Raw genomic sequence first — 57,671 nt, 5'->3', positions numbered from 1 at the left:
TCCGGTAAGCCTCTGGGACTCCGTTTGGGCGGAAATGAAAGCTATGCTCGAAACGTTCAAGGTGGGTGGAACAGAAGACTTCTCCAACTTTGTAAACGCAGTGATTGACCAGCGTGCTTTCCAGAAAATCACGGGTTTTATTGATCGGGCTAAAGAAAATCCTGCGAACGAAATTATCTGGGGTGGAACGTATGATGACTCAAAAGGCTGGTTTATAGATCCTACCATCATCCTGACGAACGATCCTCATTCAGAAACAATGGAGCAGGAAATTTTCGGACCTGTTCTGACGATTTATTTATACGAAGCTGCCCAGTTTGAGGAAACGCTGTCACTCATTGACCGCACGTCTCCTTACGCTCTTACCGGAGCCGTATTTGCTCAGGATCGTTACGCCGTTGATCTGGCTACCCGTAAGCTGGTTAACTCGGCTGGTAACTTCTACATTAACGACAAGTGTACGGGAGCCGTAGTAGGTCAGCAACCTTTTGGTGGAGCTCGCGGTTCGGGAACGAACGACAAAGCGGGTTCCATGCAAAACCTGCTGCGTTGGGTATCCGCTCGTACCATTAAAGAAGGCTTTATCCCTGCTACGGATTATCGTTATCCCTTCCTGGCAGAATAAGTATAGTTTACAGTTGTCAGTTTTCCGTTATCAGTTTTGGGTTAACATTATTAACCCTGAAAATTGACAACGGAAAACTGTAAACTCAAAACACTTCCCATTCATGCAAAAAGAACTTCACGCTTCGCAGCAGCCTCGGGTTTTTGAGGAGTTATCGAGTCGTCGTAAGCAGCAGCTTATGGCTTTTGATCGGGTATTAACGATCATGGATGAACTTCGGGAGAATTGTCCCTGGGATCGGAAGCAGACGATGGATACACTCCGGCACCTGACTATCGAGGAAACCTACGAGCTTTCGGACGCGATTCTGGAGAAAGATTTACCCGAAATAAAGAAAGAGCTCGGTGATGTCTTACTGCATCTGGTATTTTACGCTAAAATCGCCTCAGAAACGGGTAATTTCGACATTACTGACGTGATGAATAGCCTGTGTGACAAGCTCGTGCACCGCCACCCTCATATTTATGGAGATGCTCAGGCCGACACCGAAGAACAGGTAAAGCAAAACTGGGAACAACTGAAAATTAAGGAAGGTAACAAATCTGTGCTGGGTGGTGTACCTTCTTCTCTTCCCGCTTTGGTGAAAGCCATGCGGATTCAGGAAAAAGCCCGTGGAGCGGGTTTCGACTGGGAAGAAAAAGAACAGGTGTGGGAAAAAGTGCGGGAGGAAATGGAAGAGTTTCAGGACGAGTTTAAAGCCGGAACCTCGCATGATTGCGAAAAGGCGGAAGGTGAATTTGGCGATGTTCTATTTTCGCTAGTGAACTACGCCCGTTTCATTAACATTAATCCCGAAACAGCCCTGGAACGCACCAACAAGAAGTTCATTTCCCGCTTTCAGTATCTGGAAGAAAAAGCTAAAGCAGATGGTAAAGTGCTGAAGGATATGACGCTGGCTGAAATGGACATCTATTGGAACGAAGCCAAGAGCTTAGGCACTACCGTTAAATAACATTTGCTACTTTCTAAGTATATATACTTGTTAATTTCTGAATAAGGTTGGACGTTTGAATGTTAAACAACCAACCTTATTTATGAAATATCTTTATTCCTTTCTTCTGCTCTGCGGGGTAAACCTAACCTATGCTCAAGTAACTACGTACTTTGAGCAGGACTTTAGTAGCTCTTCCAATGCTGCTGATTACAAAGGCGGTGGCCCCAATAAATTCACGGAGCTCATTGCCAATGGCTCCTCCACGATTGATCTTTCTTCGCAAAAGTTAACGCTTAATAAGGCCGCCGGAAGTCAGGTTCGGTTCTCTAAAACGGACAATCTGTTTACTCAAACGCCAACGATTCTTTACATTCAGTTCACGATTTCGGCCAACATTACTGAAACTTCCAACGCGACAACGCCCTACAATTACCTCTATGTGGGTAATCTCAATGACAACGGCAGCTTGCCCGCGAATGCTTCGGTCTTTGCTCGTTTAGGTTTTCACTTTAATACCCTAGGTAACTCTTTTCAATTACATGTACAGGAAGGCGGTTCAGTAAACAAAGGCCCTTATTCGGGTACGAAAACGGTTACCTGGATTATGAACGTCTCTAATGCTTCGACCTCTTACAACGATGACGAAGGCCGGGTCGGCACACTGGAAGCTAATAAAATGGACATCTGGGTAGATAACTCACTGGAATTTGATGAAGCCAGTGAATTATCCACGGGCGTTATGCCTACTGATTTCAAGTTCATCTGGAACAACAGTAATGGCACCGTCACTTTTGATAATCTGAAAATTAAGGGAAGCATGGGCCCAATGCCTGTGGAATTAGTGTATTTCAAAGCCACTCCTGTTGGGACTAAAGTGAGAATGAACTGGGCCACCAGTCAGGAGAAAAATGCTAAATCTTTCGTAGTAGAGCGGAGTAAAGATGCCGAGTTTTTTGAAGTAATCGGAACCTATGAGGCATCCGGTACGACGACGCAGCGGAACGAGTATTCAGCGGTGGATGAAGATCCATTAAGCGGAACAAGTTATTACCGGCTCCGGCAAGTGGATGAAGACGGAACCCAATACATCTGTCGGACGGTATCTGTTGTAAGGAATAGGCCGACATTTGAATGGCAGGTGATGGGTAATCCCGCCGTTTCTGCTAAAGCCATTTACGTTCAAGCCATTCAACAAATGAGTTACGAGTTGTTTTCAAAATCCGGGCAACCCGTTCCTTTGAAAGTAGATCAACTCACCAGCGAACAGACCCTACTTTCACCCATGGCCATGCTGGAAAGTGGTATGTATGTGCTTCGAGCTAGTGTCGGGAATCAGACTTCCAGCCAGCGAATTATTATTCCTTAACAAAAAGCGGTTAGAGGGAGGACTCTAACCGCTGTTACTTTATAAAATCAGCTTACTGAACCGTAACGCTACGACTGGCTTTCCCCGTTGTATCAAAACACTTCAACTTTATGGGGCCTTTAACGGCTACCGGAGCTGAATATAAGCTCGATTGTACGGTAGGTTCGGAACCGTCTGTGGTATAGCGAATTTGCAGGCCTGGGTATTCCGTATTGGCTTTTAGCATACCCTTTTCCAGAATTGCTCCGGGCGTGGGAACGCGGTAGTTATAGCCCCCGTTCAGGTAACGCAGACGAGGTAACTCGCGTTGAGCCAGGTTATTTGCAAAAACATTCCAGCCTTCTGAAATAGCTTGCTCGCGGAGGGCTTTATTTTCAATGGTTTCCCATTTCCGTTCCGCTGACCAGGCTGTTTCTGCAAAACCCATCAGTTTGGGTAAAACGTAATACTCCATCATGTCCCGACCGCGAACGGTTTCCGTCCAGAGCTGAGCTTCCAGTCCTAAAATATTCTGACGTTTCTGAAGCTTCTCTTTGCCTGAAAAATCCAGAGGCTTACCCAGCGAATTCACATACGTCGTTTTGAAATAATCGTAAGGAGCGAACGTCCAGGCATTGCGAGGCCCCACATAACCGCCCCAGTACAGACCGGGCTCGGCGGGGTCATTGTTGTAAGCCAAATCCATGTACAGGTTCGTAACGTTACAGAGCACAATGGGGTAACCTCCATTTGCCATGCGGTACCCCAGATCCAGGTCGAAGACGTTATTCCAGATGTAAGGAATGACCCCTTTCCCGGCAAACTCGGGGTTTGCTACGTATGTACCGTTCGCGTCCACATTCAAGCCTATTTCTTCCCATCCGTGTACTTCCAAATTATGCTTTTTCAGCTTGGGTAACATCTGACCGAAGAAATAACTCTGTAGATACCGGGGGCCTTTCACTTCAGGGTGTTGTTTCAGAAAAGCATCCACCAGAGGAGATTTCGTCCAGACACCCATCGGAACTTCATCACCACCGACGTGCAGAGCGTTGAGTTTCAGACCGGCTTCGTCGTATATTTTAACGACATCATTCACCACCGTTTCAAAGAAATGAGCCGCCGAAGGACGAACTACGCAAATCACGTTATCTGAATACGCCTGAGCCGAGCTGTATACGGATTTATCATCAGGATCAATCAGACGAAATTCTTCCGCCGCCTTTTTATTGCCTTCTTTCATGAAACGCTCGTAACGAGCTTCCATCGACTTAATAGCCGCCCGCGAGTGCCCGGGAAAGCCTATTTCAGGAATAATACGAATGTGACGATCATTCGCATATTGAAGAATTTCAATGAAATCTTTGCGGGTATAGTAACCGCTTCCGTACGTGTCCTTGGCGTTTGCGGTTGGGCCAGAACCATAAGCCGGAGGTAAGGCATTATCCTTGATATTCTTCACATGCTGGCGGTGTGAGCCCACTTCGGTAAGCTCAGGTAATCCGTTGATTTCCAAACGCCAGCCTTCATCTTCAGTAATGTAGAAGAGCAGGTTGTTAATTTTATAGAAAGCTAATAAATCAAGCATTCGCAGGACGCTTTCCTTGGTTTGGAAGTTACGCGAAACGTCCAGATGAACGCTGCGGAAGCCAAAACGTGGGGCATCCTGAATTTGCAGAGCGGGTAACGTAAGCGAAGCCGCAGGTTTGTTATAAGCCGCGACAGGAGCCAAAGCCAGTAAGCTCTGAACGCCATAAAATACGCCAGCGGGATCATTACCCGTAATGGTAATGCCTTCATTACTCACATTCAATTGATAAGCTTCTTTCGAAACGCCATTTACCGTAACGGGGGCAATCTTTAGTAAAATTCCTTTGCTTGCAGCCGTCGTCGCTTCTTTCAGTGGGAAGGAAGTACCCGTTAAGGATTGCAGACGGTTATTGAGGAAAGTAGCTTCTTTTTGTAATTCTTTAGCGTAATAAATGGGCCATTGGCTGCTCAGACTCACATTGCCCTGACCTTTGGTTACCTGAACGGGCATCGGCGTTAGAGCGGGTAACTGCTCGGGAGAGAGTAAAGATAAAGCTGAATTCTGCTGGTAATGATACGCCGCTGTGGGCAAAGGCATCTGGTCGTTCGGACCACGAAGGATCTGTTCTTTTTCCGTCATCGGCTCTGGGGTATATTCCGTTACCGTTTCGATGCGTTCGTTTTCGCCTTCTCCAAAAACAAAATAAAGTCCGACCGGAGCGTCGATCATTTTATTGATGGGGATTGTCCCCGCGTAAGGAATAGTTATGGAAGCTCCGGGTTTTAACTCAAAGCTTTCAGTGGGCGTGAGTTTGTACCAGTCGCCATTAATGTGCTCGACGGTGCCGGGAACGGGGGTAGTTGAAGCCAGAATCGTTCGGGGCGACATGCTAAAATACAGCGTCCATCCTTTATTGGTTAAGGTTTCTTCACCTTTATTAGTTAAGACAAACTGGGCCTGAAAGCCTGTGGTATCTTTCGGGAAATTAGTAAGGAGTTTCCAGGAAATGGCTACGCTCGATTCTCCCGAAGTTTTTTCGGAAGATTTACAGCTCAGGCATACCCAGACGCTTAGCAGAAGAAAAGCGGCAAGTAAGCTACGACGCATAAAGCAACAGGATTATCAATGTTTACGATTAAGCAAGTGGCTAAAGATACTAGACTTGAAAGATTTAAAATAGAATAATAGAGGTTAACCCTTAGAATGTGCTCATCCCATCTTAGTATCCACAAAAAAAGCCTGGATTTCCACCCAGGCTTTTCATGCATTCACTAGTACGTTAAGAAGGCTGTACCCAAATTATTTCAAGTAACTTACTCAGCCGATCTTTTAATTCTTTACGATCCACGATGAAATCAAGGAAACCGTGTTCCTGAACGAATTCAGCACTTTGGAAACCTTTAGGAAGATCCTTACCGATGGTTTCCCGAATGACGCGGGGACCTGCAAAACCAATTAAGGCACCAGGTTCGGAGATATTGAAATCGCCTAGCATCGCAAAAGATGCCGTCACGCCTCCCGTTGTAGGATCCGTTAATAAGGAGATATAAGGAATCTTTGCTTCGTCGAGCAGGGCAATTTTAGCCGAAGTTTTGGCCATCTGCATCAGCGAGAAACCTGCCTCCATCATCCGGGCACCGCCCGATTTTGAGATCATCAGGAAGGGAATCCGGTTTTTGAGGGAGTAATCCATCGCCCGGGCAATTTTCTCACCTACTACAGAACCCATCGAACCACCGATGAAGCCAAAGTCCATACAGGCAACCACCAGATCAATACCATTGATTTTGCCGTGACCCGTGCGAACGGCATCCTTCAGACCCGTTTTCTTCTCCGTGGCTTTGATACGATCGGGATACGCTTTGGTATCCTTGAAATGAAGCGGATCGCCCGAGGTCATCGTGGCGTCGAGTTCAGTATAAAGGGTATCGTCGAAGAGTAGTTCAAAGTATTCCTGAGAACCTACTTTTTCGTGGTAATTACATTTCGAGCAGGTGTAAGCCTGCATTTTGTGCTCGCGGGTATGCATGATGTTACCGCACTCGGGGCACTTGTACCAGAGCCCGTCGGGGGCTTCCCGTTTGGCTTCAGTGGGCGTTTGAATACCCTTGTCTTTCCGGGTGAACCAAGACATATTTCTGCTTCTTGTTTTGAAGTCTGAAAGGTTAAGGGAGGAGGGTATCCTCAAGTCAAGCCATTCAGCACTTGATTTAGGACATCAAAGATAGATCATTCCTGACTTGTATGCGTGGGATAGACCGAGAATTTGTACTTTTCAAGGCAGCATTAATCCAATTTTTACAGAATATTGGATTTTTTAGACCTAAAATTGAACGAACTACCCCATAATCCAGCTTATTTATAGAGATGTACTGATGATCCCTGGAAAAATGCATAAGTTTGCAACAGTTGATTTTCAATTCTTCAGAATCGGAAAGCAGCACCTCTTCTTCATCAGCATGAGATGTTAAGAGTCAATAATGGAAGAGTGCACCTACTCTAAAACCAGTGATTCAAGACTTCCTTTGATACGAGTAAAAATTATATCATAATCTCTCATTTCAACGATTGGTATGGCCAATGCAACTAAAATTGCTCCAGGTGTTCTTTCTGGAGACGCTGTGCAGGAGTTATTCGAACTCGCCAAAAAACATCAATTTGCACTTCCAGCCGTAAACGTAATTTCAAGCAGCACCGTAAACGCGGTTCTGGAGACGGCTCGTGATCTGAATTCCCCTGTAATCATTCAGTTTTCGCACGGCGGATCGCAGTTCTACGCGGGTAAAGGCCTGAAAAACGAAAACGAACAAGCCGCTATCGCGGGTGCGATCTCAGGTGCTCAGCACATCCACCTGCTGGCTGAAAAATATGGAGTTGCGGTAGTTCTTCACACGGACCACTGTGCCAAGAAAATCCTTCCCTGGATTGATGGCGTGCTGGAAGCAGGGGAGAAATTCTACGAGCAAAATGGCAAGCCTCTGTTCTCTTCTCACATGCTCGATTTATCAGAAGAGCCCCTGGAAGAAAACATCGAAATCTCTTCAAAATACCACGAGCGTATGTCAAAAATTGGCATGACTCTGGAAATTGAATTAGGGGTAACGGGTGGTGAAGAAGACGGCGTGGATAACTCTGACGTTGATTCTTCTCGTCTGTACACGCAGCCTGAAGAAGTAGCTTATTCTTACGAGAAACTGAATGCTATTTCTCCTCGCTTCACGGTAGCAGCAGCTTTTGGTAACGTTCACGGTGTATACAAACCCGGTAACGTGAAACTGCAACCCGTAATCCTGAATAACTCTCAGAAATACATTCGTGAGAAGTATAATCTGGAAGCTGAGAAACCCGTGAACTTCGTATTCCACGGTGGTTCAGGTTCTTCTCGCGAAGAAATCCGCGAAGCAATCAGCTACGGTGCTATCAAAATGAACATTGATACGGATTTACAGTGGGCATACTGGGATGGTATCTTAGGTTTCTACAAATCCAAAGAAGACTACCTACAGGCTCAAATTGGTAACCCAACGGGTGAAGATTCTCCGAACAAGAAATTCTACGATCCCCGCGTATGGTTACGCGAAGGTGAGAAGTCTTTCATTGCTCGTCTGAAAGCGGCTTTCGAAGATCTGAACGCAGTTAACGTAAACCAATACTTATAGTAGTTTGGAGTTTTGGGTTTGGTGTGTTGAGTTACTGAACCTTAACTCTTTAGAGAACGCTGGCAGATTTAGTTCTGTCAGCGTTTTTTGATTTTTCGTTGTTACTTGACTGACAATGAGGCGAAAGTTGAGAAAATAAAGGTAAGAATGACTGGGAAGCGTTTCCGTTACATAGCTCCTGCTGCCAGCTTTTCTGCTGGCAGCAGGTTTCTCAACTCAACCCCCAGTGAGTTCTTCGTTCTAAATGATAGGGAAGGGTTCTCTGCCCGTTTTGCTGCTTGAGATTATAAACCCTTGACAGATAGCTTTCGGATTATGAATCCGAAAGAGCAGTTTTATTAGGGTTTAGAAATGTAGAGACGCGACTTTGGATTGCCCCCGAAAAGTTAGACATTAACTGAAAGGAGCAATGCAAAAGAAAAAGAAGTATAGTTATGCCTTTAAGAAAGCAGCGGTGGAAGCGGCCAAGTCGAGTAAAGCATCGATTCACGCCCTAGCCCGAGCTTACGGTATTCACGAGTCCATGCTACGACGATGGATCGATGGGTATGAAGCCTTTGGGCCATCGGCTCTGGCATGCGTTTCGCATCAACATCGCTATTCCGAATCGATCAAAACTGCCGCCGTTGCCGCTTTTCTGACTCAAGACTTATCTTTGCGGGAAGTTTGTTTGACTTTTTCTCTTCGCTCGACTAGTGTGCTTCGGGGTTGGATTAACAGGGCCCTGGCAAATTACCCCCAGCAGAGCGATGAGCTTAACGATTTCCCCCCTATGGCTTCATCCCAATCGAGTCGAGTGCCCGCCAGTGAATACGAGCGAGTCGTTGAGGAGAATAAACGACTGCAGGCGGAGGTGGCTTACCTAAAAAAGTTACGAGCCTTGATTCAGGCCCAGAAAAAAGGCAAAAAGCCCTGATTGTGCATGAATTAAGGCCTGATTATGATCTATCGCTGCTACTAAGGGCCGCTCAGCTCGCCCGCAGTACGTACTACTATCAACTCAAAAGCAGGGATAGGTTAGGCAAGTATGCTCCCCATAAACAGCGGCTGAGCCAGCTTTATCAGCAACATCAGGGACGCTATGGCTACCGACGCCTGACCTCTGTTCTACGGGCAGAAGGCTATACGCTCAATCATAAAACGGTGTTCAAACTCTTGGGAGAGTTGCAGCTCAGAAGCCGGATTCGCCTCAAAAAATACCGGTCCTATCGGGGAGAAAAGGCTCCCACCACTCCCAACCTACTGAATCGGGAGTTTACAGCAGAAAAGCCTTTTGCCAAGTGGGTGACCGATGTCACCGAGTTCAAAGTGGGTGCTCAAAAACTGTATTTATCCCCCATACTAGATCTTTACAATGGTGAGATTGTCAGTTATGATCTCTCGGAGCGAGCCAATTTTAAACAGGTAAGTCGGATGCTGGAAGAGGCCTTAGCTAAATTGCCTGCTCCTACGAGGCTCTTGTTACACTCGGACCAGGGCTGGCAATATCAGATGAAACCCTATCAGAGAAGACTGAAAAAGCAGGGTCTGATCCAAAGTATGTCCAGAAAGGGGAATTGTCTGGATAATGCGGTGATGGAAAATTTTTTTGGTACGCTTAAAAGTGAGTTATTTTACCTTAACAGTTATGAATGTATCCAGGCTTTAGAAAAAGACATCAGGCAGTACATTCACTATTACAATCACCAGCGAATCCGTTTGAACCTACAGGGTATGAGTCCCGTAGACTTCCGCATCAACGCTGGCTTTTAAAACAACCGTCCAACTTCTTGGGGCTAGTCCACTTTATCGCTTCTGGGTAAAAGGCGATATTGGTTATCCACTGTTTGGAATTCCATCCTCAGCAAGACGCCATGAATGGACGTCTCTACATTTATTATTTCACCACCGTAATTTCCAGTTTCGTTGATAGCGTTTCAAACGACGTTTTATACCAAAAGCTACTATTCTGCTAAGTTCCGCAGGAAATGCTAAGGTTAAGTTGACTATCAACTACTTAGTGTCCTGCATTACTTCAGCTTTAAATAATACTGTCGTTCGGATTCGGGTAATTTTTCAAGGGCATACCGAAGCATGGTGCGGGGCATGGCAAGGGTATGTTCGTTTAAAAATTCCCGTAACACTTCCAGATCCTGCTGACCTACTTCACGGAGCATCCAGCCGCAGGCTTTGTGAATCAGATCATGTTTGTGAGAAAGCAGAGATTCAGCAATCGCCAGTGTATCGCTGTATTCTTTCTTTTTGATAAAATATAAGGTAGCGATGATAGCGACGCGAACCGTCCAAATTCGCTCGGAACGGGCGAAATCGTAAAGTAACTGCCGATCCTGGGTGTGAAGAAAAGCCCCGACAATATCCCGGGCAGAAACATCGACGAGATCCCAGTTATTGACGTATTCCAAATGAGCTAAATATGCTTCGAAAACTTCCAGTTTCTGACTCAAGTCTCCCTTTTTATATTGATCTACCCAAATGAACAGGGCCGCGGCCCGGCATTCATGGTAAGGGCTTTGGATGAGTTGAGAAACTTCTTCCAGAGGCAAAAAGCGAAACTTCTTGGCAATGCTCCGAACTTCGCCGACGGCTAATCCCAAAAAACGATCATTTTCCCCATATTCGCCCGGCCCGGTTTTGAAGTAACGAGCGACGAAGGCAGCTTTTTCAGGATTAGCCTGAATCTGAAGTGATTGAATAACGTCCTGATGAGACATGATGGAGGTAGAATGAAGGAAAAGCAAAGGTAAACGTTATCTGCAAGCAATTTCTTTCTCGGACTAGGGATATAGTTCGACAAAGACACTACCCGCTTTTTTGCTGATCGCATAGCTCATGCTGCCAGCCACTATTACCTTTATTTCCTCAACTTTCGATTCATTATTAGGCAAGATCTGCTCTTGCGTTCGAGAGATTGATCAGGTAAAGAAAAGAGATATTAACAACTGCAAGCACCCCTCCCTGTCATTCAGAGCAAAGCGAAGAACCTTATTAGGATTTGAGGTAACTTCGCTACCAGTAGGACTCATGGCGTCCCTCAGGCTACCAGCATAAAAGTGGGTAGTGGTTTAATAGGGATAAAAAATTTAGACACGCGATGAAGTCGCGTCTGGGTAGAGGCGGTTATGGTTGCTGCGTAGGATTACAAATCCCTGACAGATAGCTTTCGGATTATAAATCCGAAAGAGCGGTTACTTAGTTGCGAACAATGATAGAATAAATTGCTATAGAAAAGTTTAGAGAAAGACTGCAACTTTAAATTTCAAATGCAGGTTGCTGATTATTATTTATTAGTATCAAGCATTCCTGCTACCCTAGAAATAGGTATTGAATTGACACTCAGAAAAGATAATAGTATCCATGATTACCATCGTTTCCTCGACCAATCAGAAAAACTCCCGTAGTAGGCAGGTGGCTGAATATTACCGTCAGCAAATACAGGCGGCAGGGGCGGATGCCCGCGTAGTAGACCTAGCAGATTTGCCCGTTGATTTTATTGAATCGGCCCTTTACGGGAATTTTGGCAAGCACGATGCCTTCAATGCTGTGCGTGATCTGGTGGAAGGAGCCAGCAAACTGGTCTTTGTTTTGCCTGAATATAATGGTTCGTTTCCCGGCGTGCTGAAGGCTTTTATAGACGGCTTTCACTATCCCAGCAAGCTGAGCGGCAAGATGGTAGCCTTGGTCGGTATTTCGGATGGGGGAAGTGGAAATCCCTTGGGTATGAGTCACCTGACGGATATCCTAAGTTTTATGAACGCCACGGTTTTAGGCTTACGGGTTAAGATTCCTTTTCTGAAAAAGAACTGGGTAGAAGGTGAGATTCAGGATGAGTTTATCAAAACCTTACTGAAGCAACAAATTGAAATGCTGGTGAAACTTCCTTAACGAAAAAGAGCAGACTTAGTAGCCTGCTCTTTTTCATTAAGCTGATTATTTTCGCTTTCGGAGGTAGATATTACCCATCGAAGATTTTAAGGTAATTGAAACGCCGGGAGCATTAATGATACCTTTGGTTGCGTTACCGTTGATATAAATGTTGTTAATGGTAAATGGCTTTGCACTGGCGAAGCTAAGAATTTGATTATTATCCGTTTGAATGTTTACATCTTTCGTGCTAATGCTTATGGAAGAGGCAGATGAATTAGAAGCCGAATTATTTTTAGAACTAGTTGCTCCTTTGGCTAGATTTTCACTGTCTTTTCTTCTGGAACCAGAACCCACTACGACTAACCCATCTACACTTTGGGACTCACTTTGTTTGGCTTCTTTTTCAGGCAAAGGCAGTAGGTCAAAATCTGTGAAAGCATTACCCTGCGAAGCATCCAGAATGACGGAGGCCTTGGTGTCCGATGGGAGACTTACATCAATGGCCTCATGACTCGTAGACAGGGAAATCGGCTTATTCTGATTTACCTTACTAAATTGAGCACTGATTTTTCCCATCGTTGAATAAGCAATAACCGGACCTGTGATGTCTTTCAGATTGATATTCGTAGAGGCCGTACGAACTTCAATTTCTCCCTCAATACCCGTAATTGTTAATTCGTCATCATTGGCAAAGAAATTATTACCCGATTTCCAGAGTAAATCAGTGTTTTTAGGTAGACGAATGACATACGAGACCTCGTCCTGCCGAAGAGCCGTTTTAAAAATAGTTACCCCATTTTCCGTTTGCGAGGAAAGGTTAATACCGGTATTATCCGTACCTCCGGCCCCCACAGCCTTTAGCCCTTCCGCTTCTTTAGGTGGGGGCGTAATGCCCTTGGCTTCAATAACAATATCAGTGCCCTCGTATCCCTGAATGGCTACTTCTGCATTACTGATCAGAAAAGAAACTTTCTTCGTTTTAAGAGGCATACGGTATGTTTTGGTCTCTTTTTCTTCCTGAGCCAATGCCGAATATGCCGAAAGAAGCAGTGTAAGTATGAAAACCTTTTTCATGACGTTAGATCGTTAGTAGTTGAATACTCTGTTGAGCTTGTTTGCGAATGATGGGGTCAGCGGCTTCGTCTTCTGCTAGTTGTTTCAGGCGAGGTAAGGCCGCTGTTTCTTTGTTGATGACAAGCGTTTCCATTACGCTTATCTGTTCGGGTAACTCCGAGGCGGCATTCAGCCGGGCCAGTAAGGCTTTCCGAACCGATGGATTTTTGCCGTAACTCTTTAACGTTTCCAGCGTGGCCAGGCGAACGTTAATGTTTTCATCCTTGCGAAGGGTTTGAGCCAGTGCTTGTAATAAATCGGGTGGGAGAGAGGGCATATTACTGGCGTATTGCAGTCCTTTCAACCGCTCGGCTGCTGACTCTTTTCGGAGTAAGCCGAGCACCACTAATTCCTGGGTAACTTTTAATTCTTTGCGGAGCGTGGCTACTTCCTGTTGTACTTTTTTGATGGAAACGTCTTTCGTTTCCTCTTTGGTAGAGGGCTCTAGCTGAGCCACTTCCTCCGCAGGTGGTGTTTCCAAAGGTCGATAAGAGGGCTTTTCGATGGTTACGGTCTGCGTCTTGATTTCGGGAGCTACTGTCATTCGTCCCAGCCAGAACATGATTCCAAAAGCAGCCAGAACGGCGGCATAAGGCCAGTAAACTCGCTTTTTAGGAAGCGGAATAACGTTTGCCTCCTGTTGATGCTGACTTTCAAGCGTCTGATTCTCCTTTTCCCGATCCAGCAAAGCGTAAAAAGCCGTGTCTAATCCTGCATCTGGTTCTACCTCGTAACGCTGAACATCCCGCCAGATTTTTTCGAGACTTTCGGCTTCCTGGCGGAGGGGTAAATCGCTGGCAAGCATCTCTTCAAAAGCCAATCGCTCGGGTTCGGATAACCTGCCCAGCAGATAGTCAATTAATAAAGTATCTTTTTCCATGACATGAACAGGGAATAATTAATCATTGATCTGGAAATACAATTCACGTAATTTCTGGAGTCCCCGAAAGGCCCGCACCTTTACATTAGCTACGGAAAGGCCCAGTACCTGCCCGATTTCTTCGTAACTCATATTCTGAAAGCGGCTGAGCAGCAACACTTCCCGGTATGAATCAGGGAGAAGCTCCAGAGCCTGATGTAACCGCTGGTGATAGGCTTCGCTTTCATCTTCTTCCAGCAGGATATCAGGAAATTCGTTCGTGTGATGCCGCAGCGTTTTCAGATGGTCGTTATAGATGTTTCGGGCCAACTCATAGATCCAGGTTCGAAAAACTGCCCCTTCCCGGAAGGTATGCCGATACCGCAACAACCGCAGGAATACCTGCTGGGTGAGATCGCGGGCAATATCCCGGGATGATTGCCGATAGAGAAAGAAATTCAGCAACGACTTTTTGTAACGTTCGTACAAAATGGCGGCTTTGTCGAGGTCTCCTTCACTTACGGCCTGCATGGCCTGTTCGTCGGTCATGGAAGCGGGGTTAACAGATGGTTGATTTTGTAAAAGGGTACTTCGGGAAAAGCGAAAGGTTACAAGTTAGGGAAAGAAAATTTTTAGAAGGCTTGCGAGCAGCACTCTACCATGAAATTGACCTCCTATGATTTAGGCCTTAAGGTAAACTATAGAATTTTATATTTTACTTTACGGGCTTAAAGTAAAATATAGCCAGCTATATTTTACTTTATACCTCTTATCAGCGGGTTACTCGGACAAGTCATTTTCCTTTTTTGAGGAAAATAAAGCCCTATACTACGATAACCTGACCAGGGTTAGAGATAAAAATGATCTGTTACAATGGTTGAAATATTTTCTCGTTGGAATAGAAAAGACTAGTAAAACGGCTTGCGATACGTTAGGTAAAATCTTAGGGTTAAAAGAAAAATACGAAATTGAAATCCGAACTACACTAGGCCGCAAATTCACATCAGGGCTAACGCTGATGTCAGCTTTATTTCAAAATCCGGTTATTCGGGTGAAAGATGTACAGACGATCTGTCATTTGAGCCCTAAAGCTGCGGGAGAGTTAACCGCTGATTTTGAGAAATTAGGCATATTGAAAGAATTAACCGGATTCTCAAGAAACCGGACTTTTGTTTTTAGTGACTATCTCAGCTTGTTCTGAGCCTAGAATATGATGAAATCCAAGTACCTGCGTCCCCTGCTATTAGTGATTGGAGTGGTAGCCCTGAATGTGCTGGCCGGTTTTTTCTATTTCCGTCTCGATTTAACGGAAGACCGCCGCTACAGTCTTTCGGATGCCACCCGAAATATACTTGACCAGCTCGATGACGAGGTGTACGTGAAAGTATACCTCGACGGTGATTTGAACCCTGGTTTTCGGCATCTGCGGGAATCCATTCGAGAAACGCTGGAAGAATTTAAAGCTCATTCCGGTGGTCACCTCGATTATCGATTTATTGATCCTTCGGCTGAAACAGATGCCAAGAAGCGAAATGCCTTATACGAAGCCTTGACTGAGAAAGGTTTAATCCCTACGAATGTAGTAGAAGGGGGCCAAGACAGTCGCTCGCAGAAGCTGGTGTGGCCGGGAGCTTTATTAACCTTTCAGAATAAGGAGACTTCGGTTCAATTACTGAAAGGAAATATCTCGCAGTCGGCTCAGGAAAATCTGAATCTTTCGGCTGAAAACGTGGAATACTCGCTGGCTACGGCTTTGCGGGAGTTAACCCAGAAAGAAAAAAAGCGGATTGGGTTATTATCTACACTCTCCAAAAAACTGAATCCCGTGCGGATTTCGGATTTGATTGTGGCTCTGCAAAAGAACTACGATATTTTTCAGGTGAACCTGCAAACCTCGCCTAATCTAGATGGGCTGGATGCGGTACTGGTCATCAAACCCGATCAGGAGTTTTCGGAGGACGATCAGTTAAAGCTCGATCAGTTTATTGTGCACGGAGGTAAAGCTCTGTTCTTCATGGATGCTGTGCAGACCGATTCGGTAGGACGCGAAGGTGTGTATGCTCAGCCAACGAATCTGAAAATTGATGAGTTATTATTCCGTTATGGGCTCCGGGCTAACTCGGTAGTCGTGAAGGATATGCTCTCGGCTCAAATTCCGCTAAACGTCGGAACGATGGGCGATAAGGCTAACATTCAGCTCATGCCCTGGCGGTTTTATCCTTTGCTGAATTCGTACGGTAAATCACCCATTACCCGTAATCTGGATGCTTTATACGGGCGTTACGTAGGTTCACTCGATACCGTAGCGGCGGAAGGCATTCGAAAAACGCCGCTGGTATTTACCTCCGCCTATACCCAAACCCTACGGGCTCCGGCCGTTATTCCTTACAACGAAGCGGGCCGCAAACCTGATCCAACGCAGTATACGGGTGGGCCCAAAGCGGTGGCCTATTTGCTGGAGGGTAAGTTTTCGTCATTATTCCGCAATCGATTATTACCCGACGACCCTCGCTCGAAAGGGTTTGCCGTTCAGGATAAACCGTCCAAAATTGTAGTAGTAGCTGACGGGGATTTAGCTCTCAACGATTTCGATCCGAAACGTCAGGTACCTTTGCCCTTGGGTTTTGACCGCTTCAGCCCCGATCGCCACATCTATGCCAATAAAGATTTTATCCTGAATGCAGTGGATTATCTGCTCGATGACAACGGAGTAATTACGGCCCGAACGAAAGAATTCAAGTTACGGCCGCTGGACAAAGTAGAAATAGAAGAAAACAAAATGGTCTGGCAAGTATTAAACTTGTTAGGTCCACTAGTCTTCATTGTTCTGTTAGGCGGTGGCTGGTATTTCTGGCGACAGAAGCAGTTCAGTTAATGGTTAATGTTTAGGGGTTAATAGTTGTTGGTTATTAGTTCCTGGATAATAACCTGACTTAATAGATAAAAAGCCGTCTGAATTTCTTATTCGGACGGCTTTTATTTGTATAACTAACAACAACTAAACCAAAACGTCGCCAGTCATGATTTCGGGTTTTTCGATGCCCATTAAGGCCAGAATCGTTGGTGCGATGTCGCCGAGCTTTCCGTTTTTAATGGATTTATGGTCGTCATCCAGCAGAATACAGGGAACCAGGTTCAGACTGTGCTGAGTGTTTGGACTTCCGTCGTCGTTAATCATGTAATCGGCATTACCGTGGTCTGCTAATACAATAACGGAATAGTGACTGTTACGAGCTGCCGTCACTACGGCATTCAGCGATACGTCAACTGATTCACAAGCGGCTACTACGGCTTCAAAGCTACCCGTATGGCCTACCATGTCAGGGTTGGCAAAGTTTAGACACACGAAATCTGCCGATCCTTTTTCCAGTTCAGGAACCAGGGCATTACGAACGTCATATACCGACATTTCGGGTTTGAGATCGTACGTAGCCACTTTAGGCGAAGGGCACAGAATTCGGTTTTCGCCTTCGAAGGGTTCGTTACGGCCTCCTGAGAAGAAAAAGGTTACGTGCGGATATTTCTCGGTTTCAGCGATACGAATCTGCGTTCTGCCCGCTTTGGAAATGATTTCTCCTAACGTATAAGGCAGGTTCGAATCATCGAAAATGACGTTTACACCCGTGAATGACTTGTTATAATTCGTCATCGTCAGGTAACGAATATCTAACTTGCTCATGCCATATTCCGGGAAGTTTTCCTGCGTAAGAGCTTTGGTAATTTCCTGTGGACGATCGGTACGGTAGTTGAAGCAAATCACTACATCACCTTCCTGAATGGTTGCAACGGGCAGGTTGTTTTCGGTAATAACGATGGGCTGGATGAACTCATCGGTAACCCCTTGCAAATACGACGTTTCAAGCGTAGAAATTAACTGGCTGGCCTCAACGGGTTGACCAATCCCTTTCACCATCACATCGTAAGCCAGTTTGATACGTTCCCAGCGATTATCACGATCCATGGAATAATACCGTCCGGTTACGCTGGCAATTTTACCCACTGAAGTAGGAAGGAAGGCCTGTAAGTCAGACAAATACTTTACACCAGATTTAGGATCGGTGTCGCGTCCATCGGTGAAGGCGTGGATGAATACGTTCTCCAGACCATTGTCTTTCGCCACATTGCAAAGAGCCTTGAGGTGATTGATGTGAGCGTGAACGCCCCCATCAGAAACCAGACCCAGGAAGTGAACGGGTTTATGATTAGCCTTAGCAAATTCGAGAGCTTCTACCAGTACAGGTTCGTGGCGAAGGGTATCTTGCTCGATAGCGTCATTGAGACGAACCAGACTTTGTTTGACGGTACGACCCGCTCCGAGGTTCATGTGACCTACTTCGGAATTACCAAACTGACCTTCGGGCAAACCTACTTCGGGACCGAAAGTCACCAGCGTAGAGTGTGGATAATTCGCGAATAACGAATCGTAAAAGGGGGTCTGAGCGGCAATGATGGCCGAACGATCTTCCTCGCCTTGTTTGGCAATGCCCCAACCGTCGAGGATAACTAACAGAACTTTTTTGCTCACGATATTTCGGGAATGAGAATGAATCAGGTACAATGTTGGTACAGACAAAGTTAAACCGAAGCCGTTAGAATCGAAGCAGAAGTTTAGAAAAGGCTAAAAAAGCATTAGAAACCCCAACCCGTAGAGACGCGATTAATCGCGTCTGGGCTAGAAATCGTGGTAATCCAACCCAGCAGTCACTCGGCAAAACCGAGCGACTGCCGAGAGCACCTCTACTCAAACAAAAAAAAGACGCGATACAATCGACGTCTCTACTGTAAATGGTGTTTCTTAATGATCCAGTCCAGCAGTTTTTCGGTACTGCGTTTGGCAATCTGGTAGACCTCTTCAAAAGCCTCATCTGGTTCGTAATACGGATCGGGCAGGGAAGGAATACCGCGTGAAACCTCCACAAAGGGATCAAATTTTCGCAATAGAAAAACCTGTTCGTGCGAAGGATACGACCCACTGAATCGGTGCGACATGGCGTGAATGTTATCGAAATTCGAGTCATCCATGCCGATGATATAGTCAAAATCCGTAAAGTCTGATTTTCGCAATTGCTTGGCCCGGTGGTCTAGCTTTAGTCCGTGCGATTCAGCATTAGCACACGTCCGGCGATCAGGACGATTCCCAATCTCGTAGGTACTTGTCGCTGCCGAATCGCAGTAAATCTGATCCGTAAGGCCGCGATCTTCTACTGCTTTCTTAAACAAAGCCTCCGCTAGCGGAGACCGACAAATATTACCTAAACAAACAAAAAGGACTCTAACCATAAGCGTTTCTAGGTTTGGAGTTTTGAGTTAGCAAATAGATGTTGAGACTAAAGGCTTTAACCATACTGATTATTGCGAGCATAATAACTCAAAACCCTAAACTCAAAACATCGCCAACTTATTCTACAGGATTCCCCTCTTCGTCTACGAGTACGAAAACTTCTTCGTTATCTTTCTTCATCATGTACTTCTCGCGAGCGAAGGTTTCCAGGGATGCGTCGGATTCGGTGATTTCCTGCCGCTCTTTATGGACACGGACGATTTCCTTTTCCATGAACTCTTTCTGAGCTTCCAGCTCCGAAAGCTCGTGGCTCATCTGATATTTTTTCAGCGGATTATAATCACTCAGGGCAATCAAAACGACCCAGATGGTGATCGCTATGACGGGAAATTTGGGAGGCCAGACGCGAAACATAGGCTGCTCAGAAAGTTAAAAATGAAAGCGTTACTTACTCTGTAAACGAAAAAAAGGGCTATGGGTTTAAGCCAATGCTCAAATCCATAGCCCTTCTCAGGTATTCTAATTAAAACGCTTTGATACCGGGGAAGTAAGCTGAATCGCCTAATTCTTCCTCGATGCGGATTAATTGATTGTATTTTGCCATACGGTCAGAACGAGAAGCAGAACCCGTTTTGATTTGACCCGTGTTCAGAGCAACTGCTAAGTCAGCGATAGTTGCATCTTCCGTTTCACCTGAACGGTGAGACATGATGTTTTTATAGCTGTTACGCTTGCCTAAGTTAACGGTATCAATCGTTTCGGTTAACGAGCCAATTTGGTTTACTTTCACCAGAACGGCGTTCGCTACACCCTGCTCGATACCCATTTCCAGACGCTTCACGTTTGTTACGAATAAATCGTCACCCACTAACTGCGTTTTAGAACCGATGCTGTCAGTCAGAGCTTTCCAGCCAGCCCAATCGTCTTCGGCCATACCATCTTCAATGGAGATGATGGGGTATTTGTTCACCCACTCTGTCCAGTAAGAAACCAGCTCAGAAGAAGTTAATTCTTCTTTCGTTGATTTTTTGAAGATATACTTACCCGTTTCAGCGTTGTAAAGCTCAGATACAGCCGCATCCATAGCGATGAATACGTCTTCTCCTGGACGGTAACCCGCTTTTTCGATGGCTTGTAATACCGTTTCCAGTGCCTCTACGTTTGACTGGATGTTAGGAGCGAAACCACCTTCATCACCCACGTTCGTAGAGTAACCTTTTGATTTTAATACGCTTTTCAGGGCATGGAATACTTCCGTTCCCATACGGAGGGATTGCGAGAACGTTTCTGCTTTAGCAGGAACGACCATGAACTCCTGGAAGTCAATAGCGTTATCCGCGTGAGCACCACCGTTGATGATGTTCATCATCGGAACGGGCAACGTGTTCGCGTTTACGCCGCCGATGTAACGGAACAAGGGCAGACCTGCTTCCTGAGCAGCCGCTTTAGCAACGGCTAAAGATACGCCTAAGATGGCGTTAGCTCCCAATTTGCCTTTGTTTGCCGTACCGTCGAGTTCAATCATGATTTTATCAATCATGTTTTGCTCGAATACAGAAATACCAAGAATTTCAGGGTAGATCAGTTCGTTGACATTCTCAACGGCTTTCAATACACCTTTACCCAGGTATACTGACTTATCGTCATCGCGAAGTTCAACGGCCTCGTGTACGCCCGTAGAAGCTCCAGAGGGAACCGCCGCACGGCCTAAAAAGCCATTTTCAGTGCGAACGTCAACTTCAACGGTCGGATTTCCACGCGAATCCAGAATCTGGCGGGCGTGTACGTACTGAATCGTACTCATAGATAAAGAAAAGTTTATGGTTATTTCCTGTCTAAAAAAGGAATGAAAGAAAGGTAATCGGATGCTCTTTCTTTACTCCGCAAAATGCGTTGCAAAGTAACGCATTTTGCCAGTGGTCTGAAAGCCCTAAAAAATCAATTTTCCCAGGAAGCTTTTTTAATGCTCAGAATTGGAAGGCATGTCCACCGAATTTGGGCCTGTCTGATTCGAAATCAGCATTTTCAAATAATGCACCAGCATATCGAGTCCCTTTTGAAAATGATCATTATTAGGAATAACCAGATCGGCCTGAGCCCGGAAAGGTTTGATATATTTCTGGTACGTTGGTTTGACGTGGTGTTCCCAGCGATATAATACATCATTAATGTCGTAACCCCGCTCTTCCGAATCCCGGCGAATCCGGCGGTTGAGCTTGATTTTATTTTTAGCATCAATGAATACCTTCAAATCAAGCATGTTCGCAATTTCTTCGAAATAGAAAACGAAAATACCTTCTACCACAATAATCGGCGTAGACTTGAACGTCAGCATCGCCGGAATAAGGTCGGGATTATTAAAGGTGTATTCTAGTTTCTGAACGTCCTTGCCTTCCCGTAAGTCGTGAATATGCTGGGCATATTGTTGAAAATCAATGGACTCGGGTAAGTCAAAATTATGAACCCCGTGGCGGTCCAACGGAATTTCGTGCCGCGGGCGGTAGTAATTATCCTGAGAAATTAAGGTGATTTCTTCCTGTGGAAAAGCCGATAAAAGGCTTTTCAAAAACAACGTTTTACCTGACGCACTACCACCAGTAATGCCAACAATGAAAGGTTTTTGCGACTGCATGTATTGTGGATTTCCGGTGCAAAAATACGCAACATTTACATAAGCCACGCGACAGGATTTGAAAAGCTGGTTTTATAACCCTGATTTTCAGATTCCGTGCACTTAATACTTTTCCCGAATCTGGGTCAAAATTCGTTCCATATCGCGGCGAATTTCGCTGGTAGGGCGGTTAAAGTTATTGTTCATGAAACTGAATAACAACGTCTTCCCACTTTTAGTCAGTAAGTAACCGCTCAGGTTATAAACGCCTGATAACGAACCTGTTTTGGCAAAAATGAAGGGCTTCCCGTCGGCGGATTTATACGCATTTTTTATGGATCCGGCCTGGCCGCCAATGGCTAGTAAAGGGAAAATTCGCTCGGCTGGATATTCGGTGTACATTTTTTCCAACAGACGAATAATGCTTTTGGGCGTAAAGAGGTTATACCGCGAAAGCCCGGAGCCATCGGCCCAGTTGGGGCGATCAGGCAAATCGGTCAGGTGATTTTTGAGGACGTAATCAATGGCGGTTTTGCTTTGAAAAGGCTGCTCTATTTTCGAACAAACAAGCATGAGAATTTGCTCAGCCACGAAGTTATCGGAAGGTTGCAGCATGTGTTTGTAAAGCGTATCCACCGAAATGGAGGAAAGACTTTGATACACTTTGGTAGAAAATGAGGGTAATAAAGTTATCCGTTTATGCAAAGTATCGCTTACGAGTTGAGTGGTTAATACAGATGAAGTCTGAAAAGGTACGTGCTGTTCAAAATGAGCAGGCACTACACCAGAAGTACCCGTGAACTGATTACTCATCCAGTTACGACGAACCTGGAATGTAGCATGGCTGGTGTCTTTTTCAAGTACGAATGATTGGGGAATAGCGTTAATCGCTAGTTTATCGGAAGCCAAGAAACGAACCACGTTGCCATAGACGGGTAAGGCACTGATTTCGGGCTGGTAATAATCCTGGTAATCATTCCAGGCCCAGCCGCTACCGAAGGGTCTTTGAGGGAAATGACCCGGCCAGTAAAACAGCTTTTCCGGGCGGCGGGCTAAAAATTCCAGAGCTTTACTGCTGGGAACATTGACGTTTAGTAATGTCGGGTCGCCCGTTCCCCAAAAAATCAGAGAATCATTTCGAACGAGGTACCGCAGAGCTTCTACCGAATCGCCCAGCGTTTTAAGTCCGGCATAAAAAGTAAAAAGTTTGGTATTGGAAGCGGGGACAAAGTAACGTTCGGCGTTGTGGGCATAAAGCGTCTGCTTTCGGTCGGGGTCGTAGAGCATAAGCCCAGCGTGGTGATTTCCAAACGTAACCGAAGTCCAGAGTGAATCCAGGTTTTTCAGGGAAGAGGTTCGCTTGCTCACGGAACAGGAAGTCAGCGAAAGCGTGAGGACTACCGAACTGATAATGACTAGTAACTTCATAGGAACAGAAAGGGGAAGCCACTGACTTCCCCGATTCATTTATTGAGTAATAACGATGCGTTTGGTAATGACTTCAGATTCGGAAACAAAGCGTAACAAATACGTTCCGGCGGGCATTGAAGTTAGCTCCAGTCTTTCCCGTAACGACCCCGGTTGCTTGGCGGTTTTCTGATAAACGGCTTGTCCCATGATGTTTGTCACACTGATATCGACCGATTTAACCGAAGCCGGAAACTCGGCATCGATCAGGAAATGACCGTACTGACTGGGGTTGGGGGAAACCTGAATAGTGGTTTGCGTAAGGGTTGGTTCGGTCGAAGTAATGATGGGTTTTGTCTTCTGAATGTATAGGTTATCAATGGCCCAGCCCCAGCCGTGTGAAAGCTGATCGGCAAAAAGGCGGAATCGAACCAATACCTGCTGGCCGGGGCTGAAGTAACCCGATCCAACCATGTTGATCTCGCGGCTTTTGTAGAGTCCTGCTGTTCCGGCAAAAGTGGAGTTGGTTACGTTTGTTCCGTTGACATTAACTTGCTCTGTTTTGGAATTATAACCCGTTAACCATTGATTATTAGCTCGGGCATCCCAGCCATCCTGAAAAGGCCTCCAGGTTTTTCCGCCATCGCTGGAGCCTTCCACCACTACGTAATCATAGAAACTGCTACTGCCAAAAACGGAACCGTCTTCGCCGGGTTCAACCAGACAGATTTCATCGAAACGAATGAACGGATCCTGATCACTCAGGCGAATGGGTTTGAGTAAGGTATAAGTGTAATTAGCCTCATAACCCTGAGATTCGGGCCCGTCTTTGTAAGGGTGATCCGAGTGAATGGCTCCGTCGATGAAACCCGTGGGGGTGGCGATGCTGAAATTCGTACCTGTAAAATCGCTACTGGCTGTAGTGGCGTTAAAGTCATTGACATACTCGGTTACGGCTGCCGAAATTCCCGCTACGTTCACTGTATAATAACCCGTCGAAGGAGCGTAACCCACGTTGCGGGCTTTCGAACGATCACGGGCTACGATGCGGTATTCAATCTTATCACCGCCCTTCAAACTCCCCGCTCCGAAAGTCATGGCTCCTACGGCGTAAATGTTATTGGAACGAATACCATTGGTTACGTAATAACCCAACCGGGGCATTGGCACTGAAGGGCGAGCCACACCATTCACCCGATATTCAATGTAAGTGGTATCAATGCCAAAACTAAAATCATCAAATACATCTGCATCAACAATCAGCGAGTCTGTAGAAGATAAAATGGATGTTTGCGGAGCGTGCGTGATGGTGGGAGGCGTATTATCAGTACCAATTTTGAATGTCCAGAAAGCCCGGCTGGGAGCTTCGGCGGGACTGCTAAAGGTGCGGTTAGGATAACCCGCTTCCGTCGTTGAAATCCAGTAACGAATCGTCCGGGCCTGACTCGAAGCCGGGAGGTTTGCCGTATAGGTGTTTCCTGATTGAGTCATGGGAACCGTAGTGGCGTTGGCCCGAGTCGTGTCGTTAATGGTATAGGAAAGGCGGACGGGGCCTACGACCGATGTATCACTGACCACCTGAGCCGTAAATGCAATGGGTTGTCCTAGTAAATCTTCCGAATCCGTTAATCGATTATGCAGAATGGATGTTGATTTCCAGCCCATTTCCGTGAACATGTTTCGTACAATCGGGCCAGGGTTCTGGTTGACTTCTCCACGGGCCAAATTCGGCGTCATTAACGCATTGGAAGTGCCCGTTAGATAGGTGGTTTCGTCCAAATGTGAGATACTGGAACCTACGCTGTAAGAAGTCGGAGCGTATAACTTAGGCTTGGTACCTCCGTTCTGAGCATTGGCAATCGGGCTGTCAAAAAAGAGATTTCGTCCCGTTACCTGACTGTATAACTGGGCCGATGGATTACTGAAAACACTCGTATTAATCAGTTGCTGATTGTTCGCATTTTTGATGTAATGATCAAAAACACGGGGATAGCCATAATTTGAATCATCTCCCCACATGGCTAGGCTATTGTTGGCATAAAAAGAGCTGGTAAAACCCAGTCCATGCCCCAATTCATGCGTTACTACGGTAACAAAATCCTGCCGACCTGCCGAACCATTCGTGGCTCCATCCGTTCCCAGATACCAGTTTACGGCTTTATTGCTGTTAAACTCACAGTAAATATCAGGCTGGTTCCCGTTCAGGCTCTGCCGGGCCAGTTTTTCAGCAAGAACAATGGGGTAAGCGGTGTTGGTTTTAGTGGCTCCCTGAAATCCAGTCACGTATGAATAGGGGCGAGCTCCACCTAGTATAATCGAGCCGTTGGAGCCACTTCCTAAATCCGTCCAGACGGCATACACGCGAATAGGCACGGGCGAAACGATGATGGATTTCCAGATTTCAACGGCTTGTTGAAAAGCAACGCGGGCACTATCCGAAAAACCCACGTATTCCACCGTAAACTCGGACGTAGTAGCGGTGGTGCGGCCTCCGCGTTTTCTTAAAAATTCGGGTGGGGGGCCAATGCGGCTATCGGCCTGCCCTGTGGAGTAACAAACCGTCTTCTCTGCGGGTAAGAAAATCAGATCTGAAGAAGATTTAGTGCGAATATTTTTCAGTTGAGGCAATTCCTTCTGGGCCCAGGTTAAACTGCCAATCAAAAGAAAAGGTATTAGTAAAAGTTTTTTCATAGCGACAGGATCGTAATCAAGTAAAAATACAAAATGCAGTATGGAATAATAGGAAATCCTTAAAATAAAGTCATAGACTAAAAGGGGTTCGGAACAAAGGTGTATTCCGATTAAATAACTACCCATAACTAAAGCGATTTGAAATAGCTCAGCCAGCCGTGAAACCCGACTCAGGTTTTGTTATTTTTGAGCACAATAATGGATTGAAACGCCACCAGCGTTGATTTTATCAGAAGTATGACGATTGACGAGATACTAAAACAGGTTTGGGGATATGACGAATTCCGGCCCTTGCAGCGAGACATAGTGACATCCGTTTTGGAGGGGCACGATGTGCTGGCTTTAATGCCGACGGGTGGCGGAAAGTCTCTGTGTTTTCAGGTTCCGGCTTTGGCCCGGGAAGGCCTCTGTTTGGTTATTTCGCCATTAATTGCCCTAATGAAAGATCAGGTCGAGAATCTTCGCAAACGGGGCATTAATGCTCAGGCAGTGTTTTCGGGCATGAGTTACCGTCAGATTGATCATACACTGGATGCCTGTATTTATAATGACGTCAAGTTTCTCTACGTTTCGCCCGAACGCCTTCGCACGGAGCTATTCAGGGTACGGGCTAAAATGATGAAGATTAACCTCATCGCTGTCGATGAAGCCCATTGCGTCTCTGCCTGGGGGTATGATTTTCGTCCGCCCTATCTCCAAATCGCCGAGTTCCGGGAGATGTTTCCAAACGTTCCGCTGATCGCCTTAACCGCCACGGCCACGCGGGAAGTAAAGGCCGATATTATTCAAAAACTGACTTTGAAGAACGAGCGGGTTTTTCAGCAGAGCTTTGCCCGCCCTAATTTATCGTATTCGGTGATTATGACGGAAGATAAGGAAGTGCGGCTGAAGAAAATTCTGGACAATGTGTCTGGAAGTTCCGTTATCTACGTTCGCAATCGCCGCCGGACGCAGTTGATCGCCAATGAGTTAATGCGACAGGGAATTTCGGCAACCTTTTACCATGCGGGCTTAAGTACGTCAGATCGGCATACACGACAGGATGCCTGGGTAAAGAGTCGGGTACGGGTAATGGTGGCGACAAATGCCTTCGGAATGGGAATCGACAAGCCCGAAGTACGTACGGTTATTCACGTCGATTTACCGGACACGTTGGAAGCTTATTTTCAGGAAGCAGGCCGGGCTGGACGCGATGGGGAAAAGGCCTATGCCGTAGCTTTAGTGGCCCCGGCGGATGGGAAAGAACTCATCAAGCAAGTCGAACAGCAATACCCTGACCTGGATTTTGTGCGGCGGGTGTATCAGTGCTTGGCTAACTATTTCCGGCTGGCCATTGGCGTGGGTGAGGGCAGTAGCTATGATTTTGATTTGACTGATTTTCAGTCTACGTTCGGACTGGCCACGACAGATACATATTATGCTCTAAAACTGTTGGAAAGCGAAGGATTTATTCAGATGAGCGAATCCTACAATAATCCTTCACGCTTACATTTTCTGATTAACAGTCGGGAGTTATACGATTTCCAGGTTCGGAACGAACGCTTTGATGCCTTTACCAAGCTATTACTTCGGATGTACGGCGGTGGTATTTTCACTGATTATGTAATCATTTCGGAAACCGCTATTGCCAAGGTATTTCTGGTAACCGAAGCCGAAGTAAGAAACCTGCTGTATCGGCTGGCAGAAATGAACATTATTGAATACGATCCTCAAAAAACGAAGCCTCAACTCACGTTTTTAACGGCTCGTTATGATGCAGCGGCTTTACCCCTTTCCAAAAAGGATATTGCGGCCCGAAAAGATCGGGACTTAGATAAGGTACATTCCGTTATTAATTACGCTTACCATACCAACCGTTGCCGAACCCAGGTTTTACTGGAATATTTCGATGAAAAAACGGATTACGAATGCGGCATTTGCGATCATTGCCTGGCCCGAAAGAAAGCCCGGCAAGCTAGAACGGGAGATTCGCAGGAAAAGCAAAGAATTCTCGACTATTTAGCCAACGGAGCCATTACAATTCAGCAGCTAGTCAGTCATTTCGCTCCTAAAAACGAAAATGGATTTCTGTTAACCGTTCGTGAATTGGTTAGTGATGAACTTATTGGCTATGACGCTTTGGGTAATTTGTATCTAAAATAAAAACGAGGCCGTTCATGAACGGCCTCGTTTTTATAGATGCTTTTTCCTGAGTTATAAATCTAAGGTATAAGCAATGCCTAGGTTAAACTGAATGAACTTTGAACCAAAGGTATCACCCCCTAAATCACGGGCTTCTTTTTTGTTCAGTAGTAGATTATAATCTCCTTCCAGAAAAACAGCCAGATTTTGTGGGAGCTTATACTGAACCCCCATCTTAGGAGCAAAGCCAAAAAATGATTCAGACTCCGATTGCTTATTGACCGAAACGCTTGCTAAGTATAAACCTGCTTTCAACCCTACATAAGGCCGAAGCGGACCATCGATAAAAAAATATTCGATTTTGGGTGTAAATGGAATTAACCTCTCCTTAACCGTGTAAGTGCCGGCCCAGCCATAATCCAGCGTAGCTTTTGAGGTCAATAAGCTCGCCTCCAACCCCGCTGCCAGGTTGGGTGAAAGGAAATACCGGGCCTGTATTCCTCCGCCGAAACTGTTTTTGGCCCCCGCTTCTTTAGGGGTAGGAATTGCATAAGCACCATGCACGCCTACCTGTAATTGAGCCTGTACATGTTGAATGCTCACTGAAAATAGAAATAGAGCAACTACTTTCGAAAAAAACTTCATAAAGAAAGATAAAGATTGGTTGACGGAAGTATGTACGAAAAAGTGTTAATCAGAGGATAGAAAAATATAAAAATCATCATTTTCACCTGTAGCTGACGTAAGCCTTGATCTGTACTTAATAGAAAATATTCTTTTGGTTAAATGCAACACTAAACTCCTTCTTAGCGTCTTTAGCCAGTGCCTGATACAATAGATAAGAAATTATTAACACATTTTAACGAATCTTTTAGTTAATAAACTAATATATTCGTTTCAAATAACGAGTACGCTGTCCTTCACAACCTATCCTTTCCGCATGCGACACCTTCTACTGAGTGCCTGCTTCATTCTTTGTGCCTGTATGGTTGAAGCTCAAACCCGATTATCCATCAAGGGGCGAGCCGTAGATACCACCAGCACAGCCCTGCCTTTTACCACCGTTATGTTATTAACGCCCAAAGATTCGGCTCTGGTGAGTTATGCCCGGGCGGATGAAAATGGTCGTTTTGAATTAAAAAATGCCAAACGTGGCACGTACCTTCTGAAAATGTCCTACACGGGTTACTTACCCTTTCAGACGGAAGTAACTCCCGCCGAAGGAGCTGTAACGGATTTAGGTGATTTGAAAATGAAGCCTATTTCCAAAGAGCTTTTTGAAGTCGTGGTGAAAACGGCGAAAGCTCCGCTGAATATTCGGGGCGATACGATTGAATATAATGCCAGTTCCTTCAAAGTGCCACCCGGATCAACGGTGGAAGATTTATTACGTCGATTACCCGGCTTCCAGGTCGAGCAGGATGGAAGCATCCGGGCTCAGGGACAGGAAGTAAAACGGGTGACGGTGGATGGAAAAAATTTCTTCGGCGGCGATCCCAAGACGGCTACCAAGAACCTGAATGCCGAAGCCATTGATAAAGTGCAGGTCTATACCAGCAAAACCGAGCAGGCAAAAGCCACCGGTATTGACGATGGCAAGAAGGAAAAAACGGTGAACCTAGCTTTGAAAGAAGAATTCAAAAAAGGCGGATTTGGTAAAATTAAAGCTGGTGTAGGTACTGACCAGCGGGTAGATGTGCGGGGAAACTATAATAAATTCAACGATAAGCAGCAGTTCGCTGTCGTGGCTTCGGGCAATAACATCAATCAGTCGGGTATGTCCTGGGATGATCGTCAGGATTTTTATGGTAGCTCGCTGTTCCGCTGGGATGAAACCGATTTTGGTTTTGGGGGCGGTATCACCAGTGGCGGTAACAGCGGTGATGGAATCATCATGCAGGGGGGGAACATTATCATTATGAACGGCGGCGGCGGTAGTGACCGTGGTTTTAATAACACGTATTCGGGTGGGGTTAACTATAACTTCGAAACTAAAAAGCGGAAGTTTACGTCGAATTATTACTTCAACCAGCGTCGCAACTGGACCAATCAAATCATTAACCGCCAGAGTATTTTGTCGGATAACGCCTTTGAAACCGACAGCCGCTCCAACGAACATACCCAGAATGATAACCACAAAGTTCAGGTACGTTACGAGGATAATCTAGATTCGCTTAATACGCTGATCGTCCTGGCAAACGGAACAATTAACAATTCTTCTTACTCGCAGGACTTATCGCAGCAAAACCGTCGTTCGGCTACGCAGTTAACCAACCGAACTACTCAGGATAACGGTAACTCAGCCCTGACGTTGAATCTTTCCGGCTCGGCCTTGTACCGCCGGAAGTTCAAAACCAAAGGCAAGAGCTTCGCTGCCAGTGTTTCTTATCTATTAAATAACGGCAATTCGGATGCCGAACAGCGTTCGCTGAACGAGTTCTTTGACCCAACCACGGGTACACCTTTATTTTCCCGCCAACTCAATCTGCTTAATGCCAACCGCAACCGTCAGAATCAGATTCGTAGCAGTTTATCGTACGTACAGCCCATTAGTAAGCGGGTATTCTGGGAGAGTTTCTACAACTTCGGTGTTCGTAGTGATAAAGTAGACCGTGACGTGTTTAACCAATTGGAAGGAAATCTTCGTAATGATTCTCTGAGCCGTTATTACACGAACCAAATTATGCATAACCGGGCGGGTTCGGGGCTTCGTTATAATTACAAAGGCACCAATATCAGTGCAGGGTTTGCGGCTATCAATATGAATATCGCTGGTAAATTTTCAGCCGATCAGAGCTCTCCGAACGTCATGGAAGTTAACCGGAATTATACCATCGTGGTGCCGGGTGTAAGTTTCAATATGGACATGAAAAACAATCGGTACTTATACGCCGAGTACGCCGGAAACGTGGAGCAGCCTTCCATTCGGGATTTGCAGCCGATTATCGACTACTCGAATCCTTTGTACATCTCGCAGGGAAATCCTAATTTGAAACCAACGGTCAACCATGAAGCCTACGCGGGATATCAGTATTTTAATCCTTCTTCGTTTACACGGTTCTTTGGCAATATCAATTACAACTATGCAGTAAATCAAGTCGTTTATAACCAGACCATTGATTCCCTGCTGGTCACCAGAACCCGCCCAGCTAACGTATCGGGAGGACAGCGATTTGGAACGTATCTGAATGTAGGTTTTCCGCTCAAGAAAAATAAGGCCAACATCAGTTTCAACACCAATATTAACTTTAATCGTAATTATACCCTGATTAACGATATAGAAAACCGGACGAATAACAATAGCTATAACTGGGGTACGAATCTGGAATTAACGCCAAGCGAGAAGTTTACGTTCTACGGGAATGCCAACTGGAGTTATAGCAATGTGAGGTATTCGATTAATACTACCCAGAATCAAAAAATCTGGAATCAGAGTTATAGCGGTCAGATGAACGTAAAACTGCCCTGGGAGGCGTACTTCAATGCTACGTTTGACTACCGGCTTTATAAGAATGATCGTTTCGGTTTAAATCAGAACATTCCGATTCTGAATCTGGCGGTATATAAGTTACTGGGTAAGGCTAAGAAGTCAGAAGTACGTCTTTCGGCATATGACTTGTTCCGCAGAAACTTGGGCATTACGCAGGGAGCTTCGGGTAACTACTTCACGCAGACGCGGGTGGAAACGATTACCCGTTATTTCATGCTAAGCTACACTTACAACATGCGGGGTGTGAAGGCGAATATGCGTCGCAATAATGGATTTTAATCAGATTACACATTAACCAAATCTGTCGATGAAAAAGAAATTACTGGTTGTATTCGGTTGGCTCATGGTCATGTGTACGTATGCACAGGCTCAGGAACTGGAGGGAACCGTGACTTACGAGCGAAATACAAGTTATACGAAAATGGTCGCTAAACTCCCTTATTTGAGTCAGGAAGAAAAAGATCGGGCGAAGATGATGTGGGGGAATGAAGAGGGGGATAAGCAGAAAATGAAATTGACGTTTACACCCGATCAAAGCCTCTACACCTACATCGGAGAACAAGGGGAGACGGATGACGGTCGATGGTCCTGGCGGCAGTCTGATTACGTTATTCAGCGAAATTTCGAAAAGCAAACCTTAACAGAGCTTCAGGAATTTGCGGGTAAAACCTATATCATTCAGGATTCCCTAAAAGCCCCCAAGTGGAAAGTGTTGAACCAGTTGAAAGACATCGCGGGCCACATTTGCATGAAGGCAGAAACGGAAGACCTTGTGAAAAACCAGAAGATTATTGCCTGGTTTGCCGACGATATTCCTGTATCAGTAGGCCCTGAGCGGATGTACGGTTTACCCGGAATTATTCTGGAACTGGATTATAACGATGGCGTGAGCGTGATCACGGCTACTAAAGTCGAAATGAAAAAAGTCGATCCTAAAGAGCTGGCTTTACCGAAAATGAAAGGGAAGAAAATCAATATGGCCGATCACGATCGCATCATTAAAGAGCATATCAAAGACAGCATAGGAGCCAGGCGAAATCCTTACTGGGGAGTTAACCTGTGGAATTAAGTCAGTAAATTCAGTTAAGGATACAAAAAGAGCAAAGCCATTTGACTTTGCTCTTTTTCGTAATTATTCGATTTCTACCACGACTCCATCGCTGAGCGGGTGTGCCACGCAGGTTAACACAAAACCCGAGGCAATTTCCTGAGGGGTAAGGCCGTCTTCTTCGTCCATCATTACTTTTCCCGACTGACAACGACCCATGCAGGCCGTGCACATACCCGCCTGACAGGAATAGGGCAGGTCAATATCCATTTCAAGGCCCGCTTCCAGAATGGTCTGGTGTGGTTTTACCTCTACTTTATATTCCGCTCCTTCGTAAATAATAGTTACTTCGCGAGCTTTGAGTTTGCTGTCATCTTCCTCTTCTACCACTTCGCCATGGGTGTCTTTTGAAGGTGCAAAACTTTCTTTATGTACTTGTTCTTTGGGGACTTTCAGAATCGTTAAGGCGTTCTGAACTTCTTCCATCATACCGTCGGGGCCACAGAGGTAATACTCCGCAGCGGGAACTTTAATACCCGTTTCATCGAGTAGACGAATGGCCGCCTGCTGATTGATACGACCCGTACGTTCAGACCAGCTTTTGGGCTGACTTAAGATGTGAATTACTTCCAGACGGTTGCCGTATTCTTCCTGTAACTGCGAAAGCTGATCGCGGAAGATGATATTCGTTTCGGTGCGACTGCCGTAGAAAAGCGTAACCTTCGCCTGAGGCTCGGCGGGTAATGCCGTTTTTAGCATTGACATCAAAGGCGTTACGCCACTGCCTGCTCCGAAAAAGACTAAATGACGTCCTTTGTCGCCACCCCCAAAAGAAAACAACGATTTACTTTTAGCAGGCTTCGGTTCATAGACGAAATGACCCATGGGCTCCATGACTTCGATGACATCACCCGCTTTTACGTGATCGTTGAGGTAATTCGAAACCTGTCCGTTAGGCAGACGCTTCACCGTCACCGCAATGGACGCATCTTTCGTTGGGGAGCTGGACATCGAGTAAGCCCGGCGAAGTTTCTTCCCTTCAACGGTTACGATTAACGTCAGGAATTGACCAGCCTTGTATGGAATGGTTGCATGCGGCGGATGCCAGAAATGTATGGTAACGGTATCTTCCGTTTCACGAACGACTTCTTTAACCGTTAAATGAAAATACTTGCTCATTGTATCGGATCATAACCAGGGCTTTTACTGGTTATTAATAAGGAAAAAAGACTAAATCGGATGCTTTCCTCAGGAAAGTGTTACAAAGGTAAGAGAGCCTACGAAAAAACCCGTCCATCCGGGACGGGTTTAGAAGTTTACAGTTCTTGGTTTACGGTCTTCAGTTGAAAATGTAAACGTTTTGTTGTTTTGAGTTAATGAATCGTAGTAAAACTCTGTAACCCTAAACTCAAAACATAATAACTTTATTTATAGCTAGGGCAGCCGCAGCCTTTGTTTTTCTTTTTGAACAATCCCCACATGAATCCTTTTTTCTTACGATAGGATTTGCGTCGGCGGGCACTGGCCTGTTCCATCTGAACCGTCGTACCGGATGAATAGGTAGATGCCGAGGCGTATTCGGGTAACACCATGGCTCCAATCAAGAGTGTGAGAAGAAGCTTTTTCATCAGATTGTCTAGTTTATAAAGTATTAACGCAAGTTACGCCTGTTTATTTCTTATTGTCAGTTGTCAGTTGTCAGTTGTCAGTTGTCAGTTGTCAGTTGTCAGTTGTCAGTTGTCAGTTGTCAGTTGTCAGTTGTAAAGAGAAAACCCATAAAGGTAAGAGAGACAGTTGAAAAGGGAATCATAACCCCGGAGGGGTTCCATATGGATAGCCCCGGATGATAATCCGGGGAGAATGCCGGAATTGGCCCCGGTCTGGATGGACCCTCCGCCCTGGCTGGTGTCTTCACCAGCCAGTCTGCTAAAGAATAATGGCTGGTGAGAACACCAAACCTTAGCTCAAAACATCAAACCTATTCGCTCAACAGCTTTTTTCCCCCCTGGCTGGTGTCTTCACTAGCCAGTCTGCTAAAGAATAATGGTTGTGAGGACACTAGCCACGGCAGCTATAATTTAGTTCAAACTATCAAATATTATTCGCTCAAAAGCTTTTTCTTGAGGTAATCCGAGGCTTTTTCGAAGGCGTCTTTGGTAGCTTTTTCGTCATAGATCGGGTTACTGGGGTTGGCGAAGGCGTGGTCGGCATCATACATATTGATGTCAATTTGTTTGCCTGCCATTTTCATATTTTTCTCAAACTGTTCTACAAGGGTAGGGGGAATGCCCTTATCCTTTGAACCAAAAAAGCCAATCACGTCCGTTTTCAACGTTTTCAGTTTGTCGATATCCTGCTCGGGGCGGCCATAATACATCACACAGCCTACGGCTTTAGAACCTTCCAGCATTGCAGATTTCAGGGATAACATCCCACCAAAACACCAGCCGATAGACGCGAATTTGGCCTTCGCCCCGCCGTAATTAATTCCAGCTTTCATGATTGCCTCCAAACGCTCAGGCTTCGCCTGACTCATATATTTACCGGCATCTTCGCGGGCGGTGGCTACTTTCCCGTCATACATATCCAAAGCCAGCACGTTTACCTGACCTTCCAACTCATTATAGAATTTTTCGGCTTCCTGCTTAATGTAATCATTGAGGCCCCACCATTCCTGATATACTAATAGATACTTGTTGGAAGGGTTTTTCGCTTTAATTAAAAACCCGCTGGCCGCCTGACCGTCGGGTGCATCCATTTTAATCATTTCACCACCTGCTTTACTGGTGAAGGTGAAAGGCCGGGGTTCGGCGTGCATCGCCTGGAATTCTTTCGTAGAGGCCATCAACTGCATTTCATCAGGACGCATGGCTTCTTTTTTCGTATCGTGACAAGCAGCGTCAGCCTGTTCGCAGCAACTTTGAGCGTAAGAGCTCAATCCACTAGCAACCAAAGTAATGGCAAGGAGTAGCTTTTTCATGCGTTTCTATTTTTTAGGAAAGCCCTCGACAACGAGGTGTGTTACTAGTATAAAACTGCTAAGTATAAAAGATGTTCTGTGGGAGTTTGGAGTTTTGGTTTCGATGTTTGGAGTTTGGTATCCCAAAAAAAATAGCTGGCAGAAAGGCCAGCTATTTTTTAAAGTCTGCTATCAGCTTTAGAGCTGACAGCAAGAGTAACCTAGTTAATAAGTCAATAAATTTCGATAATCCAAAGTTCTGATGATAACAGAAGTTGGCCGGAAGCAACAGAGGCAGTACCAGCTCTAAACACTAAACAAAAAAACATTACCCTTTTTTCAGCTCAAAAATGGTAATCTCAGGGGGCATACCAACCCGACCAGGGTAACCAATATAACCGTAACCTCGGTTTACGTATAATTTCTGATTGCCTTCTTCGTAAAGACCGGCCCATTGTTTATAGCGATATTGAACAGGACTCCAGCGGAAGTACTTGGTTTCTACACCAAATTGCATCCCATGCGTGTGACCTGCAAACTGCACGTCTACCTCTGGGAATTGCGTGCGGACTTGAGCATCCCAATGGCTGGGATCGTGGGAAAGTAACAGCTTCACGGGAGCTTCTTCCGTACCCGCAATGGCTTTTTTCAGGTTACCGTACTGAGCAAAACCGCCCGTACCCCAGTTTTGAATACCAATGATGGCCAGCTTTTCGCCATTCATTTCCAGAAAACGATGCTCGTCAAGTAATAAATCGTAGCCCATTTCCTTATGGACCCGTTCGAGATCTAAAAGGTTCTGACGTTTTTCCTGAAGGCTATTCCACTGGGTATAATCGCCGTAGTCATGATTACCCAGCGTTGAAAATACGCCCAGAGGAGCCTTTACTTTATCAAAAACGTCTTTGTAATCTTTTACCTCAATGGCCCGGTCGTTTACTAAATCACCTGTAAAGAAGACCACATCGGGCTTTTCGCCCATCAACATTTCGATTCCGCCTTTGACGGCTGTTTTATTGAAAAAGCTTCCCGAATGGATGTCTGAAATCTGGGCTATCCGTAGTCCGTCGAATTCGCGGGGTAAGTTTTTAAGCACCAGTGGGATGCGACGGATGCGGTAATCGTGAGCACCGGAAACAATTCCGTACGTAAAACCAATTGCCGGAATGGCCGAAGCTGCCAAAGCCGCTTTGCTTAAAAACTCCGTTCGGGTAATGGTATCCTTTTGTGGATGCGGCTCAGGAGCGATAACGGCCTGTTGCGTTTCCGAGCTGTCTACGGGCGAAGACGAATTGAAGTGAGCCATAACCCAGCGAAACCCGCGACCCAGATCGTCGAGTAATAAGAAGGGAATCATGAAAATCTTTCCCAGATACCCAATCAGAATATAGCTAAAGAGAAAGCCCCGCAAAAGTCTGAACTTGCCCCAAAAATCGCTACCCAGGGTAACCGAAGTAAGTAACATGAATAAGGCTACTACTGGAAAACTCCAGTACAAAATCCGGGCGAAGCGTTGCCAGCCGGGCGAGGCGTGTTGGGTAGCCGTTTTCACGGCTTGAAAGCCATACCAGTCAGCAACCAGCAACACGGCTAATGTTATGAGGAGTGTAAGACTTCTATTCATCGGGAAGTAGTAAGAATCAGTTCTAAAGAGTGAAACAAGCGTACCAGCCGAGATAGTTCAAAAGCCTATATTTTTGGGATGAGCGGTTGGATTGCCGATTGTAGGGTCTATTGGTGCTAACCTTGCGGTTATTGACTAGTATGAATTGCCAATAAGGTAACTTTCGGCAACTAGAGATTTTAGCCTAAGAAGCATAAGTAATCTCTCCTTTTTCTTAAATTGAAGCAGTATTTAGTACCTAACCATAATCTGTTACTTCAAAGTAGTATAATCAATGGGAATTATTCTGATACCTTTTTTACTATCTACGCTGGTTATAGTAATGTATAGTATCATAAAATCTTTTAAACTAATTAGAGGAAATAAAATCTCGAAAAAGAATATTGCCTATTCCTTAGGTAGTTCTTTAGCAAGTTATTTGATTGTTATTATAAGTTATTGGTATGAAGATCAGGTATGGGTCTTTAGTCCTTATTTTAGAATTCCTATACTTGTCATAATTATTCCTTTTATTGGCTGGAATTCATTGAAAAATAATAAAAATCAAGTTTTAAGCTCGTACTCAAATATATTGATTCTTAGTGTAGCATTAAATGGGATTATTGGTATATTATTTAATAACATCAGTTTTGGAATTACGGACTTCTTAGGAATAGAAACACATCATTGATTTATTATCATCACCAATATCGAAAGAAGTAGCATTAGAGATGAATATTTGAGTTTTAAGCTTATACTATCCTATATGAAAGGAATACTGAAAATAGCTTTTATAGGTCTTGTACTTTTACCTCTATTGATCTATTTAAATCCATTTGTGTGGTTTTTACGAGCTAAACGCCCTTATTCTCCAAATTTGGAAACAGAACGGCTGCTTCATACTCTAAATAGTAAGTATGGTATTTCTGCAAATGTTTATAATAACGAAGATACGCTCTGGTACTTCAGAGACGTTGAGACAGGCAAGATAAAGGATCTGGAAGGTTATGTATTAACTGTAGAAGAAGATAAGGGCAATCTGGATAGTAGTATGATGAAACGGTATTTGAATGAATTTCATAGAAATTTTGTACATCGTAATTACTATAATTCTTTTACATTAGAATTAAATTATGGTAAAATTATTTGTGAAGTAAGGAAATAATGAATTTAATGAAGGCTTATAAGTATCAAATAGTATTGTATCTAATCATACTATTATTTGGGATTCAAAATTATTATTTTAGTGAAAGTAATTTTAGTTATTCGTATTACGAAAATATAGTTTACTGCTTTTTTATAGCTTCAGTAGTCTTAGTTTTTCTATCCATTGGTATACTGATCTCCGAAGTTCTCACTACGTTTGAAAGAGACTCTGTTGTTGGTAAAGAAGTGATCTATTTAATAATCAATATACTTTTATATTACTCATTAATGGGAACAAGTTTATACCTTTCAACTCAAATAAGATAAATAATCCAGAATCATTTCCCCATAATCTTCTCCCGGTGAGCCAGTCCCCAGTAATGCAGTTCATCCATTAATTTCTCCAGCGAAAGACCGTGTTCAGTAATGGAATATTCTATCGTTGGCGGAAAGGTATCTTTGACTTCCCGGTTAACTAACTGATTTAGCTCTAAAGCCTTTAATTCCTTCGAAAGCGTCTTATCCGTAATTCCCTGTACGTCTCTCGATAATTCCTTAAACCGCCGGGGGCCGGCAGATAAAGCAAATAAGATCAATAACTTCCAGCGACCTTCCAGTGCTTCCAAAGCATCCTTGATGGATAAATAGGTTTTAGGACAAGGGGTTCCGTTGAGCATGTCAAGGTATAAATGTAATTAGTCGTTACTATCCCATCGGATAGTGCTATCCAATGGGATAGTACTATCTAACGGAAAGCGATGATACCTAATTTTAGCCTGTTCTAAAATAACTAGGCATGAAAAAACAATCAAAGCTATTAAAGATGAGTTTGTGGATGGTTCAAATCTTACTGGCAGTTACCCTGATCTGGGCGGCGACAACGAAATGGGTTCAGCCGATCAATCAATTAGCAACCATGTGGCCGTGGACGGGAGACGTATCTCCTGAATTTGTAAAACTGACGGCCTGTATTGATTTGTTAGGAGGACTAGGTTTGATTGTACCAGGTTTATTCCAGACTAAACCTCAGCTTATAGCTTTCACTGCCGCCGGAGTGGTCGCCTTAATGATAAGTGCTATTGTTTTTCACGTGACCAGAGGAGAAACTTCTTCCGTTGGGTTTAATGCCGTTTTTGCTTTATTAGCCCTGTTTGTTGCTTGGGGTCGTTATCTAAAAACTACCTGATGAAATAAGAGGTATTCATAAAACAAGTCAGGCGACTGAAAGCCGCCTGTTTGTACTTCTATAAAAAAGAGGGAAGAAAGCATTAAGCAGAAGCAATTTCCATGACCATCCGACCTTCGATAGCTCCTTTTTTCATCTGGTCAAACACTTCATTGATGGATTCAAGCGGCGTTGTGTGAACCGTAGCTTTGACTTTACCTTCGACGGCAAAATCAATGGCTTCCTGCAAATCTTTCCGCGTGCCCACAATAGAACCGCGAACGGTAATACGTTTAAGCACCGTTTCGAAAATAGGTAAATCAAAGCTTCCGGGGGGTAACCCGTTAAGGGCAATCGTTCCTTTGCGGCGGAGAGCTGAAATTCCCTGCCGGAACGCAATGGGAGAGACAGCAGTAACCAGCACGCCGTGCATGCCTCCTGCTTCTTTCTGTAAATATTCACCGGGATCCTGATTCTTGGCATTAACCACTAAGTCGGCTCCAAGGCGTTTGGCTAATTCTAGTTTATCGTCGGCTACATCAATAGCAGCTACGTGCATACCCATGGCTTTAGCGTACTGCACGGCTACGTGCCCCAACCCACCAATGCCCGAAATAGCGACCCATTCACCGGGTTTGGTTTCGGTTTCTTTCAAGCCTTTGTACACCGTTACACCTGCACAGAGAATCGGAGCCATTTCAACGAAATTTACGTGGGAAGGCAGCTTCCCTACGTAACGGGCATCCGCAATGACGTATTCGGCATACCCTCCATCTACGCTATATCCTCCGTTTTGCTGGCTTTCGCAAAGCGTCTCCCAGCCCGTAATGCAATGATCGCAACAGCCACAGGCACTGTATAACCAGGGGACACCCACGGCATCACCTTCTTTTACATTCTTCACATCCGGCCCCAGAGCAACTACATATCCTACGCCTTCATGGCCAGGAATGAGGGGTAACTTGGGCTTTACGGGCCAGTCGCCGTCAGCAGCGTGCAGATCGGTATGGCAAACGCCACTGGCAATTACTTTGACCAGAATTTCGTTACGACCGGGTCGCCGAACGGGCATTTCTTCGATGGTTAGGGGTTGACCAAAGGCACGAACAACCGCCGCTTTCATAGTAGTAGGTAGCATAAAGAAGGCTGTTTAAAGAATGGTGGAAATCAATAAGAGTACTTAATAACGATCCTCAAAGTAATGAAATAGAGGCTCTTGCCTGGGTCTTCATTTGTATCATAAAAAGGAACGATTCTATCAATTAAACAGAAAGGTAAAGGCCAGAGGAAATAATATTTGGCGACTCTGCGGTATATTCCTTTTAGATGGATTGAAAGATTATCTTTTTACTTCGCAGAATAATTCGAATTGATTGGTGGAAAAGCTCATACATACGCCGGAAGGAAAAGCCCTGTCTGAAGCTCAGGAAACATTTCAGAAGCAACTGCAACGCATTGAAAAACTGCGGGAAGACCTACAAAATCAGGAAGCCTGGGAAGCCATGGCTCGGGAGCGGGTAATGAATGATATCTTACCTTTGGAACAGGAGGTAATCGAAATTCACGTGTTACGGGTACATGGATTTAATGATGCGTATCATTCCAAAGCGTTTCGTAAAGCTGAAAAAGTGGCTTTGCAGGAATTCATTATTAAGGAATCAGAAGTATTGATTCGAAGGTTTGGTCGGGAAGATCTGCGGGCCATCTATAACGAGCATACGGGGCAGAAGAACGTTTCCGAGAAAGACCGTCTGGTGGAGTTAAAAGAACTATTTTCAGAACAATTTGGAATCAGTTTTGAAGGCATTCCTATTAACTCGGAAGAAGAACTTCGGGCTTATGTGGCCGAAGAAATTGGAAAGCAGCAGGCCCGTCAGGACGAAAAACGGCAGAAGCGGGCAGAAAAAAAAGAGAAGAAAAAACAGAAAAAGGCAGTTAGTAATCCAGAATCCGTACCCGTAGCAATGGTGCCGTTACGGAAGCTTTATATGGCTTTAGCTAAACTTTTTCACCCGGATCGGGAGCGGGACGAAGCTCGGCGGGCGTATAAAACAAAGCTAATGCAGCAGGTAACAGAAGCGTATCAGCAGGGGAACTGGTTTGCCTTACTGAAACTGCAAAGTGAACATTCCGAAGCCCAGGAATTGGCGGATATGCCAGAAATGATCAGCTATAATCAGGCATTAAAGAAACAGGCAGATCAGCTACAAAGTCAGTTGAATGACTTAAGAAAGAATGATTTTCACGCTCGCTTCGTAGCCGAACCCCAGCGGATGGATGTCAAGTTTGCCCAGGAAATCAGAAAGCTAAAAGCAACTATTAAGCAATTGAAAGATGAGGTCAATCGCAATCGGAACTATGAAAATCTGAAAGACTTTATTCGTAACTATTACTAAAGAAAACGGGCCGGAATCAACTGATTCCGGCCCGTTTTCTTCGTATTTACTATCCGTGAACCTCAATGGGTTCCCCGGATTTATTATAAAAGTGGAATTCGGTTACACCCAGCGAGCTGTCCTGAACCAAATTAACCCAGGTGCGGTACTTCAGCCACCACTTCATTCGGCGAGACGGAAAACCGCTCATGAAGAATGAATACAGATAGGGGTGAAGCATAATTCGCAGCCCTTTTTCATTCTGCTTGCTCAGCACGTAGTCCAGATTCTGTTCCACAATATCCGAAACTGCGATGCTCGCTGTAATCTTTCCCGTTCCGCCGCAGGTTGGACAAACCTCCTGGGTCTGGATGTTAAGCTCAGGCCTTACCCGCTGACGGGTAATTTGCATAAGACCAAATTTAGTAAGTGGCAGAATGGTGAATTTCGAACGATCGAGCTTCATTTCTTCCCGCATCACATCATAAATCTGCTTCTTATTTTCGGGCTTTTTCATGTCAATGAAATCAATGACGATGATACCACCCATATCCCGAAGCCGCAACTGACGGGCAATTTCTTTCGCTGCCTCCATGTTAACATTGACGGCAGTGTCCTCCTGGCTTTCTTCCTGATTGGATTTATTACCAGAGTTTACATCAATGACGTGTAAGGCTTCCGTATGATCGATGATCAGATAACCGCCGCCGGGTAAACTGACGGAACGGCCAAAAAGCATTTTTAATTGCTTCTCAATCCCGAAGTGTTCAAACACCTTGTTTTTTCCCTGATGGAATTTAACAATGTTCTGTTTTTCGGGGGCAATCTGAGTGACATACGAACGTACCTCTTCGTACATTTCTTTATTATCAAGCGTAATACTGTCGAAGTTATCATTCAACATATCCCGCATGATCGACGTGGCCCGGCTCATTTCACCAATGACTTTATCCCGGGGTTTGGCATCACGAAGAGCTTTCATTCCGGCTTCCCACTTGGCTAGCAAGCTTCGGAGGTCCAGTTCAATCTCTTCGGATTCTTTTCCTTCGGCTACGGTTCGGATAATTACTCCAAAATTGGGAGGCTTAATGCCCTGTACCAGCCGGTGGAGACGTTGCCGTTCCTGTTTGCTGGTGATTTTTTTAGAGATATTAATCGAATGGCCAAAAGGCACTAGCACTAAAAAGCGGCCTGCAATCGAAATATCGCAGGAAAGTCGAGGACCTTTGGTTGAGATGGGTTCTTTGACAACCTGAACCAGAATAGGAGCATTTTTAGCTAAGACCTTGTCAATCTTTCCATGCTTATCTATTTCCGGCTCCATTTCAAAGCCATTTAACATTCCGTCGCTAACTCGTTTGGCAATAACGTCCTTGGTGAACTTATTCAAGGAGTTGATATTATGGCCTAAGTCAAGGTAATGAAGGAAGGCGTCTTTCTCATACCCAATATCTATGAAAGCGGCATTGAGCCCGGTAACCAGTTTTTTAACGGTGCCCAGGTAGATATCGCCCACAGAGAAGTGCTCTTCAGACTCTTCAAAGTGATATTCAACGATTCTTTTGTCCTGCAAAAGAGCGATTCTATCACCTTTGGGAGTCGAATTGATAATTAATTCATTGCTCACAGGTGATGCTCAGAGGGTTAAGGAATAATAGAATACAGCATCATACCTCCTCGAAAATCGGTAGGGCTGAATCTGTTATTCCGATAGAACAGGAATGGGTGGATACACAAAAAGGCTGTAACTCCATCGAGCCAGCCCAGAGAGTGAAAAATGAAAAGCTAAAAAGTGAAAAGTGAAAAACCACTTTTCACTCTTCACCTTTCACTCAATGTTATTTCTTCTTGTGTCTGTTCTTTCTGAGACGCTTTTTGCGTTTGTGGGTAGCAATTTTGTGGCGTTTACGTTTTTTTCCGCAAGGCATAATTGTAATGAGTTTAATGTTGGTAGTTACCGTTGCCCGAACAGTAGATCTATTCAGAACGAACCGACAACCGTCAACGACGTTAAAAAATTATTTTAACTGTTCCAGGTATTCCTGGACTCCCGCCAGAATGGAGGGATCAGTTTCTTTCTTCCGCACCTCTTCAAGAAGAGACTTGGCTTTTTCTTTTTGGCCCGTTTCAGCGTAGCAGATGCCTAAATAAAACATCGAGCGAGTACTGTTGGGGTGAGTCCGCAGGATTCGTTCAAAACGTCCAACCGCTTTTTCATACTGGTTGGAACGCATCGACAAAATACCCAGGTTAAATAAGGCAGGTTCAAAGTCAGGATCCTGTTCTAAGACCTCACGCAGCATGGCGATACCCTGCATAGGATTCGCCGTAGAAACATAAGTCATAGCCATGTTGGCTTTGGCCTGCATCAGATTAGGGTTCTTATCTAATGCTTTTTGGTACCAATCACGCGTTTGTTGGCCTAGAGTTGCCGCTTTGTCAGAATCAAGGGCAAACGTAAAGGCTTCGTAATACCGATCGCCCGCTTTTAAAAAGTGGTCGATAGAAGGTTGTAATCCAGCAATTTCTCCGGCGAAATACGCTGCACTATCAAACCGGGTAACTTTAGTAAAGAGTTCCACCAATTGCTCAGCGGCCCGAATGCGTTCGTCCGTGGGTTTGCTGGTTGTTTCAAACGTCTGACGAGCTTTATCCAAAGCCTGTCTTTGTTCGGTTGAAACGGGTTGCAGATGAGTTTCAGCTGCCGGAGCTGAAGAGGCAGGTTTTGAAGCTGCTTCTGACTGCGTTGGTACTTTCGTTTCTGCGGCAGCACGTTTATCATCCTTCACAGCAATCTTGGGCAGACTATAAAGACCGCCGATCGAAGCCGCTGCAACAACAATAAGGGCGATAAATGATTTTTTCACAGGAGTAATGTTTACTAAAATTTGGGACCGTTAGAATCCATTCGGATAGAAAGTCACAAATTCAACAACTACCAAAGCAAATCAATTCATTACTTGAATACACTTGTGAACAAAAAGGGCAGAAAGAAAGTAGAAGAGGACAGCTATTTTCTTCCTACCCTGCCTGTTCTCTAACCGAACTGATTAAACAGCCTGGCTAGCTTTTTCAGAAGTCTTTACTGATTCTGTGAATTCCTTCGCTGGTTTGAAGCTAGGAATGTAGTGCTCAGGGATCTCCATCGTTGTATTCTTAGAGATGTTCCGTGCTACTTTTTTAGCTCGTTTTTTGTTTACGAAGCTGCCGAAACCGCGAACGTATACCGGCTCGCCATCCACGAGAGCCTCTTTCACTACGCCGAAGAATGTCTCCAGACTTTGAGCTACATCAGCTTTGTCAATGCCGGTCTTTTCGGCGATTTTTGCGATAACGTCTGCTTTGGTCACTGGGGTAAACTTTAAAGGTTTATTAATTATTTTATTGAGAAAGTGCCTAAGGCTCAAAATTTTAGAGGCACAAAAGTACGGGTTTGAATTCATTTGCAAAACAATTCCTCAGAAAAGTCCTCGATATTTTTTTTATAAATACCTAATAGTAAGGTTTTTAGAAGGTAATTTATGCTAAAAACTAAATAAAAAGACCGGGGCTTTATAGGCTGTTTTAGGCTTTTTCTAACCCATACTGACACTCTGACGTGGCAAAACCTTTGGTCTGGTTCTTTTACTTTTCCGTATTTTAAGCCATGAAATGACCAACGATTTTTTTGCTCCTCAATTACTAGCCTGGTATGATCGTCACGGACGGGATCTACCCTGGCGACATACCACCAATCCGTATTACATCTGGCTTTCGGAGATCATTCTTCAGCAAACCCGCGTAGTGCAGGGCATGCCTTATTACTATAAATTCGTCGAAGCGTTTCCAACCGTTAAAGATCTGGCTCAGGCCGACGAACGCGAAGTATTACGACTCTGGCAGGGATTGGGGTATTATTCCCGGGCCCGAAACCTGCACCGCACCGCTCAGATTATCGTGGAAGAATACGGCGGTGAATTTCCCGGTACCTACCAGGAGTTACTAAAACTCAAGGGCATCGGACCGTACACCGCCGCCGCGATCGCTTCGTTCGCTTTTAATGAATCTGTGGCCGTTTTGGATGGAAACGTGTACCGCGTGCTTGCCCGCATTTTTGGAATTGAAACCGACATCGCCAGTCATGCGGCCAAGGCAGAATTTACGGCTCTGGCTAATCAACTGATTGATCCATCTCAGCCCGCCCGCTTCAACCAGGCCATTATGGATTTCGGAGCGACACAGTGTGTGCCCGTTTCGCCGCAGTGTATGTTCTGTCCGTTTAATACCGTTTGCGAAGCCAGCAACACCGGGCGGCAGGCTCAATTGCCCGTGAAGTCGAAGAAAACAAAAGTGCGGGAGCGTTACTTTCATTACCTCGTTATTGAACACCAAGGCCGGTTTGCCATGCGGGAAAGGCCACCCAAAGATGTCTGGATGTCCATGTTCGATTTCTGGCTGGTGGAAGACGACCGACTGCTGGACTGGGATACGCTGAGCGAACATCCGCCGCTTGAGGCAGTAGCTTCGCAGTTAACGCTCAAAAGCGAATCGCCGGTATATACTCATGTGCTTTCCCATCAGCGGATTCAGGCTAAGTTCTGGCACCTGGAAACCACTTCGGAAAGTAACTTCCCAGCATCCTTGCAATTTCATGAGCTGGACGAAATTGAAAAGTTACCCAAACCAGTCTTAGTCGTTAATTATTTAAACAAGTTAGCGAGTACAAATACTGATTGAGCGGTAAGGTAAGTTATTGGAAATTCTCTTTGATTTGAAGCTTGAATTTCGTAAATTTATATCCAATCTGTTGATAATCAATATGGCACGTACATTCAATAAAGTAACATTAATCGGAAATTTAGGCCGTGATCCAGAGAGTCGTACGCTTCCCAGCGGAGCGAAGGTTACGGATTTTCCCGTAGCTACTTCAGAGTCATATAGTACGAAAAACGGGGAGAAAGTGGACCTGACGACCTGGTTTCGTGCCGAAGCCTGGGATCGTCTGAGTGATGTAGCTTCTCAGTATTTAAAAAAAGGGGATCAGGTATATCTGGAAGGACGTTTACGGATGGAGGAATATACCGATAAAGACGGTAATCAGCGTTCGGCTTTGCGTCTTCGGGTGCTTGATTTACAGTTGCTCAATAATAATCGCTCTGACGAAGGTGGTTTTGCTCCTGTATCTTCCTCTATGTCAGCTCCTCAACAAGCGACTTCGGCTTCACAACCTACCGCGATGCCGACTTCAAATGCGACCCCAACTACCTTTAGTAGCTCTTCGGGCGAAGAGGATGATTTACCCTTCTAATTTAAGAAAAGCATAAAAAATAATTAGCACATATCCGTTAATCCTGATTGTTTTGCAATTCAACCGGGGTTAACGGATACTTTTTTGTTATCTTGGCTTACGTTAGACCAAACGCTTTCCATTTTGGAGCCACATTTGCTCACTGAACCTGTTCTAGGCGATATCCTAGACCCATTCCCTCTTTGGGCACCTCTCGCCAACGCGGTAGGTGCCGGATTCTACATCAGTAACGGACTTATCCTGATTCTGTTACTAGCCGCCTCAGCCCTGGCTTCCGGCTCTGAAGTAGGTTTTTTCTCTCTTTCGCTCGATGCTCGCAATGACATCCGCGATAGTGACCACGCTTCCGAGCGACGCATTGCTAAACTGCTCGACCATCCGCAGTTGCTTCTGGCTACCATCCTGATTTTTAAAAACTTACTGGATATTACACTGGTAACTCTAACGGCAGTAGCTACCAAAGAAGCTCTGGGCGAAGGAGTAGAAGCCTGGGTTAGTATCCTGATTCAGACCGTAGGGGTTACTTTCCTGATTGTATTTTTCGGAGAATTGATCCCTAAAGTGTGGGCTAATCAAAACCCCATTAAGTTTCTAAAAATAACGGCTCCGGTTATAGAAGCGGCTCAGGTTATTTTTAAGCCCATCTCGATTCCTCTGATGAGTATTTCGAATATGATCGAGAAAAGGGTTCAAAGGAAAGGATACACCATTACGGCGGAAGAACTAAGCCACGCGTTAGAAATTACGACGGGGAAGGATACGTCGCTGGAACAAAAGGAAATTCTTCGGGGAATCGTGAATTTCAGCAGCATCTCGGCCCGGCAGATTATGCGTTCAAGGATGGACATTACCGCTTTTGACATTGAGCTGGATTTCCACGAGTTAATGGATAAGATTAATAAGTCGGGCTATTCACGAGTACCGGTTTACCGAGGATCCATCGATAAAATTGAGGGGATTCTCTATATCAAGGATTTACTACCCTACATTGATCAGGACGAATCGTTCAACTGGCAGGAAACACTACGCCCCGTTTACTTCATTCCCGAAAGCAAAAAAATTGACGATTTGTTACATGATTTTCAGGAAAAGAGGGTGCACGTAGCCATTATCGTTAATGAGTACGGAGAAACCGAGGGACTGATTACGCTGGAGGACATCATTGAGGAAATCGTAGGAGATATTCGGGACGAATACGACGAAGAGGAAATTCAGTACACTAAAATCGATGATAATACTTACGTTTTTGAAGGAAAGACTTCACTTAACGACGTAACCAAAGTACTATCGATGGATTCGGAAATATTTGATACCGTCCGCGGCGATAGTGAGTCACTGGGAGGTTTATTACTTGAACTTTTTGGCCGCTTACCCAAAGTAAACGAAGAGGTAACGCATCAGTATTTCACCTTCCGGGTTCTGGCTGCTGATCAGAAACGAATCAAAAAAGTCCGGGTTTCGGTGCTTCGTCCCGGGGCAGAAGTTACCAAAGCAGAATAAGGGTGAAGGACTATCGCCAAGCGTCTATTTTACTTTCAATTATAACCTCAAATCATGGATCGCCGATCATTTGTGAAAAATGCTTCTGTAGCTGCGGCTGGTGCGGGCGTAATGCCCGAAGCCCGCGAAAAACTAACATTCGTACACCACGTTTTTTTCTGGTTGAAAAACCCTGATAACAAGGCTGACTATGACCAGATGCTAAATGCTCTGAAAACTCTGGGAAAATTATCAGTCATTCAGCACGCTCACATTGGTAAGCCCGTAGTGACTGAATTTGATAAGTCTGTTACCGACGGGACGTATTCTTTCTCGGTAATGCTGGTTTTTGCGTCAGCAAAGGACGAACAAACTTATCTTGTTCATCCCGAGCACAAGGCCTTTATCGATAAGAACAACCATTTGTGGAGTAAGGTAGTCGTTTACGATTCCACTCAGATTTAAGCAGGTAAGAAGAAGGGGTTATGAAACACGTTTCATAACCCCTTCTTCTTGTTCGGATGGTTCATTAACCATTATCGGCGAATTCTGGGTACAGCATCATTCCACCATCAATGTATAAAGTTTCGCCCGTTACGTAATCCGATTCATCGGAAGCTAACCAGATGGTAGCTTTGGCTACGTCTTCGGGTTTTCCAATGCGTTTGTAAGGAATAAGGTCCAGCAGGCCAGGTAACTTTTCCGGGTCACTCCAGACCTCTTTATTAATCGGCGTTTTAATAGCTCCCGGACTGATGGCATTCACCCGAATCTTCAACGGAGCCAGCTCCTGAGCAATAGATTTCATAAACATCAGTACACCGCCTTTAGAGGCTGCGTAATTGACATGGCCCGCCCAGGGAATCATGTCATGAACGGAACTCATGCAAATGATTTTTCCAATTGATAGATCTTCCTCTTTTTGATCTTTAGCCTGCTTTATGAATTGATGAGCAGCCTCGCGTGAACAAAGGAACTGACTCGTCAGATTAGTTGAAATTACACCATCCCATTGTTCCAGAGTCATTTCCAGAAATGGGGCATCCATCTGACGGCCCGTATTATTAACCAGAATATCCAGTCTTCCGAACGCTTCTATAGTTTGAGTAAAAAGAGCTTTTACGTCATCTTCTTTGCTGACATCGGCTTTAACCGTAATGCCTGTTCCGCCGAAGCCCTTGATTTGTTCCAGAGCCTCGTCGGCTCCTTCCGAACTTTTGTGGTAGTTAATAACTACGGAGGCCCCTTCGCGGGCCATTTCTATGGCGATAGCTTTTCCAATTCCTGAACTGGAGCCCGTAATAATGGCCACCGAATTGGCAAGTCTTTGTTGTGAGGTCATGCGTTGTGAATAGACAGGGTTATGCTTCAAGAGTAGTCATAGATTTCGTTGCCACATTCCGCCAAGCCCAGCGGCGGGCCATCTCAATGGCAATCTTTAAAGCTTCGCCATGATTACGAATTCCATTGTTCATTAATCGTTTGGCAATCAATAACGCACGTTCCCGCGTAGTGGGAGAGAGCGTGTGAAGTAGTTCATCAGTTTTCATGGCTATCCTATTATATGATGACTCACAAAAAGAAAGGATTATGCCTATTCAGGAAGGGTAATATAAAGGAAAATACTGTGTATTAAATTACCCAAAATAGTATTTTTTTCTATAGATATCTGACTTTCTGATTGATAATCTTATTGGCACAGCATTTGAACCATACATTGATAGTAAACTATTAGTTTAGACTTGCTTGTTTAAGTAATAAAGCTTATTATCCTAACCAACATGGTTGAATAATTCCGCTATCGTTATGAAAAAAATTGTAATTTCATTATTCCTGATTGCCTGTAGTTCTATGGCTCATGCTCAGCTCAGAGATTGGGCAGTTGGAGTGAAAGTAGGTCAACCTACGGGTTTGAACTTACGTAAATATGGCGATCGAAACGCCTTTGATTTGACCGTAGGAACCTATGGCGGTCTGCTGGGTGGTACTACGGATTACCGACAGGGAAAATTGAAAGGCGTGGGCTTTGCTATCAACGCATCTTATCTCTGGTACGCTCCCATTATGAATGATCGACTCTCGCTCTATGGGGGTGTCGGGGCTCAGGTAACATCGCGTCGCTACTATCCCAGCGAGTTTGCTGCTAGCAATGCTTACGTCAAAAACGTTGGTATTGGGCCTACGGCTAACATCGGTCTTGAGATTCTTCCTAAACAAACCCCTTATTCTATCTTTTTTGAGGGAGGATTATACGCAGAGTTATTACCCGCCTTTCTGCACTTCAGCCCACAGTTAAATGCAGGGATTCGTTATAATTTCTAATAGTACTGATCTGTATCATAATTTATCAAATTAATCATTAAGCCTTTATCCAGGGAAAAGCATTAACAGCCATGAAACGTCAACTTATTTTAATTGGAGCCTTAGCTAGTGGATTATTCTTAAGCTCTTGTGCAGGCGTAGATAACTTCTCTAGTAGTCTAAAACGCAGTAACTCGTCTAGGTATGCAAACTCAGACCGTAATCGGGACGATAGACGCGAGGACAGGAAAGAAGAGCGTCAGGAGCGGAAAGAACGCGAAGAACGTCAGGAAGCCCGCGAGGAACGCCGGGAAGAAGCCCGTGATTTCCGGGATGACATGCGAGCAGACGAACGCGACAGCCGTCGATCCGATGATCGTGACAGCAGCCGTAACGACGAAAGAGAGATTCGCAGCGATCGGTACCGGGATGAAGAAGTAAGAGATAATCGTCGGGATGACCGAGATGATCGCCGAAATGAAGATCGGGATGAACGCCGGGATCGTTACGAAGACGAACGCCGGGACAGCCGTCGGGATGAGGACCGGGATCGCTATTATTACAGAAGCAACCGTAACGAAGATCGTTACCGCGATGAAGATAACTACAGTCGCAGAAATTTATCCAGAGAAGAGCTAGACAAACAAGACTTATCCGAAAGAATTCGCGAGCAGATTGAAGATGTGAATGAAAGAATCGGATGGCTCGACGAAAAACAAAAGGGTGAAAGCCGTAAAGAACGCCGCAAACGCGAAGAACTGAAAACCGAGTTAGAAGAAAAACGGATGCAGTTATTCCAGGTGTACTACGATGTTAACCAATCAAGTGGTCGGGACTGGAGAAAAGCGAAACGCGAAAGTAACCGATTCCTGAGCGATGTAGATAAGAAAATTGATGAAGCTAATGATCTTTTAGACCGAGGAAAATAGTCTACAGCAGCAGCGAAAAAAGGACTTCATTCGTGAAGTCCTTTTTTTGTGTTAATTTATTATATGTGAGTGAGTTAAGATAGTTATTAACGAAACAGGCATGACAATTTTATGGAGTAATTCATACCAATAATTCAATCTAACGACTTTAATACTATGGCTAACCAACCTTTAAATACCCCACAAAACGAGAATCCTAATATCCGTAAATTGCTCTTATTTATAGGTGCAGTATTTGTAGCGTTTATTTTGTGGGCCATCTTCGGAAGTTTACTCACGGGTAATAAACCAGATTCACCGAAAGGAGCCGGAGCTGTTACGGCGGGCGATAGTGCTTATGTAACAGAAAGCGATACGTTAAGAACGCAATAAATTAACTAGGGTATGACCAATGATCATATCCTTTTTTTATAGCCAAAGGAGAAAAACAGAAATAGTATTAATTAAAGATTTTTTTATAAAAAGAAGGGGCTCCTGAATCAGTTCAGGAGCCCCTTCTTTTTATAAAGCTAAACCTTAAGCACTCATCAGATAATGATTAACCGTTTCAGGTTCTAACTCTTCTAATCGTTTGATAAACGCCTTCAGCAGACTAACCTGGCTGGTAAGTAAGTGTCTGAGACTATCAGACATATCTTCGCGTAAAGCGTTTTTATAAAGAGTCAGTAAGTTACTATCTACCTTAGCTCTTAAATCTTTTTCGTATGACTCATGATCTTCTGAGGAATACCATTCTGGCGTTGATGCCACATCATAGGACATTCTTCCCCCAAAATTCCACAGTTGATTCACTAATTGTGTTTTACAAAGATTACTGCTAGTGATTCCTCTCATTAAAAAAGGCTTCACCAAAAGGCAATTTACACGTAAAGCAAGTAACTGATAAACGCGACTACGGCCTTCGTGAGCGTTGATAATTGCATTAAGCAAATCGTTTAGGCGGTGGTTTTCAGATCTTTCCATAAAAAGGAACGATTTATAAGCATTAAAAAACGGGATGGATATTTCGATAACCTAAACGTATATACGAAAGACGCTATAGATTTTCAATGCTTATTGTCACTAATATCGTTCCAAGCGGAGCATTTCCTATGAGTTACTGTGCATTTGTTGTAGGGATTCAATGAGCAGTAAATCCTGTTGGATAACTTCCCGGTGGCTAGACAGCAAAGCGTATACTTCAGGAAGGGCTTTCACCTTTTCGTGATCCAGTACAGTTTCATAAGCTTCAATAGCAGTTTTATCACCCGTCTGGCAGGAGCTTAGGATGCTTTCCCGATCTTTCCCTACTATTTTCGCTTTGAGGTCAAGCCAGGTCTGATGCAGTTTTCCTGCCGTAGTACCTGAATCTGAAGGAGTCTGGCCATAATGCTTAACAATTTCGCCTAACTGATCAGCAAATGATTCACTCTCTTTAACAAAGGTGGAAAAGAGGCTTTTCAAATCCAGATCTTCAATATCCTGAGATGCTAGTTGATACCCATGCGTTCGATCATTGTTGATCTTAACCAGATTGTCTAAATCGTCGATTAATTTTTCTACTTCCGTTGCCATTGATTAGATAAGATTAGAGTTGAAGAAATGGAGTGATATACATTATCAAAATGCCGGGTGAATTCGGTTCTGCTGATCGGCTTCCGAAATAGCCGTGGGAACAGGCATTACATCTTCCTGAGCAGGAAGGCCTTCGGGCGTTTCGCCAATTTCATCGGGAGTCACCTCTGGAACATCTGTCAGCGGTGGCGTCTCTACGGGAGCTTCGGGAACCGAATCAGGAATTTCCTCTGGAGCGTGGGGCTGGTCAGGAAAAGTTCCTGGAATATCAGGCGTTACCGGATCAATTTCAGGCAACTCAGGTGTGGCAGGTACTTCCGGTACTGATCCTGGAAAAATAGCATTAGGACGAGTAGCGGCATCTTCTTCCTTACGGGTTTCCTGTGGATACGAAGATTCATCTCCCAAACCTAGATCGCCTTCATTTTCTTCCATTGACTTTTCTAGTTCCAGTTCCTGTGCGGTTTCAGAGGGTGTATCCGTATGAATACCAGAGGATTTTTCTCCGGGTAGTGGACGAGTGAGTTGTTGCGTTTCCATGGATAAGAGGTATATTTAGTGACGTAATCAACTAGCGAAAAGGATATGCCATTGCAGGAATTCCCAAAATGGGGAAAAGTAACTCTGGGTTACTGCAAGGCATAAATGGAGGTATTATTCTTTTATTAATCGCTCAAAACCCTTGGAAACTATGGAAAATCAAACATCTCAAACACCAGAACCCACGGTTGAAAAATTTCTGGAAGAAGTAGAAAAGAAAGAACCTGACACGAATAATGCTCAGGAAAAGGATCAGTTTAAAGAAAAAAGAGAAAACGACTCGGAATTTCAGGAGCTAGCCGAACAGGAAGAAGAAAAAGCCCGTGAAGCTGAAAAATTCGTAGGAAGCTGATTAAGAATAGATCGCTGGTAACCTCTTATAAAACAGACTCGTCCCCTTGGGCGGGTCTGTTTTGCTTTCTAAGAAAAGTCTAATTATCTATTTCTCTTAGTGGGAATTTTTCAAACGAAGAGTCGTAAACAAGTTTAAGAAATATTTTTCCTTGATTTTACAGATAATAGTCTGTGAACTAACAAGTTATGTCATCTTTAAGTAAATTCATGAATTTGATAAGACCTTGAGAATGAACTCAAATACAGAGAAATTATTTATTTATTCTATCTGATTTATAGACATTGTCTAATTTTGTCGGATAGAATAAATAATGAGCAATACGAAGGGATGGAAAAATTAGTGGACGGTATGAACAATGAAGCGTTAATTCAGGAGTTAACCCCCCAGCTGGAAGCCCTTAATCCGGCTGAAGCCATCGAACTCCTTACCCGGCAGTTTCCCGGTAAAGTAGTTTTTTCTACCTCACTAGGTCAGGAAGATCAGGTGATTACGGATTTTATCTATCGTAATAACTTGCCCGTACGAGTTTTCACGCTCGATACGGGTCGTTTATTTCAGCAGACCTACGATTTGCTCGATGCGACGCGGGCCAAATACAATCATTCCATCGAAACCTACTTTCCCAATACACAACGGGTAGAGGCGTTAGTGCAGGAAAAAGGCTTTAACAGCTTTTATTACTCCGTTGAAAATCGGAAGGAATGCTGTTTCATTCGTAAAATTGAACCCCTGAAACGGGCTTTGGCTGGTGCCGAAATCTGGATTACGGGTTTACGGGCCGAGCAATCCGAAAACCGGGCTGACATGCCTATTTTGGAATGGGACAAAGGAAATCAGTTAATAAAGTATAATCCGCTGATTCACTGGACTTACGATGAAGTATTAGTGTATTTGGAGAAATACCGGGTTCCTGATAACCCTTTGCACCGTCAGGGATTCATTAGTATCGGTTGTGCCTGTTGCACGCGGGCCATCGAACCCGGCGAACATCCCCGTGCCGGTCGCTGGTGGTGGGAAGAGTCTAAAAAAGAGTGTGGATTGCATTCGGCGTAAGCCGCTTACTTATATATAATGATGGATCTTACAGGATCTGTTTAATCTGAAATTATACCCTAATGAGTTCTTTTGGAGATAAGTCACTGATTCCGGCTTCGGCTCTCGAAAATCCGATTTTCCCCCGTGAGCTTGAAGACGAGGCCATTTACATCATGCGGGAAGTGGCCGCCCAATTTGAGCGTCCCGCCATTCTTTTCTCGGGTGGTAAAGATTCTATTACCTTGGTTCGTCTGGCTCAAAAAGCCTTTTACCCCGGCAAAATTCCTTTTCCTTTAGTGCACGTGGATACAGGTCATAACTTTCCCGAAACCATTGCTTACCGCGATTGGCTGGCTAAGGAGGTAGGAGCCGAGCTGATCGTTCGTTACGTTCAGGACTCCATTAATCAGGGTAAAGTACAGGAAGAAACGGGTAAGTATGCTTCCCGGAATGCTCTTCAGACGGTAACGCTGCTGGATGCCATCGAAGAATTCAAGTTTGATGCCTGCATCGGTGGAGCTCGCCGGGACGAAGAAAAGGCTCGGGCGAAAGAACGGATTTTCAGTGTTCGTGACGATTTCGGCCAATGGGATGCCAAACGTCAGCGTCCCGAATTATTCGATATGCTCAATGGCCGGATTTCAGTAGGTGAAAACGTTCGCGTATTCCCAATTTCCAATTGGACGGAATTAGACGTTTGGAATTATATTAAGGAAGAAGGGATTCCATTACCTTCCATTTACTTCTCGCACCAACGTCCCGTTTTCGAACGCGATGGCATGTTATGGGCCGATTCAGAATTCATTAATAAGGATACGGATGAAATTCCTTACGAAGCCACCGTCCGTTTCCGCACGGTAGGCGATATGACCTGTACGGCAGCTGTTCTTTCTGAAGCAACGGAATTAGATGACATCATCGGAGAAATTCTTTCCGCAGAAATTTCGGAACGCGGAGCCCGGATGGACGATAAACGTTCGGAAGCGGCGATGGAGAAACGTAAACAGCAGGGCTATTTTTAATCCCTTCCTATATATAATAAGATATGGTTGCATTTTCAGCTAAACTGAGAATGCCGAATCTGGCGGGAAAATTAACTCTCGCAATTCTTAATCCTTCCTATGGACATTTTACGAATAGCTACTGCGGGCTCGGTTGATGATGGCAAAAGCACATTGATTGGCCGCTTATTATACGAAACGCAATCCATCACCCGAGATAAACTGGAAGCACTCGAAGCCGCCAGTAAACGCAAAGGACTGGATTTCCTGGATTTATCCTTATTAACCGACGGTCTGATTGCCGAACGTGAGCAGGGGATTACCATCGACGTAGCTCATATTTACTTCAGCACGCCTACTCGCAAATACATCATCGCCGATACGCCGGGTCACTTTGAGTATACCCGTAACATGGTAACAGGTGCTTCAAATGCGAAAGTATCGCTGATTTTGGTCGATGCTCGGCACGGCGTAGTAGAGCAAACCTTCCGCCATTTTTTCATTTCGTCTATGTTACGGATTCCTAAGGTAATCGTCTGCGTGAACAAAATGGATTTGGTAGGATACAGTGAAGAACGTTTCCAGCAAATCAAACAGGAGTTTCAGGACATTGCGGCAAAAGTGCAATTTTCAGGTCAGGAAATTGAGTTTGTACCCATCTCTTCTTTATATGGGGTAAACATTACCAAAAAGTCTGACGAGATAAGCTGGTATTCGGGAGTTTCTTTGTTAGAGACACTGGAAAAATTCGATGATCAGGTAAAGACAGACTCCAGCCATGCAGCTCGATTCCCTGTTCAGTACGTCGTTCGTCCTAAAACGGAAGAGTATCACGATTATCGCGGATACGCTGGACGAGTAGCCAGTGGAACCTTTAGCGTAGGAGATGAAATCGTGGTATTACCCACGGGGCAACGCTCTAAGATCTCATCCATTGAGAAATTTGACCAATCCTTGCAGCACGCTCACGCCCGCGAATCGGTAGTAATCAGTCTGGAAACAGACGTAGACGTATCACGGGGTAACATGTTAGTAAAGGCGGGTGAAGAGCCTACGCAACTGCGGGAAATTTCCGCTCAGGTTTGCTGGCTGGATTATCAGGCCTTAACACCGGGTAAAACCTTATTGCTCCAGCACGGTATTAATGATACAAAAGCAAAAGTGCTGGCTTTGGAAGAGCTCATTAATGTTCAAACGTTGGAAAAAAGCGAGAACCCGGCTCAGCTAAAGTTGAATGAAATCGGTGGGATCCGCTTGAAGGTAGCCAAACCCATTTTTGCCGACGCCTATCAGGAAAATCCCTCCAACGGAGCCTTTATATTAATTGATGAATTCTCGCACGCAACGGTTGGCGTGGGATTTA

55 protein-coding genes (2 of these 55 only partly in view) are annotated in these 57,671 nt (G+C 44.8%); 27 read left to right on the top strand and 28 right to left on the bottom strand.

The genetic code is table 11. From position 1 onward, the window contains the following. The 3 genes from pruA to QE357_RS00295 form a co-directional block, all read left to right on the top strand. On the top strand, positions 1–625 hold the final stretch of the coding sequence (pruA, locus tag QE357_RS00305) for an L-glutamate gamma-semialdehyde dehydrogenase (RefSeq protein WP_106637468.1). 1,007 nt of this gene lie to the left of the window's left edge; only the last 625 of its 1,632 coding nucleotides appear in the window; the start codon falls outside the window, past its left edge; it ends in the stop codon at positions 623–625. A gap of 103 nt (positions 626–728) precedes the next feature. Continuing rightward, positions 729–1,577, top strand: coding sequence for a nucleoside triphosphate pyrophosphohydrolase (mazG, locus tag QE357_RS00300; RefSeq protein WP_232793760.1), 849 nt, complete (start codon positions 729–731; stop codon positions 1,575–1,577). An 82-nt stretch (positions 1,578–1,659) separates the two neighbouring features. Further along, positions 1,660–2,925 carry a T9SS type A sorting domain-containing protein gene (locus QE357_RS00295; RefSeq protein ID WP_309704891.1) on the top strand — a complete coding sequence of 422 codons (1,266 nt, stop codon included), beginning with the start codon at positions 1,660–1,662 and terminating at the stop codon, positions 2,923–2,925. A 52-nt stretch (positions 2,926–2,977) separates the two neighbouring features. Here QE357_RS00295 and QE357_RS00290 read toward each other — a convergent pair whose 3' ends face one another. Both QE357_RS00290 and accD read right to left on the bottom strand, forming a co-directional pair. Next, positions 2,978–5,542, bottom strand: a complete 2,565-nt coding sequence (locus QE357_RS00290) for a family 20 glycosylhydrolase (RefSeq protein WP_309704889.1) — start codon at positions 5,540–5,542, stop codon at positions 2,978–2,980. 172 nt (positions 5,543–5,714) lie between these two features. Then, entirely contained in the window at positions 5,715–6,569 is an 855-nt protein-coding gene (accD, locus tag QE357_RS00285) for an acetyl-CoA carboxylase, carboxyltransferase subunit beta (RefSeq protein ID WP_106637471.1), read from the bottom strand. Positions 6,570–7,008: 439 nt separating this feature from the next. On the opposite strand from accD, the gene fbaA reads away from it, so the two are divergent. The 3 genes from fbaA (at position 7,009) to QE357_RS00270 (ending at position 9,846) form a co-directional block, all read left to right on the top strand. After that, positions 7,009–8,094 (top strand): class II fructose-bisphosphate aldolase, encoded by a 1,086-nt coding sequence (fbaA, locus tag QE357_RS00280; protein WP_106637472.1) that lies wholly within the window; start codon positions 7,009–7,011, stop codon positions 8,092–8,094. Positions 8,095–8,503: 409 nt separating this feature from the next. Beyond that, positions 8,504–9,010, top strand: a complete 507-nt coding sequence (locus QE357_RS00275) for a transposase (RefSeq protein ID WP_309704884.1) — start codon at positions 8,504–8,506, stop codon at positions 9,008–9,010. A 2-nt stretch (positions 9,011–9,012) separates the two neighbouring features. Continuing rightward, positions 9,013–9,846, top strand: a complete 834-nt coding sequence (locus QE357_RS00270; RefSeq protein ID WP_309704883.1) for an IS3 family transposase — start codon at positions 9,013–9,015, stop codon at positions 9,844–9,846. 257 nt (positions 9,847–10,103) lie between these two features. On the opposite strand, the gene QE357_RS00265 is transcribed toward QE357_RS00270, so the two are convergent. Next, complete coding sequence (locus QE357_RS00265; protein WP_309704881.1) at positions 10,104–10,805, bottom strand: DNA alkylation repair protein; 702 nt, start codon at positions 10,803–10,805, stop codon at positions 10,104–10,106. A 643-nt stretch (positions 10,806–11,448) separates the two neighbouring features. Between QE357_RS00265 and QE357_RS00260 the strand changes: the two genes are divergently transcribed. Beyond that, positions 11,449–11,976: an NADPH-dependent FMN reductase gene (locus tag QE357_RS00260; RefSeq protein WP_106637473.1), complete on the top strand. Its 528-nt coding sequence runs from the start codon at positions 11,449–11,451 to the stop codon at positions 11,974–11,976. Between the two features lie 45 nt (positions 11,977–12,021). Here QE357_RS00260 and QE357_RS00255 read toward each other — a convergent pair whose 3' ends face one another. Genes QE357_RS00255 through QE357_RS00245 form a run of 3 tightly spaced genes read right to left on the bottom strand, consistent with a single transcriptional unit; the run spans position 12,022 to position 14,479 of the window. After that, positions 12,022–13,032, bottom strand: a complete 1,011-nt coding sequence (locus QE357_RS00255) for a hypothetical protein (RefSeq protein WP_106637474.1) — start codon at positions 13,030–13,032, stop codon at positions 12,022–12,024. A 4-nt stretch (positions 13,033–13,036) separates the two neighbouring features. Continuing rightward, complete coding sequence (locus tag QE357_RS00250) at positions 13,037–13,951, bottom strand: HEAT repeat domain-containing protein (RefSeq protein ID WP_106637475.1); 915 nt, start codon at positions 13,949–13,951, stop codon at positions 13,037–13,039. Positions 13,952–13,969: 18 nt separating this feature from the next. Beyond that, complete coding sequence (locus tag QE357_RS00245) at positions 13,970–14,479, bottom strand: RNA polymerase sigma factor (protein ID WP_106637476.1); 510 nt, start codon at positions 14,477–14,479, stop codon at positions 13,970–13,972. A 328-nt stretch (positions 14,480–14,807) separates the two neighbouring features. Here QE357_RS00245 and QE357_RS00240 point away from each other — a divergent pair, with 328 nt between their 5' ends. Both QE357_RS00240 and gldG read left to right on the top strand, forming a co-directional pair. Continuing rightward, positions 14,808–15,131, top strand: a complete 324-nt coding sequence (locus tag QE357_RS00240) for a hypothetical protein (protein ID WP_106637477.1) — start codon at positions 14,808–14,810, stop codon at positions 15,129–15,131. A gap of 9 nt (positions 15,132–15,140) precedes the next feature. Then, the gene (gene gldG / locus QE357_RS00235) at positions 15,141–16,805 is read left to right on the top strand and encodes a gliding motility-associated ABC transporter substrate-binding protein GldG (protein ID WP_309704875.1); all 1,665 of its coding nucleotides are present in this window, start codon (positions 15,141–15,143) and stop codon (positions 16,803–16,805) included. Between the two features lie 123 nt (positions 16,806–16,928). Here the strand turns inward: gldG and gpmI are convergent, their stop codons facing one another. From gpmI to QE357_RS00200, 7 genes are all read right to left on the bottom strand, one after another. Further along, positions 16,929–18,455: a 2,3-bisphosphoglycerate-independent phosphoglycerate mutase gene (gene gpmI, locus QE357_RS00230; protein WP_106637521.1), complete on the bottom strand. Its 1,527-nt coding sequence runs from the start codon at positions 18,453–18,455 to the stop codon at positions 16,929–16,931. Between the two features lie 251 nt (positions 18,456–18,706). Next, on the bottom strand, positions 18,707–19,210 hold the full coding sequence (locus QE357_RS00225; RefSeq protein ID WP_309704874.1) for a low molecular weight protein-tyrosine-phosphatase: 504 nt from the start codon (positions 19,208–19,210) through the stop codon (positions 18,707–18,709). Between the two features lie 118 nt (positions 19,211–19,328). Next, on the bottom strand, positions 19,329–19,625 hold the full coding sequence (locus QE357_RS00220) for a septum formation initiator family protein (protein WP_106637479.1): 297 nt from the start codon (positions 19,623–19,625) through the stop codon (positions 19,329–19,331). Positions 19,626–19,734: 109 nt separating this feature from the next. After that, a complete protein-coding gene (gene eno / locus QE357_RS00215) occupies positions 19,735–21,015 on the bottom strand; it encodes a phosphopyruvate hydratase (protein ID WP_106637480.1) in 1,281 nt (426 codons plus the stop codon). Between the two features lie 156 nt (positions 21,016–21,171). Next, complete coding sequence (udk, locus tag QE357_RS00210; RefSeq protein WP_106637481.1) at positions 21,172–21,843, bottom strand: uridine kinase; 672 nt, start codon at positions 21,841–21,843, stop codon at positions 21,172–21,174. A gap of 102 nt (positions 21,844–21,945) precedes the next feature. Beyond that, positions 21,946–23,250 carry a D-alanyl-D-alanine carboxypeptidase gene (locus QE357_RS00205; RefSeq protein ID WP_309704867.1) on the bottom strand — a complete coding sequence of 435 codons (1,305 nt, stop codon included), beginning with the start codon at positions 23,248–23,250 and terminating at the stop codon, positions 21,946–21,948. 39 nt (positions 23,251–23,289) lie between these two features. Further along, a complete protein-coding gene (locus QE357_RS00200) occupies positions 23,290–25,920 on the bottom strand; it encodes a T9SS type A sorting domain-containing protein (protein ID WP_309704865.1) in 2,631 nt (876 codons plus the stop codon). Positions 25,921–26,157: 237 nt separating this feature from the next. Between QE357_RS00200 and QE357_RS00195 the strand changes: the two genes are divergently transcribed. Then, complete coding sequence (locus QE357_RS00195) at positions 26,158–28,062, top strand: ATP-dependent DNA helicase RecQ (RefSeq protein ID WP_309704863.1); 1,905 nt, start codon at positions 26,158–26,160, stop codon at positions 28,060–28,062. A gap of 51 nt (positions 28,063–28,113) precedes the next feature. Here the strand turns inward: QE357_RS00195 and QE357_RS00190 are convergent, their stop codons facing one another. Then, positions 28,114–28,686 (bottom strand): porin family protein, encoded by a 573-nt coding sequence (locus tag QE357_RS00190; RefSeq protein WP_307141589.1) that lies wholly within the window; start codon positions 28,684–28,686, stop codon positions 28,114–28,116. A 295-nt stretch (positions 28,687–28,981) separates the two neighbouring features. On the opposite strand from QE357_RS00190, the gene QE357_RS00185 reads away from it, so the two are divergent. Further along, a complete protein-coding gene (locus QE357_RS00185; protein WP_309704860.1) occupies positions 28,982–31,810 on the top strand; it encodes an outer membrane beta-barrel protein in 2,829 nt (942 codons plus the stop codon). A gap of 28 nt (positions 31,811–31,838) precedes the next feature. Further along, complete coding sequence (locus QE357_RS00180) at positions 31,839–32,600, top strand: GLPGLI family protein (protein ID WP_309704858.1); 762 nt, start codon at positions 31,839–31,841, stop codon at positions 32,598–32,600. Between the two features lie 63 nt (positions 32,601–32,663). On the opposite strand, the gene QE357_RS00175 is transcribed toward QE357_RS00180, so the two are convergent. From QE357_RS00175 to QE357_RS00160, 4 genes are all read right to left on the bottom strand, one after another. After that, complete coding sequence (locus tag QE357_RS00175) at positions 32,664–33,758, bottom strand: ferredoxin--NADP reductase (protein ID WP_106637489.1); 1,095 nt, start codon at positions 33,756–33,758, stop codon at positions 32,664–32,666. A gap of 245 nt (positions 33,759–34,003) precedes the next feature. Further along, entirely contained in the window at positions 34,004–34,207 is a 204-nt protein-coding gene (locus QE357_RS00170) for a hypothetical protein (RefSeq protein ID WP_157830389.1), read from the bottom strand. A gap of 470 nt (positions 34,208–34,677) precedes the next feature. Then, a complete protein-coding gene (locus tag QE357_RS00165) occupies positions 34,678–35,559 on the bottom strand; it encodes a dienelactone hydrolase family protein (RefSeq protein ID WP_106637491.1) in 882 nt (293 codons plus the stop codon). A gap of 307 nt (positions 35,560–35,866) precedes the next feature. Continuing rightward, on the bottom strand, positions 35,867–37,162 hold the full coding sequence (locus QE357_RS00160) for a metallophosphoesterase (protein WP_309704854.1): 1,296 nt from the start codon (positions 37,160–37,162) through the stop codon (positions 35,867–35,869). A gap of 274 nt (positions 37,163–37,436) precedes the next feature. On the opposite strand from QE357_RS00160, the gene QE357_RS00155 reads away from it, so the two are divergent. Then, positions 37,437–37,832 (top strand): hypothetical protein, encoded by a 396-nt coding sequence (locus QE357_RS00155; RefSeq protein WP_309704850.1) that lies wholly within the window; start codon positions 37,437–37,439, stop codon positions 37,830–37,832. A 75-nt stretch (positions 37,833–37,907) separates the two neighbouring features. Next, a complete protein-coding gene (locus QE357_RS00150) occupies positions 37,908–38,306 on the top strand; it encodes a hypothetical protein (RefSeq protein ID WP_309704849.1) in 399 nt (132 codons plus the stop codon). A 319-nt stretch (positions 38,307–38,625) separates the two neighbouring features. Here QE357_RS00150 and QE357_RS00145 read toward each other — a convergent pair whose 3' ends face one another. Then, on the bottom strand, positions 38,626–38,964 hold the full coding sequence (locus tag QE357_RS00145) for a helix-turn-helix domain-containing protein (protein WP_309704848.1): 339 nt from the start codon (positions 38,962–38,964) through the stop codon (positions 38,626–38,628). Between the two features lie 119 nt (positions 38,965–39,083). Between QE357_RS00145 and QE357_RS00140 the strand changes: the two genes are divergently transcribed. After that, positions 39,084–39,473 (top strand): DoxX family protein, encoded by a 390-nt coding sequence (locus tag QE357_RS00140; protein ID WP_309704846.1) that lies wholly within the window; start codon positions 39,084–39,086, stop codon positions 39,471–39,473. An 82-nt stretch (positions 39,474–39,555) separates the two neighbouring features. On the opposite strand, the gene adhP is transcribed toward QE357_RS00140, so the two are convergent. Then, a complete protein-coding gene (adhP, locus tag QE357_RS00135) occupies positions 39,556–40,590 on the bottom strand; it encodes an alcohol dehydrogenase AdhP (protein WP_106637496.1) in 1,035 nt (344 codons plus the stop codon). Positions 40,591–40,828: 238 nt separating this feature from the next. Here adhP and QE357_RS00130 point away from each other — a divergent pair, with 238 nt between their 5' ends. Then, a complete protein-coding gene (locus QE357_RS00130) occupies positions 40,829–41,848 on the top strand; it encodes a J domain-containing protein (RefSeq protein ID WP_309704842.1) in 1,020 nt (339 codons plus the stop codon). A 49-nt stretch (positions 41,849–41,897) separates the two neighbouring features. On the opposite strand, the gene QE357_RS00125 is transcribed toward QE357_RS00130, so the two are convergent. The 3 genes from QE357_RS00125 to QE357_RS00115 all read right to left on the bottom strand — a co-directional run bounded on the left by QE357_RS00125 (position 41,898) and on the right by QE357_RS00115 (position 45,177). Beyond that, positions 41,898–43,454, bottom strand: a complete 1,557-nt coding sequence (locus tag QE357_RS00125) for an Rne/Rng family ribonuclease (RefSeq protein WP_106637498.1) — start codon at positions 43,452–43,454, stop codon at positions 41,898–41,900. Positions 43,455–43,845: 391 nt separating this feature from the next. Further along, positions 43,846–44,694 (bottom strand): lipopolysaccharide assembly protein LapB, encoded by an 849-nt coding sequence (locus tag QE357_RS00120; protein WP_106637499.1) that lies wholly within the window; start codon positions 44,692–44,694, stop codon positions 43,846–43,848. Between the two features lie 183 nt (positions 44,695–44,877). Continuing rightward, entirely contained in the window at positions 44,878–45,177 is a 300-nt protein-coding gene (locus QE357_RS00115; protein ID WP_094810619.1) for an HU family DNA-binding protein, read from the bottom strand. A 301-nt stretch (positions 45,178–45,478) separates the two neighbouring features. Between QE357_RS00115 and mutY the strand changes: the two genes are divergently transcribed. The 4 genes from mutY (at position 45,479) to QE357_RS00095 (ending at position 49,058) form a co-directional block, all read left to right on the top strand. Continuing rightward, a complete protein-coding gene (gene mutY, locus QE357_RS00110; protein WP_307141579.1) occupies positions 45,479–46,543 on the top strand; it encodes an A/G-specific adenine glycosylase in 1,065 nt (354 codons plus the stop codon). An 82-nt stretch (positions 46,544–46,625) separates the two neighbouring features. Beyond that, positions 46,626–47,114, top strand: a complete 489-nt coding sequence (locus tag QE357_RS00105) for a single-stranded DNA-binding protein (RefSeq protein ID WP_309704835.1) — start codon at positions 46,626–46,628, stop codon at positions 47,112–47,114. 135 nt (positions 47,115–47,249) lie between these two features. Then, on the top strand, positions 47,250–48,614 hold the full coding sequence (gldE, locus tag QE357_RS00100; RefSeq protein ID WP_309704833.1) for a gliding motility-associated protein GldE: 1,365 nt from the start codon (positions 47,250–47,252) through the stop codon (positions 48,612–48,614). 54 nt (positions 48,615–48,668) lie between these two features. Further along, entirely contained in the window at positions 48,669–49,058 is a 390-nt protein-coding gene (locus QE357_RS00095; protein ID WP_106637502.1) for a Dabb family protein, read from the top strand. A 64-nt stretch (positions 49,059–49,122) separates the two neighbouring features. Here the strand turns inward: QE357_RS00095 and QE357_RS00090 are convergent, their stop codons facing one another. Together QE357_RS00090 and QE357_RS00085 are read right to left on the bottom strand one after the other, a co-directional pair. Beyond that, entirely contained in the window at positions 49,123–49,935 is an 813-nt protein-coding gene (locus tag QE357_RS00090; protein ID WP_309704830.1) for an SDR family oxidoreductase, read from the bottom strand. 19 nt (positions 49,936–49,954) lie between these two features. Next, a complete protein-coding gene (locus QE357_RS00085) occupies positions 49,955–50,143 on the bottom strand; it encodes a hypothetical protein (RefSeq protein ID WP_309704829.1) in 189 nt (62 codons plus the stop codon). 256 nt (positions 50,144–50,399) lie between these two features. Between QE357_RS00085 and QE357_RS00080 the strand changes: the two genes are divergently transcribed. The 3 genes from QE357_RS00080 (at position 50,400) to QE357_RS00070 (ending at position 52,195) form a co-directional block, all read left to right on the top strand. Beyond that, positions 50,400–50,915 (top strand): hypothetical protein, encoded by a 516-nt coding sequence (locus QE357_RS00080; RefSeq protein ID WP_307141575.1) that lies wholly within the window; start codon positions 50,400–50,402, stop codon positions 50,913–50,915. Between the two features lie 71 nt (positions 50,916–50,986). After that, entirely contained in the window at positions 50,987–51,823 is an 837-nt protein-coding gene (locus QE357_RS00075; RefSeq protein WP_309704826.1) for a hypothetical protein, read from the top strand. A gap of 156 nt (positions 51,824–51,979) precedes the next feature. Beyond that, a complete protein-coding gene (locus tag QE357_RS00070; protein ID WP_106637508.1) occupies positions 51,980–52,195 on the top strand; it encodes a hypothetical protein in 216 nt (71 codons plus the stop codon). A gap of 144 nt (positions 52,196–52,339) precedes the next feature. On the opposite strand, the gene QE357_RS00065 is transcribed toward QE357_RS00070, so the two are convergent. The 3 genes from QE357_RS00065 to QE357_RS00055 form a co-directional block, all read right to left on the bottom strand. Beyond that, a complete protein-coding gene (locus QE357_RS00065; protein WP_309704824.1) occupies positions 52,340–52,786 on the bottom strand; it encodes a hypothetical protein in 447 nt (148 codons plus the stop codon). A 126-nt stretch (positions 52,787–52,912) separates the two neighbouring features. Then, positions 52,913–53,377: a PA2169 family four-helix-bundle protein gene (locus QE357_RS00060; protein ID WP_106637510.1), complete on the bottom strand. Its 465-nt coding sequence runs from the start codon at positions 53,375–53,377 to the stop codon at positions 52,913–52,915. A 45-nt stretch (positions 53,378–53,422) separates the two neighbouring features. Then, the gene (locus QE357_RS00055) at positions 53,423–53,917 is read right to left on the bottom strand and encodes a hypothetical protein (RefSeq protein WP_307141573.1); all 495 of its coding nucleotides are present in this window, start codon (positions 53,915–53,917) and stop codon (positions 53,423–53,425) included. A gap of 151 nt (positions 53,918–54,068) precedes the next feature. Here QE357_RS00055 and QE357_RS00050 point away from each other — a divergent pair, with 151 nt between their 5' ends. The 4 genes from QE357_RS00050 to QE357_RS00035 form a co-directional block, all read left to right on the top strand. Further along, complete coding sequence (locus tag QE357_RS00050; RefSeq protein WP_106637512.1) at positions 54,069–54,269, top strand: hypothetical protein; 201 nt, start codon at positions 54,069–54,071, stop codon at positions 54,267–54,269. 330 nt (positions 54,270–54,599) lie between these two features. Next, on the top strand, positions 54,600–55,325 hold the full coding sequence (locus tag QE357_RS00045; protein WP_409050222.1) for a phosphoadenylyl-sulfate reductase: 726 nt from the start codon (positions 54,600–54,602) through the stop codon (positions 55,323–55,325). 155 nt (positions 55,326–55,480) lie between these two features. Further along, positions 55,481–56,329: a sulfate adenylyltransferase subunit CysD gene (gene cysD / locus QE357_RS00040; protein ID WP_409050256.1), complete on the top strand. Its 849-nt coding sequence runs from the start codon at positions 55,481–55,483 to the stop codon at positions 56,327–56,329. A gap of 99 nt (positions 56,330–56,428) precedes the next feature. Beyond that, positions 56,429–57,671, top strand: the 5' portion of a protein-coding gene (locus QE357_RS00035; RefSeq protein WP_309704817.1) for a GTP-binding protein. 8 nt of this gene lie beyond the right edge of the window; only the first 1,243 of its 1,251 coding nucleotides appear in the window; the start codon lies at positions 56,429–56,431; its stop codon lies beyond the right edge, outside the window.

Origin of the sequence: Siphonobacter sp. SORGH_AS_0500 (assembly GCF_031453245.1) — a bacterium.
Lineage (GTDB): Bacteria > Bacteroidota > Bacteroidia > Cytophagales > Spirosomataceae > Siphonobacter.
The sequence above is the reverse complement of the archived record's forward strand: the minus strand, read 5'-3'. Positions and strand labels throughout refer to the sequence as shown.

What these genes read in the sequence shown, in the direction of transcription:
- QE357_RS00275 (WP_309704884.1), top strand. Translation starts at nt 8,504, where the DNA reads ATGCAAAAGAAAAAGAAGTATAGTTATGCCTTTAAGAAAGCAGCGGTG.
- QE357_RS00265 (WP_309704881.1), bottom strand. Translation starts at nt 10,805, where the DNA reads ATGTCTCATCAGGACGTTATTCAATCACTTCAGATTCAGGCTAATCCT.
- QE357_RS00195 (WP_309704863.1), top strand. Translation starts at nt 26,158, where the DNA reads ATGACGATTGACGAGATACTAAAACAGGTTTGGGGATATGACGAATTC.
- QE357_RS00220 (WP_106637479.1), bottom strand. Translation starts at nt 19,625, where the DNA reads ATGTTTCGCGTCTGGCCTCCCAAATTTCCCGTCATAGCGATCACCATC.
- QE357_RS00050 (WP_106637512.1), top strand. Translation starts at nt 54,069, where the DNA reads ATGGAAAATCAAACATCTCAAACACCAGAACCCACGGTTGAAAAATTT.
- QE357_RS00070 (WP_106637508.1), top strand. Translation starts at nt 51,980, where the DNA reads ATGGCTAACCAACCTTTAAATACCCCACAAAACGAGAATCCTAATATC.
- QE357_RS00140 (WP_309704846.1), top strand. Translation starts at nt 39,084, where the DNA reads ATGAAAAAACAATCAAAGCTATTAAAGATGAGTTTGTGGATGGTTCAA.
- QE357_RS00260 (WP_106637473.1), top strand. Translation starts at nt 11,449, where the DNA reads ATGATTACCATCGTTTCCTCGACCAATCAGAAAAACTCCCGTAGTAGG.
- QE357_RS00290 (WP_309704889.1), bottom strand. Translation starts at nt 5,542, where the DNA reads ATGCGTCGTAGCTTACTTGCCGCTTTTCTTCTGCTAAGCGTCTGGGTA.
- QE357_RS00170 (WP_157830389.1), bottom strand. Translation starts at nt 34,207, where the DNA reads ATGAAAAAGCTTCTTCTCACACTCTTGATTGGAGCCATGGTGTTACCC.
- QE357_RS00090 (WP_309704830.1), bottom strand. Translation starts at nt 49,935, where the DNA reads ATGACCTCACAACAAAGACTTGCCAATTCGGTGGCCATTATTACGGGC.
- QE357_RS00105 (WP_309704835.1), top strand. Translation starts at nt 46,626, where the DNA reads ATGGCACGTACATTCAATAAAGTAACATTAATCGGAAATTTAGGCCGT.
- QE357_RS00295 (WP_309704891.1), top strand. Translation starts at nt 1,660, where the DNA reads ATGAAATATCTTTATTCCTTTCTTCTGCTCTGCGGGGTAAACCTAACC.
- QE357_RS00065 (WP_309704824.1), bottom strand. Translation starts at nt 52,786, where the DNA reads ATGGAAAGATCTGAAAACCACCGCCTAAACGATTTGCTTAATGCAATT.
- QE357_RS00155 (WP_309704850.1), top strand. Translation starts at nt 37,437, where the DNA reads ATGGGAATTATTCTGATACCTTTTTTACTATCTACGCTGGTTATAGTA.
- QE357_RS00045 (WP_409050222.1), top strand. Translation starts at nt 54,600, where the DNA reads ATGGAAAAATTAGTGGACGGTATGAACAATGAAGCGTTAATTCAGGAG.
- QE357_RS00085 (WP_309704829.1), bottom strand. Translation starts at nt 50,143, where the DNA reads ATGAAAACTGATGAACTACTTCACACGCTCTCTCCCACTACGCGGGAA.
- QE357_RS00165 (WP_106637491.1), bottom strand. Translation starts at nt 35,559, where the DNA reads ATGAAAAAGCTACTCCTTGCCATTACTTTGGTTGCTAGTGGATTGAGC.
- cysD (WP_409050256.1), top strand. Translation starts at nt 55,481, where the DNA reads ATGCGGGAAGTGGCCGCCCAATTTGAGCGTCCCGCCATTCTTTTCTCG.
- udk (WP_106637481.1), bottom strand. Translation starts at nt 21,843, where the DNA reads ATGCAGTCGCAAAAACCTTTCATTGTTGGCATTACTGGTGGTAGTGCG.
- QE357_RS00190 (WP_307141589.1), bottom strand. Translation starts at nt 28,686, where the DNA reads ATGAAGTTTTTTTCGAAAGTAGTTGCTCTATTTCTATTTTCAGTGAGC.
- QE357_RS00145 (WP_309704848.1), bottom strand. Translation starts at nt 38,964, where the DNA reads ATGCTCAACGGAACCCCTTGTCCTAAAACCTATTTATCCATCAAGGAT.
- QE357_RS00060 (WP_106637510.1), bottom strand. Translation starts at nt 53,377, where the DNA reads ATGGCAACGGAAGTAGAAAAATTAATCGACGATTTAGACAATCTGGTT.
- eno (WP_106637480.1), bottom strand. Translation starts at nt 21,015, where the DNA reads ATGAGTACGATTCAGTACGTACACGCCCGCCAGATTCTGGATTCGCGT.
- QE357_RS00245 (WP_106637476.1), bottom strand. Translation starts at nt 14,479, where the DNA reads ATGACCGACGAACAGGCCATGCAGGCCGTAAGTGAAGGAGACCTCGAC.
- QE357_RS00160 (WP_309704854.1), bottom strand. Translation starts at nt 37,162, where the DNA reads ATGAATAGAAGTCTTACACTCCTCATAACATTAGCCGTGTTGCTGGTT.
- QE357_RS00200 (WP_309704865.1), bottom strand. Translation starts at nt 25,920, where the DNA reads ATGAAAAAACTTTTACTAATACCTTTTCTTTTGATTGGCAGTTTAACC.
- QE357_RS00075 (WP_309704826.1), top strand. Translation starts at nt 50,987, where the DNA reads ATGAAACGTCAACTTATTTTAATTGGAGCCTTAGCTAGTGGATTATTC.
- fbaA (WP_106637472.1), top strand. Translation starts at nt 7,009, where the DNA reads ATGGCCAATGCAACTAAAATTGCTCCAGGTGTTCTTTCTGGAGACGCT.
- QE357_RS00055 (WP_307141573.1), bottom strand. Translation starts at nt 53,917, where the DNA reads ATGGAAACGCAACAACTCACTCGTCCACTACCCGGAGAAAAATCCTCT.
- QE357_RS00175 (WP_106637489.1), bottom strand. Translation starts at nt 33,758, where the DNA reads ATGAGCAAGTATTTTCATTTAACGGTTAAAGAAGTCGTTCGTGAAACG.
- QE357_RS00255 (WP_106637474.1), bottom strand. Translation starts at nt 13,032, where the DNA reads ATGAAAAAGGTTTTCATACTTACACTGCTTCTTTCGGCATATTCGGCA.
- QE357_RS00225 (WP_309704874.1), bottom strand. Translation starts at nt 19,210, where the DNA reads ATGGTTAGAGTCCTTTTTGTTTGTTTAGGTAATATTTGTCGGTCTCCG.
- QE357_RS00095 (WP_106637502.1), top strand. Translation starts at nt 48,669, where the DNA reads ATGGATCGCCGATCATTTGTGAAAAATGCTTCTGTAGCTGCGGCTGGT.
- QE357_RS00080 (WP_307141575.1), top strand. Translation starts at nt 50,400, where the DNA reads ATGAAAAAAATTGTAATTTCATTATTCCTGATTGCCTGTAGTTCTATG.
- mazG (WP_232793760.1), top strand. Translation starts at nt 729, where the DNA reads ATGCAAAAAGAACTTCACGCTTCGCAGCAGCCTCGGGTTTTTGAGGAG.
- QE357_RS00180 (WP_309704858.1), top strand. Translation starts at nt 31,839, where the DNA reads ATGAAAAAGAAATTACTGGTTGTATTCGGTTGGCTCATGGTCATGTGT.
- QE357_RS00185 (WP_309704860.1), top strand. Translation starts at nt 28,982, where the DNA reads ATGCGACACCTTCTACTGAGTGCCTGCTTCATTCTTTGTGCCTGTATG.
- accD (WP_106637471.1), bottom strand. Translation starts at nt 6,569, where the DNA reads ATGTCTTGGTTCACCCGGAAAGACAAGGGTATTCAAACGCCCACTGAA.
- QE357_RS00205 (WP_309704867.1), bottom strand. Translation starts at nt 23,250, where the DNA reads ATGAAGTTACTAGTCATTATCAGTTCGGTAGTCCTCACGCTTTCGCTG.
- QE357_RS00250 (WP_106637475.1), bottom strand. Translation starts at nt 13,951, where the DNA reads ATGGAAAAAGATACTTTATTAATTGACTATCTGCTGGGCAGGTTATCC.
- adhP (WP_106637496.1), bottom strand. Translation starts at nt 40,590, where the DNA reads ATGCTACCTACTACTATGAAAGCGGCGGTTGTTCGTGCCTTTGGTCAA.
- QE357_RS00150 (WP_309704849.1), top strand. Translation starts at nt 37,908, where the DNA reads ATGAAAGGAATACTGAAAATAGCTTTTATAGGTCTTGTACTTTTACCT.
- gldG (WP_309704875.1), top strand. Translation starts at nt 15,141, where the DNA reads ATGATGAAATCCAAGTACCTGCGTCCCCTGCTATTAGTGATTGGAGTG.
- mutY (WP_307141579.1), top strand. Translation starts at nt 45,479, where the DNA reads ATGACCAACGATTTTTTTGCTCCTCAATTACTAGCCTGGTATGATCGT.